Origin of the sequence: Pseudomonas sp. MIS38 (assembly GCF_019891575.1) — a bacterium.
Lineage (GTDB): Bacteria > Pseudomonadota > Gammaproteobacteria > Pseudomonadales > Pseudomonadaceae > Aquipseudomonas > Aquipseudomonas putida_A.
On sequence record NZ_JAFLXF010000032.1, the window covers coordinates 1 to 40,598 of the forward strand.

Below are 40,598 nucleotides of genomic sequence, written 5' to 3' on the forward strand. Positions count from 1 at the left end.
TGCCTTCTTAGCCCGGCGATTCCAGATTATCCAGCGCTCGATTCACCGCCAGCTCCCCCGCCTGACCCAATGAAACGTCGGCTCCTGCCGCAGTCACTGTGGCGAGGGAGCTTGCTCCCGCTGGGTTGCGCAGCAGACCCAAGTCCTGTCACTGCAAATTTTCAGAAATACCGCGAGTTCAGGGTTTACGGCTGCTGCGCAACCGATCGGGGATGAATCCCCTCGCCACAGGTTCTTGCCTGCGTTCTTAGCCCGGCAACTGCAGATTATCCAGCGCCCGATTCACCGCCAGCTCGCCGAGCATGATCAGTTGCGCGATGCCCAGCAGCGTCCTGCGCTGCGACGCCGGTATGAGGTGGGCGAAATCATTGGCGATGGTTCTGGCCGACGCGAGTGTTTCGCAAGCATCGGCCAGCAGTTCTTCGTTTTTGAAGTCGGCGGTCACGGCGTACATCGAGCGGGTTTCAAGCGCCCCAATTGAGGCGCTTACAGAAATCAGTTGAACATAAAGTTATCGAAAATTACTTGTTCTTCGCCTCCGTTATAAAATTCAATGTAATTGATGTTTGCCGCGGAAAAAATTAACTGTGAAATACCTGCGCTGCTGATTAGTGGTCTTTCGTCTATATATCCGTCTGGGCCATAGAACAGGATTTTTCCGAGGGTGGCTTGAACGTCTGCGTAGTAAAAGCTTAATTTTTGCACGGGGGCTTTGAGCTCTATCCTGAATTTAGTTACAGCGCTCTCGTTAATTAACACGTTTCCTTCTATCGCCCCTGAAGCGCTATCCCTATTAAATGTGACGATTTTTAGTGATCCTGTTGAGCTTTGATTAATGATGCTTATCGCACCAGTATCTAAAGTTTCCAATGGCCCTATAAGTTGAGGGGGGACATTATCAAAGTTTTCATCTCTCTGGGTGCCTCTAAGGCTATAGATTCGTCGTGGGCAGGCTGTCGCGGTCAACTCACTGGCTATTCCGTCAAGATTTACTTTCACGCTGATCGTCAGCTCAGTTCCGTCCTTCAGTTCTTTTAACCACTCAATCGGAGCCGCCAGGGACAATCCATCCGGCGAATCATTGGGCTCTCCCGACCTGACGTCGTTGGTTATCGGCTCGCCGTTCTTGTCAAAGCCTCTACAGGTTGCCCAGATCGGTTGTCCTGGTTCGAACAACGGCCATCTTTCCGCGAGAATCCGTGCGTCTGTTGTGAGGTCTTGAACGCTCAACTCTTTACTGGTGTTGCCGTCGATATTAGGTGTAGGAAGGCGCGGGTCTTCATCGATAATTTTCAGCAGTCTCACCTTGATCGCGTCTGATTGGCCAGCGTGGCCACCGTTGCGATACAAGTTCCCGCGCAGCTCGATCACCGTTCCATGTCGCGTCGCTAGGAATGCGGGGCTCAACAGTGTGTTCACTCGCTTGTTGCTGTTGAATTCCACCAACGGAAACGGCGGCCAACCTGCCGGTGGATTGTCTTCTTCCAGGCATGCCTGGTCGCCGCTCAATGCTTCTGGGTATTCGATGCGCACCGTCACCCCGTCCGGGTAGGCCAGGACATCAATCGGATCTTTGGCCGGTGCTACAAGGAACGGTGGCGGCAGCTCCCCCAGCGCCGTCCCGATACGCAACGTCAACTCATGAGAATGCCCCAGTGTCTCGCCCGCCCGCTGAATGCTGTAATCGGCAACCACCGTACCGTTCAGGTTGGCGGTCACGTATTTTTTCTCAACGGTAATTCGCACAGGCCGGCCAGCGGTAGCGGGGATCAGGTCGACATGACTACTGATGCTGCCGCCGCTGGCGGAGCCGCGCCAACGGTAATTCACGCGATCCTTGTCGCGGGTGCCGAGGTACGGCACCACCAGCGTGGCACCGGTGGGTGGCACGTTGTCCGGATCGAGCACGTCGTTGGCATCTGCGCCCTCGACTTCCGGCCGGTCGAACGTCGGCAGGGCGACGCCGACCTGCATCATGAACGGCAGCGACTCGCGAACGCTCAACAGCCCCGTTTCGCTGTTGGTGACGACGTAATAGACCTTGACGTTCAGGCCATTGAAACGCTGGATTTCGACATTGCTCACGCTGCGCAGGACGGGCTGATTGTCCGCTACGTTGCCGACCGGGCGGGGATCTTCGTAATAAACGGTGTCGTTACCGGGCGCCAGGGCCCACCAGATCAGGTTGAGCAGGTCGCTGCTGTTGCGACCGGGATACCAAGGGATCTGCACAGTCGCCCAAGGCGTTTCGGGTGGCAACGTTCCGCCCGGTGCCTCGTCGACGGTGGGGGCGACTAACTGGCTGATGTCGCCAATCACGGTGACGCTGGCATTTTTTGAGCGGCGGTCGCTTTCATCGCTGCGACGGCGCACATAGCCGACCGAGGCTGCGCCTTTGGCAATGGCTTTGACGGCGGCGTTGGGGATGGGGAAATCGAGCTGGAAGGGCACGTACAACACCTCTTTCTCCAGCGGCCCGACGATGATCTGCGAGCCTTGCGCCGGGGTGCCAATCCAGGTCAGGAGCACCTTGTCGCCCACCGCAAAATCGTCCTTGGTGATGTACACGCGGGCGGTCACATCCTCATCCCCGAGCTGGTCGAGGTCGATGCTGTCGGTTGGAATGCCGTTGACCAGCACCTGCGGTTCGTCCAGCCGATTGCCCCCTAGATCCACCAACAGATAATGCGTCGCCGACCACGGCGCGCGTTCGTCCGGGAAGTTACCGCAGCGGTCAATGACCTGATAAGCCACCGCGACACGATCACCGTCCCCGGCATCGTCAATAACGGCGCGGCTGAAGACAACCTCGATCGGGTTTCTGATCGGGTCCTGGGCCTGTTCCGGCGTAACGACATGCACCTCTTGCTGGCTGCCCCAGCGGGCGAGAATGCGGTCGTATCGGGTGAGGTTGCGGTAAGGCACGATGTGCATCGTCACCCCGCTGGGCGGCAGGTTTTCATCGACCTCGTCATGAGAGAGGGAGAACTTGAGATCGGAGTGGCCGTCATCGCCGGGAATGTCGTCGTAATCGCCGGGACGCGTGAGTTTGACCAGCAGGGTCATGACCGGTAACGAGTCCTCCGGGGCCTGGTTCTTGCGCGTGATCCGGTAGAACACTGGCGTGGCATCCCCCTCAAGTACCTGGCCCCTGGTAATGGTGAAAACCACGTCCTGGTTGAGCTCGGCATCGTTCTCGAGGGTCTTGCTCCAGACCGCGGCGCTGTCATTGTCCCAGAACACCTCGGCCAGATCGCCAATGGACATGGTCAGCCAGGCGGGGATGATGCCTTGCAGATCGCCTTCCACGGCTCTGATGGGTATGCCGCCGTTATAGTGTTCGGCAGGGCTGAGGCTGACCAGCGCCGGAAAATACGGAGGTCTGAGGGCTCGAGGGGGTTGCTGGCTGGACATTTGGCGAACTCCGGTCGGGGGGCTGGGTGACGGAGTTATTGAGCGCGCGTTGGAGGAATTAGGCACCTGTCAGATCTGACAGGTGCCGGCGGGTTTCCGACAAGTGGTCATGTGGGCTGAAGGAAAGAGGCGACAAACCGCCGCCCGGTTAAATGAGGTGGCGGTTTTTTAAGCCTGAAGACATGTGTCGGCTGTGAGGCCGCTTTCGCGAGCAAGCCCGCTCCCACAGGTTCGGCGTGCAGGCACAGGTTTGTGATCGACACCAATCCCTGTGGGAGCGGGCTTGCTCGCGAAGACGTCAGCAGCCGCAACGCCTCACTCAGGGCTTGTCACAGATCCCTGCTACTGCGGCAACTCCAGATTATCCATCACCCGATTCACCGCCAACTCGCCGAGCATGATCAGTTGCGCGATGCCCAGCAGCGTCCTGCGCTGCGACGCCGGTATGAGGTGGGCGAAGTCATTGGCGATGGTTCTGGCCGAGGCGAGTGTTTCGCAGGCATCGGCCAGCAGTTCTTCGTTTTTGAAGTCTGCGGTCACGGCATACATCGAGCGGGTTTTGCGTTGAATGGGCGTGGCGCCGGGAGAGCAGAGGTAGTGGTCGAGGGCGCGGTCAGCCGCTTCGTGGAGCTTTTTTGAATCGAGGGATTCGTAGGGGGAGGTGGCGTCGGTTTCGGGTGGGTTGGGTGTTGGTTTGCTCATGGTGAAGCTCCTTTGAAGTGGAGCCGCTACAACCTGTCGCTAAACAGGAGGGGTGGCGGCTGTACGCAGGTTAGCGAACCGGTCAAAGGCACCCGGCAGACCCGAAGGTCTCCCGCATACAGCCACCATGACGAAATCGCGAAAATTCAGATCCGCAACGAAGCCTGGAACGCTGATGCACCTTTGACTTGAATTCGAGTCGCTAAACCCGATCGCTGATTCGTCAGCGACCGATCCACAATAGAACCCGACCCCAAGGCGCACAAGCCGGCGGATTCTGGCGTAGCTGTAGGCAATGGCGCAAGGGTGTGTAGCCTTGAAGACGTGTCTGGAGGTGTTTTTTAAACGTATGGTTTAAAGACAAAAAATTGGGGGGGCTGTCTGGGACGTACTCTCCATCTGTCCCTGTAGGATTCGTCGCCACGCCGAGCACGGCGACATGCGTCGCGCTCGGCGGTTCATGAAAGAAAAGGGTAAGGCGCTCAACAGTTCATTGAGAAATTATCTATAAATGAACTAGTATTTCCATTATGTATATCTATATATTTGATTTTTTTGTTTGGTGTTTCTGTGATGTCAACCCATGTTTTATATTCTTCATTGTATGGCGGGGTGGACACGGTTTTAACTAAATTTAAGTTTTCGTCGTAGCATCGGTACTCTGAGATGGTTCTATAAGCGCAGGAAGTGCCGAATCTAATGCTTTTTGCTGTTTGTTTTAGTGTGAGCCTTAGGATTCCTTTTGATGAAAGGATTTCTATATATTTTGATGTTATTTGTGGGGCGTAAACATAACCTTCAGAGCTGAAAAGTACGCGCGTTGATACTAACGTAACGGTCATGCTTGGGAAATCCATGACTGTTCCAATGGGTTTGATACCAGGTCTCCCTGTCTCGAAATCCTCAAGTATTATTAAAGGAGGACTTTTCAAAAAGTTTAAATTCAATAGTGGAAATATAATGGGTGTCAAATTGCTGGCGGGGATCGGCGATACTTCTAAAGAAATCTTCAATTCAGTATCGTGTCCCAGACTTAACAACTGCTCTCTGGTCAGTGTCTGTTTTATTCCAGAGGTTTTTTCCGTATCTGTTATTTTGTGATTGGTCAATATCGGGATTGTGCAGTCGTCATCATTGTCGTCTTTTCCTGAAAGTTTTAGTTGTACGATGTTATCAGTGCTGATTCCTGTCCATGGCAGCACGGTAACCTCGGCGTTTCCTTCAAAAGAATTCAAATCCAGCACGTTGTCATCCGATGCCTGTGGGATTTTCGGCGAGGGTAGCCGTGGATCTTCATCTGTGATCTTCAGCAAAGTCACCCTGGTCGCATCTGATTCACCCGCTTGTTCATCATTGCGATTCAAATCCCAGCGCAATTCGATCACCTTGCCATGTCGCGCCGCCAAAAACGCGGGGCTCAATACTGTATCCACCCGTTTGTTGTTGAACTCCACCAAAGGAAACGGTGGCGTGCCTGCTGGGGGATCGACCTCCACCAGGCGTGCCCGGTCGCCGCTCAATGCTTCTGGGTATTCGATACGCACCGTCACCCCGTCCGGGTAGGCCAGGACATCAATCGGATCTGTGGCCGGTGCTACAAGGAACGGTGGCGGTAGCTCCCCCAGCGCCGTCCCGATGCGCAACGTCAACTCATGAGAATGCCCCAGCGTCTCGCCCGCCCGCTGAATGCTGTAATCGGCAACCACCGTACCGTTCAGGTTGGGGGTCACGTATTTTTTCTCAACGGTAATCCGCACAGGCCGGCCAGCGGTGGCAGGGATCAGGTCGACATGACTACTGACGCTACCGCCGCTGGCAGAGCCGCGCCAACGGTAGTTCACACGATCCTTGTCGCGGGTGCCGAGGTACGGCACCACCAGCGTGGCACCGGTGGGTGGCACGTCGTCCGGATCGAGCACGTCGTTGGCATCTGCGCCCTCGACTTCAGGCCGGTCGAACGTCGGCAGTGCCACGCCGACCTGCATCATGAACGGCAGCGACTCGCGAACGCTCAACAGCCCCGTTTCGCTGTTGGTGACGACGTAATAGACCTTGACGTTCAGGCCATTGAAACGCTGGATTTCGACATTGCTCACGCTGCGCAGGACGGGCTGATTGTCCGCTACGTTGCCGACCGGGCGGGGATCTTCGTAATAAACGGTGTCGTTACCGGGCGCCAGGGCCCACCAGATCAGGTTGAGCAGGTCGCTGCTGTTGCGACCGGGATACCAAGGGATCTGCACAGTCGCCCAAGGCGTTTCGGGTGGCAACGTTCCGCCCGGTGCCTCGTCGACGGTGGGGGCGACTAACTGGCTGATGTCGCCAATCACGGTGACGCTGGCATTTTTTGAGCGGCGGTCGCTTTCATCGCTGCGACGGCGCACATAGCCGACCGAGGCTGCGCCTTTGGCAATGGCTTTGACGGCGGCGTTGGGGATGGGGAAATCGAGCTGGAAGGGCACGTACAACACCTCTTTCTCCAGCGGCCCGACGATGATCTGCGAGCCTTGCGCCGGGGTGCCAATCCAGGTCAGGAGCACCTTGTCGCCCACCGCAAAATCGTCCTTGGTGATGTACACGCGGGCGGTCACATCCTCATCCCCGAGCTGGTCGAGGTCGATGCTGTCGGTTGGAATGCCGTTGACCAGCACCTGCGGTTCGTCCAGCCGATTGCCCCCTAGATCCACCAACAGATAATGCGTCGCCGACCACGGCGCGCGTTCGTCCGGGAAGTTACCGCAGCGGTCAATGACCTGATAAGCCACCGCGACACGATCACCGTCCCCGGCATCGTCAATAACGGCGCGGCTGAAGACAACCTCGATCGGGTTTCTGATCGGGTCCTGGGCCTGTTCCGGCGTAACGACATGCACCTCTTGCTGGCTGCCCCAGCGGGCGAGAATGCGGTCGTATCGGGTGAGGTTGCGGTAAGGCACGATGTGCATCGTCACCCCGCTGGGCGGCAGGTTTTCATCGACCTCGTCATGAGAGAGGGAGAACTTGAGATCGGAGTGGCCGTCATCGCCGGGAATGTCGTCGTAATCGCCGGGACGCGTGAGTTTGACCAGCAGGGTCATGACCGGTAACGAGTCCTCCGGGGCCTGGTTCTTGCGCGTGATCCGGTAGAACACTGGCGTGGCATCCCCCTCAAGTACCTGGCCCCTGGTAATGGTGAAAACCACGTCCTGGTTGAGCTCGGCATCGTTCTCGAGGGTCTTGCTCCAGACCGCGGCGCTGTCATTGTCCCAGAACACCTCGGCCAGATCGCCAATGGACATGGTCAGCCAGGCGGGGATGATGCCTTGCAGATCGCCTTCCACGGCTCTGATGGGTATGCCGCCGTTATAGTGTTCGGCAGGGCTGAGGCTGACCAGCGCCGGAAAATACGGAGGTCTGAGGGCTCGAGGGGGTTGCTGGCTGGACATTTGGCGAACTCCGGTCGGGGGGCTGGGTGACGGAGTTATTGAGCGCGCGTTGGAGGAATTAGGCACCTGTCAGATCTGACAGGTGCCGGCGGGTTTCCGACAAGTGGTCATGTGGGCTGAAGGAAAGAGGCGACAAACCGCCGCCCGGTTAAATGAGGTGGCGGTTTTTTAAGCCTGAAGACATGTGTCGGCTGTGAGGCCGCTTTCGCGAGCAAGCCCGCTCCCACAGGTTCGGCGTGCAGGCACAGGTTTGTGATCGACACCAATCCCTGTGGGAGCGGGCTTGCTCGCGAAGACGTCAGCAGCCGCAACGCCTCACTCAGGGCTTGTCACAGATCCCTGTTACTGCGGCAACTGCAGATTATCCATCACCCGATTCACCGCCAGTTCGCCGAGCATGATCAGTTGCGCGATGCCCAGCAGCGTCCTGCGCTGCGACGCCGGTATGAGGTGGGCGAAGTCATTGGCGATGGTTCGGGCTGAAGCGAGTGTTTCGCAGGCATCGGCCAGCAGTTCTTCGTTTTTGAAGTCTGCGGTCACGGCGTACATCGAACGGGTTTTGCGTTGAATGGGCGTGGCGCCGGGCGCGCAGAGGTAGTGGTCGAGGGCACGGTCGGCGGCTTCGTGGAGCTTTTTTGAATCGAGGGATTCGTAGGGGGAGGTGGTGTCGGTATCGGGTGGGTTGGGTGTTGGTTTGATCATGGTGAAGCCTCTAGAGTAATGAAGCTGACACCGTTCGCTGCTAACGAAGGAGGTGGCGGCTGTACGCGGGTTAGCAGACCAGGACTCTAGAACCCGGCGCACCGAAGTGCCCCACGCAAAGCCGCCATAACGACGACGGACTTTGTGCGTCTAGAGAAAACCCGGGCTGCTAAACCCGATCACTGAACAATCAGCGACCGACCCACAATAGAACCCGCCCCCAAGGCGCACAAGCCGGCGGATTCTGGCGTAGCTGTAGGCAATGGCGCAAGAATATGTAGCCCGCAAGGCGTGTCTGGAGGTGTCTTTTAAACGCCAGCGTTTAAAGTTGCTGCTCATGATTCTGTGGTGTCGCGGATGGCTTCTTCGCGAGCAAGCCCACTCCCACAGGGGATCGGTGTGATACCCCCTATCTGTGTTCATTGCGGCGCGATTCCTGATAAATCAAAAGACAGCGGCCCTCCGCTTGTCTGAAAAAGACCTCTACCTGTTAGTTCTGACAGTGGACACAAAGGGCATTCAGCTATTCCATGTTCCTTGGCAGGTTTCACGGGCAATTCGCCTTCTGACCTGTCTTTAACATTCGCCAAGGAGAAGGTCATGCAAGAGAACTACAAAAAGCTTGAAGGAATGAGGTTCGAGTTCGTTTCCGGGTCGGTGGCGAAAGAGTCTGATCATATCGCTTGCACGTTCACTTTTAAGGCGATGTTGGACTTCACGCATTTCGTGCACATGAGCAATGCGTATGTGCCGGGCTATCTCGATTCGTATATCAATGCGATCAAGCCAAGGTTGGACGGGGTAGCCCACCATAGTCTCTACAACCGATTCAATAGTGCCGCTGGCAACATTGGTACTGTTGAAGAGTTGGTCAGAGTTTTCTCTTCGCCCAACAACTACTCCGATACATGGAGTAGCAATGGCACCGGCCTACTGGCGCGTTATCACAAACCACAATTTCACATGGTCGGTGATCAGTTACAGGTCACGGGTGGGCAGGACTTTCGATGGGAGGTCGAGCCGGAGGTCGAACGGAAGATCGAGCCGCAGGATGTGCCGGACATTTACTTTGTCTGGGCACTGATTGTGTTGAAGGCATACCCCGAAGATCCTTTTCATCAGCCTGAGGAAATCGTGACTTTGGGCGATTCTGAGGAGGCGCTTGTCGACGTGGGAGGGAAGCCGATCCGTAAGGGTACGCGCTACCTGGTGGGCCGCGATTTGCGTCTTGGTGCGATAAATCCAGAGCAAATTTTGACTGCCGGGTATCCGTGAGTGCGCGGGTTTTTCTGATTTTTGTTCACTGCTAATGGTGATAGCCGTCCTGCGTCTGTTTTGCGGTCGGCTCCATGGCGCCCAGCTTCTCTCAAGACACTTCCCCTGAAGCAAACCTCAATTTCAATCCCCGGCAAAAGTTGGAAGGCTTCTTGCAGTAGCCGCCGTGCGCCTGCTTTGGGCGTCAAAAGTTTGCTTTAAAGGAACGGGGAAAACCGGTGGATCGCTCTCAGTTATTCAACACTGCTCGCTCGAATGTTGCCGACCTCAGTCGAGGCAATCTGGGCGTGCCGTTGTTGCTGCTGGTCATGTTGGCAATGATGATGTTGCCGATTCCGCCGTTCCTGCTCGATGTGTTCTTCACCTTCAACATTGCCCTGTCGATTGTCGTCCTGCTGGTCTGTGTGTATGCGCTGCGGCCACTGGATTTCGCGGTGTTCCCGACCATTCTGCTGGTGGCGACGCTGCTGCGACTGGCGTTGAACGTGGCCTCGACGCGGGTGGTGATGCTCCACGGTCAGGACGGCCACGCCGCCGCCGGTAAGGTGATTCAGGCCTTCGGCGAAGTGGTGATCGGCGGTAACTACGTGGTCGGTATCGTGGTGTTCGCGATTCTGATGATCATCAACTTCGTCGTGGTGACCAAGGGTGCCGGGCGGATTTCCGAGGTGAGCGCACGCTTCACCCTCGATGCAATGCCTGGCAAACAAATGGCGATCGACGCCGACCTCAACGCCGGTCTGATCGACCAGAACCAGGCCAAGGCCCGCCGTCAGGAAGTCGCCCAAGAGGCTGAGTTCTACGGTTCGATGGACGGTGCCAGCAAGTTCGTCCGTGGTGACGCCATCGCCGGCCTGCTGATTCTGTTTATCAACCTGATCGGCGGTATGGCTGTCGGTATCTTCCAGCACAACATGACCTTCGCCGACGCGGGCAAGGTGTACGCCTTGCTGACCATCGGTGACGGTTTGGTGGCGCAATTGCCATCACTGTTGTTATCGACAGCGGCGGCGATCATGGTGACCCGTGCTTCCGGTTCGGAAGACATGGGCAAGCAGATCAATCGGCAGATGTTCGCCTCGCCAAAAGCGCTGGCGGTGGCTGCCGGTCTGATGGCGGTCATGGGTCTCGTCCCGGGCATGCCGCACTTCTCGTTCCTGAGCATGGCCGCGCTGGCTGCCGGTGGTGCGTACCTGTTCTGGAAAAAACAGAACGTCGCCAAGGTGCAGGCGCTGCAAGAGGTTCAGCGTCAGCAGGAACTGCTGCCGTCGCCGGCCCGCGCCATGGAAACCAAGGAGCTGGGCTGGGACGACGTGACGCCGATCGACATGATCGGCCTTGAGGTCGGTTACCGCCTGATCCCGCTGGTGGATCGCAATCAGGGCGGGCAGTTGCTGGCGCGGATCAAGGGCGTGCGCAAGAAGCTCTCGCAGGACCTGGGCTTCCTGATGCCGACCGTGCACATCCGCGACAACCTCGATCTGGCGCCGAGCGCCTATCGCCTGACCCTGATGGGGGTGATTCTGGCCGAAGCCGAGATCTATCCGGACCGCGAACTGGCGATCAACCCGGGGCAGGTTTACGGCACGCTCAACGGCATTACCGCCAAAGATCCGGCTTTCGGCCTGGAGGCGGTGTGGATCGAAGTCAGCCAGCGCGCGCAGGCGCAGTCGCTCGGTTACACCGTGGTCGACGCCAGTACCGTGGTCGCGACCCACTTGAACCAGATTCTCTACAAGCACTCCAGTGAGCTGATCGGCCACGAGGAAGTGCAGCAACTCATGCAATTGCTGGCCAAAAGCTCGCCAAAACTGGCTGAAGAGCTGGTGCCGGGGGTGGTTTCGCTGTCGCAGCTGCTCAAAGTGTTGCAGGCGCTGCTGGCCGAACACGTGCCGGTGCGCGATATCCGCAGCATTGCCGAGGCTATCGCCAACAACGCCGCCAAGAGTCAAGATACCGCCGCCTTGGTGGCCGCAGTACGCGTCGGCGTATCCCGCGCCATCGTCCAAAGCATTGTAGGCACTGACTCCGAGCTGCCTGTGATCACCCTGGAACCAAGGTTGGAACAAATATTGCTCAATAGTCTGCAGAAGGCAGGACAAGGCTCGGAAGAGGGCGTTCTGCTGGAGCCAAGCATGGCCGAGAAGCTGCAGCGTTCGCTTATCGAAGCGGCGCAGCGCCAGGAAATGCAAGGTCAGCCGGTGATCCTGTTGGTAGCAGGCCCGATCCGCGCGATGCTCTCGCGTTTCGGTCGCCTCGCAGTCCCGGGGCTGCACGTGCTGGCCTACCAGGAAATTCCGGACAACAAGCAAGTGACCATCGTTGCGACAGTAGGGCCCAACGGCTGAGGTAGTGGTTTATGCAAGTTAAGCGTTTTTTCGCCGCCGATATGCGTCAGGCCATGAAGCTGGTTCGTGATGAGCTGGGCGCTGATGCCGCCATCATTGGCAACCGCCGCATTGCCGGCGGCGTCGAGCTGACGGCGGCGCTGGATTACAAATTGTCGGCGCTGGCGCCACGGGTTCCGAACATGGAACTTGAGGACGAGCTGCGCAAGACCCAGTCGCGCATCGTGACCGCCCAGGCCGAACTGAGCCTGCGTGGCGAAGCCGACGGCAACACCAATCGCCAGTTGTTCGCCGGGCTGCCGTTGACGGCCGGCCTGCCGCTGACCGCTGCCGAACCGTTGAGCGAACCGACTTACGCCGCCCCGGCGCGTCCGGCTCCGGCACCTGCACCGGCGGCCGCTGGCGTCGATCCGCGTGCGCTGGATTCGATGCGTTTCGAATTGAACAGTCTGCGTGAGCTGATGGAAGTGCAGCTCGGCACCCTGGCCTGGAATCAGCTGCAAGGCAGCCGTCCGGCGCAAGCCAATCTGTATCGCCGTCTGCAACGCATCGGTCTGTCCGGGCCGTTGTCGCGCGATCTGCTGGCGATGATTACTGATATCGAAGAGCCGCGTCAGGCCTGGCGCATGCTGCTTGCGCACCTGGCGCGGATGATTGCCGTACCGGAAGTCGAGCCGCTGGAAGAGGGCGGGGTGATTGCCATGGTCGGTCCGGCCGGCATGGGCAAGACCACCACCCTGGCCAAGCTGGCCGCGCGCTACGTGCTGAAATACGGCGCGCAGAATGTCGCGCTGGTGAGCATGGACAGTTTCCGTATCGGCGCCCAGGAACAACTGAAGACCTTGGGCCGCATTCTCAATGTGCCGGTGACCCACGTCGATCCGGGCCAGTCGCTGGTGCAGGCGTTGGATCCATTGCTGCGCAAACGCGTGGTGCTGATCGATACCGCCGGCTTGCAGGCCAGCGATCCGGCCCTGCGCATGCAGCTGGAAAGCCTGGCCGGGCGTGGCATCCGTTCAAAAAATTATCTGGTGCTGGCAACCACCAGCCAGAAACAGGTTCTAACCGCCGCGTACCACAGTTACAAGCGTTGCGGGCTTGCCGGCTGCATCCTGACTAAACTGGATGAGACGGCCAGTCTTGGCGAAGTATTGAGCCTGGCGATCAGTCATGAATTGCCGGTCGCGTATCTGACCGATGGCCCACGGATTCCGGATGATCTGCATCTGCCGCGCCGTCATCAACTGGTCAGCCGCGCCGTCAGCGTGCAAATGCAGGAAGAACCCAGCGAAGAAGCCATGGCTGACATGTTCGCTGATATCTACCACAGCCCGACCAAGCAGGTTGGCTGAGGTAATGAACCGTTTTTGTACCTACATCGATGGTCTGCCATGCATTGTTCCGGTTGAGAACGCGCAGCCAGTAATGTGGCCTCCGTCTATGCAAGACAAGGTAAAGAAATAACATGGGCAGCATGCATCCCGTACAGGTGATCGCGGTGACCGGCGGCAAAGGTGGCGTCGGCAAGACTAACGTGTCAGTGAACTTGTCTCTGGCGCTGGCAGAGCTTGGCCGTCGGGTCATGCTGCTGGACGCCGATCTGGGGCTGGCGAACGTCGACGTTCTGCTGGGACTGACCCCCAAACGTACTCTGGCCGATGTGATCGAAGGCCGCTGTGAGCTGCGCGACGTGCTGTTGCAGGGCCCCGGCGGGATCCGCATCGTGCCGGCCGCTTCCGGCACCCAAAGCATGGTGCACCTGAGCCCGGCGCAACATGCCGGTCTGATTCAGGCCTTCAGCGACATCGGCGACAACCTCGATGTGCTGGTGATCGACACCGCTGCAGGTATTGGTGACTCGGTAGTCAGTTTTGTCCGCGCCGCGCAGGAAGTGTTGCTGGTGGTCTGCGACGAGCCGACCTCGATCACCGACGCCTACGCGCTGATCAAACTGCTCAACCGCGACTACGGCATGAACCGCTTCCGCGTGCTGGCCAACATGGCGCAGAGCCCGCAGGAAGGGCGCAACCTGTTCGCCAAGTTGACCAAGGTCACGGATCGCTTCCTCGACGTCGCCTTACAATACGTCGGCGCCGTGCCGTACGACGAAAGCGTGCGCAAGGCAGTGCAGAAGCAGCGAGCGGTCTATGAAGCCTTTCCGCGTTCCAAGTGCGCGCTGGCGTTCAAGGCGATCGCGCAGAAGGTCGATACCTGGCCGCTGCCTGCCAACCCGCGCGGCCACCTTGAGTTTTTCGTCGAGCGCCTCGTGCAGCAAACAGCAGGGCCTGTGTTATGACCGCGAGCGGTATGAACTACTACAAGAAGTCGGCACGTGACGCGCAGTACGAGTTGATCGAGCGTTACGCGCCACTGGTCAAGCGCATTGCCTATCACTTGCTGGCGCGCTTGCCGGCGAGTGTGCAGGTTGAAGACCTGATTCAGGCCGGGATGATCGGCCTGCTCGAAGTCTCGACCAAATATGACGCCAGCAAAGGCGCCAGTTTCGAAACGTACGCGGGCATCCGGATCCGCGGCGCGATGCTCGATGAAGTGCGCAAAGGGGATTGGGCACCGCGCTCGGTTCACCGCAATACCCGTATGGTCAGCGATGCCATTCGCTCAATTGAAGCTAAAACCGGCCGTGACGCTAAAGATCACGAGGTTGCGGCCGAACTCCAATTGAGTCTCGACGATTACTACGGGATTTTGAATGACACCCTGGGCAGCCGGCTGTTCAGTTTCGACGATCTGTTGCAGGACGGCGAACACGAAGGGCTGCACGAGGATGGCGCCAGTGCTCATCTTGAGCCGTCACGCGATCTGGAAGATGAACGCTTTCAGGCGGCGCTGGCGGACGCGATTGCCAATTTGCCGGAGCGTGAGCGACTGGTGTTGGCGCTGTACTACGACGAAGAGCTGAACCTCAAGGAGATCGGTGAAGTCCTTGGCGTCAGTGAATCGCGGGTCAGCCAGTTACACAGCCAGTGCGCGGCCCGTTTGCGGGGGCGTTTGGGGGAGTGGCGAGCGCGCTGAAGGCAGTGTGGGGACACTGCGAACGAGGCTGGTGCGGTGAGAACGGCACCGGTCTTGCTCTGTTGTGCTCCAGACAGTCTTCGAGTGCTGCGCCGATTGATTGAAGTGGCGCGTCCAGGTGCTGGGCGCGTTTAAGACTGCTTGGAGGTCGAATTGAACAAAGACATGAAAATCCTCATCGTTGATGACTTCTCAACGATGCGGCGGATCATCAAGAACCTGCTGCGCGATCTCGGGTTCACCAACACCGTCGAGGCCGACGATGGCACTACCGCCATTCCGGTACTCAACAGCGGCAGCATCGACTTTCTGGTAACGGACTGGAACATGCCGGGCATGACCGGTATCGACTTGCTGCGCCACGTGCGTGCCGATGAAAAACTCAAGCACCTGCCGGTGCTGATGGTGACCGCTGAAGCCAAGCGCGAGCAAATCATCGAGGCCGCTCAGGCCGGTGTGAACGGCTACGTGGTCAAACCTTTCACGGCTCAGGCGTTGAAAGACAAAATCGAGAAGATTTTCGAACGCATCGGCTGATGACGCGCGGGGGAGCTATGGAGCATAACGAATCTTCACAGGGCGATTTCGAGTCGACCCTGAAAAAACACGCGGTCGAACTGGTCGAGAGCCTTGAAAAAGGCAGGTTCGGCGACGCTGTGCAACTGATCCATGAGCTCAATCAGACCCGTGACCGCGGCCTGTATCAGGAAGTGGGCAAGCTCACACGCGAACTGCACAGTGCGATCGTCAATTTCCAGATCGATCCGCACATGCCGCAGGCCGAGGAAGTGTCGCAAATCACCGACGCCACCGAACGCCTGGGCTATGTGGTCAAGCTGACCGAAGCCGCGGCCAACCGCACCATGGATCTGGTGGAAAGCGCCACCCCGGTGGTCAATGGCCTGGCTGAAGAAGCCCAGGCGCTGAGCACCGATTGGGGCCGCTTCATGCGTCGTGAAGTCGGAGCTGAAGAGTTCCGCGAGCTGGCGCGCCGGGTCGACGGTTTTCTGTCACGCAGCAGCACGGACAACCGTGCGGTGTCGAGCAACCTCAACGACATCCTGCTGGCTCAGGATTACCAGGACCTCACCGGTCAAGTGATCAAGCGTGTGACCCAACTGGTCACCGAAGTCGAAAGCAATTTGCTCAAACTCGTCCTCATGGCCAGTCAGGTTGACCGCTTTGCGGGCATCGAACACGACCGTGCCGCGATGCTTGCAGAAAAAGATCCACAAAAACATCTCTCGCAGGGTGAAGGTCCGCAGATTCATGCCGATAAACGAGAAGACGTTGTGTCCGGTCAGGACGATGTGGACGATTTGTTATCCAGCCTCGGATTCTAGAGTTTTGGAATTTTAGGTTTTTTGGGTTTTTAGACCTGTAGGAGCACCCCATTAATGAGCTTCGGCGCCGATGAAGAGATCCTTCAGGATTTCCTGGTTGAGGCCGGCGAGATTCTTGAGCAACTGTCCGAGCAACTGGTCGAGCTGGAAAGCCGCCCGGATGACGCAGATCTGCTCAACGCAATTTTTCGCGGTTTCCACACTGTAAAAGGGGGCGCCGGCTTCCTTCAGCTCAACGAGCTGGTGGAGTGCTGTCACATCGCCGAAAACGTGTTCGACATCCTGCGCAAGGGTGAGCGTCGCGTTGATGCAGAACTGATGGACGTGGTGCTTGAAGCACTGGACGCGGTGAACAGCATGTTCAGCGAAGTCCGTGAACGTGCACCGATCACGGCGGCCACCCCGGAACTGCTGGCCGCGCTGGCGCGTCTGGCCGAACCGCAAACGGCCGACGAAGCTCCGGCTTCGCCAGTGGCCGAGATGATCGAAGAACTGGTCGTCGAAGGCGATTCGAGCGATTCGGGCGACATCACCGATAACGAATTTGAACAGCTGCTGGATTCGCTGAACGCCGTCAAGGCCGAAGCCGAAGCCCCGGCTGCTGCTGCACCTGCGCCGGCTGCCGATGCGGCCGCCAGCGATGAAATTACCGACGCCGAATTCGAGTCGTTGCTCGATCAGTTGCACGGCAAAGGCCAGTTCGCGGCGGACGCCGTGGCACCGGCATCGGCCGCTCCGGCGGCACCGGCGGCGGGCGACAGCTCGGACATCACCGACGACGAATTCGAAGCACTGCTCGATCAGTTGCACGGCAAGGGCAACTTTGCCGTTGAAGCGCTGGAGTCGGCGATCGCCTCGGCACCGGTTGCGCCTGCCGCACCGGCGGCCGCCGCTGCCGGCAGCGATCTGATCAGCGATCACGAATTCGAATCGCTGCTCGACGAGTTGCACGGCAAAGGCAAGTTCACCGACGTTGGCGCCGCTGCTGCGGGCACCGCGTCGACTGTGGCCGCGCCTGCCGCCAAGGCTGCTGCCGCTCCGGCTGCTGCGCCGAAGGCTGCGCCCAAGCCTGAGCCGAAAGCCGAAGCGCCAAAACCGGCCGCCGCTGCTGCACCGGCGCCGGCCCGTGCTGCCGCTGCTCCGCCGCCGGAAAAACCGGCGAGCGAAGCCGAGACCACCGTGCGGGTCGATACCGCGCGTCTCGACGAAATCATGAACATGGTCGGCGAGCTGGTGCTGGTGCGTAACCGTCTGGTGCGCCTGGGTCTCAACAGCGGCGACGAAGCCATGTCCAAGGCCGTGTCGAACCTCGACGTGGTCACGGCTGACTTGCAGACCGCGGTGATGAAGACCCGGATGCAGCCGATCAAGAAGGTCTTCGGGCGCTTCCCGCGTCTGGTTCGCGACCTCGCGCGTCAGTTGAAGAAAGAGATCAATCTGGAACTGGTGGGTGAAGAAACCGACCTCGACAAAAACCTTGTCGAGGCCCTGGCCGACCCGTTGGTCCACTTGGTGCGTAACGCGGTCGACCACGGCATCGAATCGCCGGAAGAACGCGAAGCTTCCGGCAAGGCCCGTGGCGGTCGCGTGGTACTGGCCGCCGAGCAGGAAGGCGATCACATCCTGTTGTCGATCTCCGACGACGGCAAGGGCATGGACCCGAACGTGCTGCGTTCGATCGCGGTAAAACGCGGTGTGATGGACAAGGACGCGGCCGATCGCCTGAGCGATACCGAGTGCTACAACCTGATTTTCGCCCCGGGTTTCTCGACCAAGACCGAGATCTCCGACGTGTCCGGCCGCGGTGTCGGCATGGACGTGGTGAAAACCAAGATTTCCCAGCTCAACGGTTCGATCAACATCTACTCGACCAAGGGCCAGGGCTCGAAGATCGTCATCAAGGTGCCGCTGACGCTGGCGATCATGCCGACCCTGATGGTGATGCTCGGCAATCAGGCGTTTGCGTTCCCGTTGGTCAACGTCAACGAAATCTTCCACCTCGACCTGTCGACCACCAACGTGGTGGATGGCCAGGAAGTGGTGATCGTGCGGGACAAGGCGCTGCCATTGTTCTACCTCAAGCGCTGGCTGGTCAGCTCCGCCGCTCACGAAGAGCAGCGCGAAGGCCATGTGGTGATCCTTTCGGTGGGCACCCAGCGGATCGGCTTCGTCGTCGATCAACTGGTCGGCCAGGAAGAAGTGGTCATCAAGCCATTGGGCAAAATGCTGCAGGGCACTCCGGGCATGTCCGGCGCCACCATCACCGGTGACGGCCGCATCGCGCTGATTCTCGATGTTCCAAGCATGCTCAAGCGTTACGCGACGAAGCGTATTTGAATCCGGGGCAGCGGGGCGACGACGTCCCGCTGCACCTAATGGAGTGTTTATGGCAGTCAAAGTCCTGGTGGTGGACGATTCGGGTTTTTTCCGCCGCCGCGTCTCGGAAATTCTTTCAGCGGATCCGAGCATCCAGGTGGTCGGTACGGCCACCAACGGTAAAGAGGCGATCGATCAGGCCCTGGCCCTCAAGCCGGACGTGATCACCATGGACTACGAGATGCCGATGATGGATGGCATCACGGCGGTGCGGCACATCATGCAGCGCTGCCCGACTCCGGTGTTGATGTTCTCCTCGCTGACGCACGAAGGCGCCCGGGTCACCCTGGATGCGCTGGACGCTGGTGCGGTGGATTTCCTGCCGAAGAATTTCGAAGACATCTCGCGCAACCCCGAGAAGGTCAAGCAACTGCTGTGCGAGAAGGTCCACAGCATCTCGCGCAGCAATCGTCGTTTCAGTGCCTACAGTGCGCCGGCTCCGGCCGCTGCACCGACGCCTGCGCCAGCCCCGGCGGCCTCGAGTTTCAGCAGCCACAGCGCTGCTGCTCCGACGCGTCCGGCGCCGGCTCCAGCACCTGCGCGTGCGCCAGCCGCCAGCGCGTCGTCGCCGGCACCGAAACGCAAAGCCTACAAACTGGTTGCCATCGGGACTTCGACCGGCGGCCCGGTTGCCCTGCAACGGGTGCTGACCCAATTGCCGGCGAACTTCCCGGCGCCGATCGTGCTGATCCAGCACATGCCGGCGGCGTTCACCAAGGCGTTTGCCGAGCGCCTGGACAAGCTGTGCCGCATCAGCGTGAAAGAGGCCGAGGATGGCGACATCCTGCGTCCGGGCTTGGCGCTGCTGGCGCCGGGTGGCAAGCAGATGATGATCGACGGCCGTGGCGCGGTGAAAATCCTGCCGGGCGACGAGCGTCTGAATTACAAGCCGTGCGTGGACATCACCTTCGGTTCCGCAGCCAAGTCCTACGGTGACAAAGTTCTGGCGGTGGTCCTCACCGGCATGGGCGCCGACGGCCGTGAAGGCGCGCGTCTGCTCAAGCAGGGCGGCAGCTCGGTATGGGCGCAAGACGAAGCCAGTTGCGTGATCTACGGCATGCCGATGGCCATCGTCAAAGCCGATCTGGCTGACGCGGTTTACGGCCTGGACGACATCGGCAAGCACATCGTCGAGGCGTGTATCTGATGGATGTTCTAAGCCTTATCGGGATCATCATGGCGTTCGTCGCCATCATCGGCGGCAACTACCTTGAAGGCGGCCACCTCGGCGCGCTGGCCAACGGCCCGGCGGCGCTGATCGTGCTCGGTGGCACCATCGGTGCCGCGCTGTTGCAATCGCCGATGAGCGCCTTCAAGCGCGCCATGCAGATCCTCGCCTGGATCCTGTTCCCGCCACGGGTCGACCTGGCCGGCGGTATCGACCGGGTGGTCAACTGGAGCCTCACCGCGCGCAAGGAAGGCCTGCTGGGTCTGGAAGGCGTCGCCGATGCCGAACCGGACAACTACTCGCGCAAGGGCCTGCAACTGCTGGTCGATGGCGCCGAACCGGAAGCGATCCGCAGCATTCTCGAAGTGGATTTCTACACCCAGGAAGCGCGCGACATCGAGGCTGCCAAAGTTTTCGAAAGCATGGGCGGCTATGCGCCGACCATCGGCATCATCGGTGCGGTGATGGGCCTGATTCATGTGATGGGCAACCTCGCTGATCCGACCCAATTGGGCAGCGGTATTGCCGTGGCATTCGTCGCGACCATCTACGGCGTGGCCAGTGCCAACCTGGTGTTGCTGCCGGTGGCGGCCAAGCTCAAGTCAATCGCGTTGCGGCAGTCGCGTTATCGCGAAATGTTGTTGGAAGGTATTTTGTCGATCGCCGAAGGTGAAAACCCTCGCTCTATCGAGCTGAAGCTTCAGGGCTTCATGGATTGATGGGGGTAATGGACTATGGCTCGCCGCAGGCATCAGGAAGAACACGTTAATCACGAGCGCTGGCTCGTGTCCTACGCGGATTTCATCACGCTACTGTTCGCGTTCTTCGTGGTGATGTACTCGATCTCGTCGATCAACGAAGGCAAGTACAAAGTCATTTCCGAGGCGCTGATCGGGGTTTTCACTGACTCCGACCGCTCGCTCAAGCCGATCCCGATCGGTGAGGAACGGCCGAAAACCGTGACCCCGGCCAAGCCGCTGGTCAAGGACAGCGAGCAGGTCGATGCCGGTATCGCCGGGGCCAGCGACCCGCTGAAAAGCATTGCCGATGACATCAGTGCCGCGTTCGGCGACTTGATCAGCTCCAACCAGATGACCGTGCGCGGCAACGAGTTGTGGGTCGAGATCGAACTGAATTCCAGCCTGTTGTTCGGCAGTGGCGACGCAATGCCGAGCGACATCGCATTCAACATCATCGACAAGGTCGCGGCGATCCTCAAACCGTTCGACAACCCGATCCACGTCGAAGGCTTCACCGACGATCAGCCGATCCGCACCGCGCAGTACCCGACCAACTGGGAGCTGTCCTCGGCGCGTTCGGCGAGCATCGTGCGGATGCTGGCGATGCAGGGCGTGAACCCTGGCCGTCTGGCCTCGGTCGGTTACGGTGAGTTTCAGCCGGTGGCCAACAATGCCACCGCCGAAGGCCGGGCGAAAAACCGGCGCGTGGTGCTGGTGGTGTCGCGCAACCTCGATGTGCGCCGCAGCCTGACCGGCACCGGGACCGCCAATGCACAACCGGACGCGGCATTGAAGCGCGCTGGCACACAAACTGCACCGTCCCCGGTCAAGACGCCGGGACGCGAGAGTGCCGTCAATTCTCCGTCGCCCGCATTAATACGCTGAGCTATGTCTCGGTCGAGCATCTCGACCGGGAGGAACGAACCGAATGAGAGTCTGGGCAGTCGCCAATCAAAAGGGTGGTGTCGGTAAAACCACATCTTCCATCGCTTTAGCCGGATTGCTGGCGGAGGCGGGCAAGCGCGTGGTTGTGGTCGATCTCGACCCGCACGGCTCGATGACCAGCTATTTCGGCTACGACCCCGACAGCCTGGAGCACAGCAACTACGACCTGTTTCTGCACAAGGGCAGCGTGCCGCAAGGCTTGCCCGGGCAGTTGCTGCTGTCGACCAGCGACGAACGCATTTCCCTGTTGCCGTCCAGCACCGCACTGGCCACCCTCGAGCGCCAGTCGCCGGGGCAGAGTGGCCTGGGCCTGGTGATCGCCAAGAGTCTGGCGCAGCTGTGGCAGGATTTCGATTACGCGATCATTGACAGCCCGCCGTTGCTCGGTGTGCTGATGGTCAACGCCCTGGCCGCGAGCCAGCAACTGGTGATCCCGGTGCAGACCGAGCACCTGGCCGTCAAAGGTCTGGAGCGCATGGTCAACACCCTGGCGATGATCAACCGCTCGCGCAAACAGGCGCTGCCGTTCAGCATCGTGCCGACCCTGTTCGACCGCCGCACCCAAGCATCGCTGGGCACCTTGCGCGTGCTGCGTGACAAATTCCCGGAAGAGATCTGGCAGGGTTACATCCCGGTCGATACCCGTCTGCGCGACGCCAGCCGGGCCGGTGTCACGCCTTCGCAGTTCGACGGCAAGAGTCGTGGCGTGCTGGCGTACCGCGCGCTGCTCAAGCATCTGCTGGCGCAACAACTTGTTCCGCAGGTGGCCTGAGATGACCGTGTTCCGATCACGCATGCCTGAATTGCACAAATCCTGTGGGAGCGAGCCTGCTCGCGAAGCTGGCGACGCGGTTTCCCTGTCAGGCGCTGTTGACCGATGAACCGCCCAATCAAGCTGACATCGCGTCCGCAACTGGCTTTGCAGTCCTATCTGGACAGCTTGCTGCAGGAAATCCCTGACGAGTTGCCGCCAGTGGAAGTGCAGGTCGAGGCGCCGGTCGAGGTGGTCGAAAGCGCTGCGGCGCTGGATGAATTCCAGGCTGCGGTACTGGAAGAGCAGGCGCGTGATGCGCAGAAAACCACCAAATCTGCCGCCCCGGTTGCCGCGCCTGCCGCCGCACCGATCGCCAAGGCGCCAGTGGCGTTGATCGAAGAAGCCGAGCCGCCACGCGCGCCGGTTTCGACACTCGCACCGCTGCTGCAAACCCAATTGCTGAAAACCGCGCCGGAACCGGTCGTGGCCGAACCGGCGCCGGTGGCACCGGCACCCGTCGAACAGACGCTGGTGCCGCCAGTGGTGGAAGTGCACCTGCCACCGAGCAACACGCCGCCCCCGGTGGAAACCGATGGCCGTCCGGCCTGGGCCTCGGAAGCCTTCGAATGCCTGTTGTTCGATGTTGCCGGGCTGACGCTGGCGGTACCGCTGGTGTGCCTCGGTTCGATCTATTCGCTGGCCGGCCACGAGTTGACGCCGCTGTTCGGGCAGCCGGAATGGTTCCTCGGGATTCTGCCGAGCCAGGCCGGCAACCTGAAAGTCCTGGACACGGCGCGTTGGGTCATGCCGGATCGCTATCGCGATGACTTCCGTCAGGGCCTGCAGTACGTGATTTCGGTACAAGGTTACGAATGGGGCCTGGCGGTGCATCAGGTCAGCCGTTCGTTGCGTCTGGATCCGAATGAAATCAAATGGAGAAGTCACCGGGGTCAGCGGCCATGGCTTGCCGGCACGGTGATCGAGCACATGTGTGCATTACTTGATGTAGCCGCGCTGGCCGAATTGATCGCCAGCGGCGGGGCAAAGCACTTGGGCGGCCACAAGCCGCTACATAAATCGACATAGCAGCCGACATAACAGTCAGGCGAAGGCATTTTTCAATGCCTCCACACAGAACACACACCGCCCAGTGCGGTTTTTTCGAGGGGTCAGGGTATGAGTAGTCAGGCGACGAATGCAAAAGGTTCTGAAGATCCGATCCTGCAATGGGTGACCTTCAAGCTGGACAACGAAACCTACGGCATCAACGTGATGCGCGTTCAGGAAGTCCTGCGTTACACCGAAATCGCGCCGGTACCGGGTGCACCAAGCTATGTGCTGGGCATCATCAACCTGCGCGGTAACGTGGTCACCGTGATCGACACCCGTCAGCGCTTCGGCCTGAACAGCGGCGAGATCAGCGACAACACCCGTATCGTCATCATCGAAGCCGACAAGCAAGTGGTCGGGATCATGGTCGACAGCGTGGCCGAAGTGGTTTACCTGCGTCAGTCGGAAATCGAGACCGCGCCAAACGTCGGCAACGAAGAGTCGGCCAAGTTCATCCAGGGCGTGTGCAACAAGAACAACGAGTTGCTGATCCTGGTCGAGCTGGACAAGATGATGAGCGAAGAAGAATGGTCGGAACTGGAGAGCATCTGATTGATTCTCGAGGTTGCGGTCATTGTCCTGTTCCTTTTCTGGGCAGGCACGCTGGCAATGTTTCTGGCGTACATCAAGGCGCAGCGGGTAATCGCTGCGCAACAGGCTCAGGGCGACGCGCTGCGTGATCAGCGCATCAAGGACCTGGCCAAGCGTGTCGACGACTATCAGAACGGCAACGTGCGCATGGGCGAAGCCCTGCACGAGCTGCGCTCGGTCGTCGGTCCGTTGCCGGACAAGATTGTCGCGCTGGAACAGCGCGACCCGTCGAGCCTGTCGTTCGCTCAGGCGGCGAAACTGGTGGGGATGGGCGCGAGCGTCGATGAGCTGACCCAGTCCTGCGGCTTGACCCAGGCTGAGGCGGAGTTGATGCGCAAGCTGCACAGAAGCTGATATGCGTAGAGGCATGTCATTTGAATAAGAATCGCCGGTCATGCCGGCGATTTTTTTTGCGCTCGATTTTGTTGCCTGATTCGCCCATGGCCGTCTGTCTGAACTGTTATTTCTGACAGTAGAGAATTTCGCTCATCGCTCCTCACACTGCTCGTGACTCGCGATAGTCCCGTCGGCTTTTCAGGCAGACGCGTCTGATCGCCAATTCACCGATCCAGCCAATCGTGGAGTGGGTATGCATTTGCCAGCCAGAATCGAGCGCGTGAAAAAAGTCCGGTTACCCGGTGTTGCCGCCCTGCGGCTGGCAATCGTGCTGCTCCTGACGGCTTGTCAGGCTCAGGTCAGCAGGCTTGCTCCAGAAGCCAATATTGCCGACCGGCAAAATTGTCACGGTGTCCACCTGGTCAATGTCGTTGCGCATATGGACGACGATCTGCTGTTTATTGATCCGCGGATTTCGCAAGTTCTGGCTGCCGGCGGCTGTGTGACCAGTATCTTCATGATCGGTGGCAGTTCTGGCGCCGGCTTCGACTATGTGCTGAAGCGCGAAAGCGCGTCGAGAAAAGCCTATGAAAAAATGCTGGGTTTTGCGACCGGATGGACGCCTAACCTGATATTCACTGATTCAGCCATTGTGATGAGCGTCAAGGCCAATGAGCGACCTGGATTGAAGCTCATATATTTGCGTGTGCCGGGAGGGGACGTTCGTGGTGGAGATGTGCCGCTGGCCGATTTGCTCGACCTCGATAAAACTGTTCGGAGTTGGCCCTATCTGGACTCGGCTTCAGGTCCGGTAAACCTCTACAGTCGAACATCTTTCGTGCAGCTCTTGACCGAACTGATCGTCAATGAAGGAGCCACCCGGGTGTATGCACTCAATCCGGACACCGTTGCGTACACGGAGCATCCTGACCATATTTATTCGGCACGTTTGACGCGCCTGGCCTTGCGCGGGATCAGTGCAGATATCCCGGTGATTTATCACGAGACCTATCCCTCGGCGGCCGTCGCTCCTAACGTGGACCCGGCAGCTGTGCAGGCGAAACGGCATGTTGTCGCCAGCTACTTTCACTTTGAAGGGGCTGAGCCAGTCAGCAGTGCGTACAGTGAAGCCACCTGGAATGGCAATTGGGTGGCGCGACTGAATTTCACGCTCAGCCATGCTCACGCCGCCGGGCCACTGGTCAATATCCCTTTCAGACCGCTAGTCAATTTCCAGACGCAACAGTGCCTGGTTGCCAATGGATTGGGGCAGCAGGTGACACTGGATGGATGTGAGCCAGACGCTGACCAGCGCTGGGCGTTTGTGCCCTCCGACATTGCAGTCGGCGCGAGCAGGGGAGTTGCACTGCTGAAAACAGCCTCTGGCCATTGCATAGCGCGTCAGAATGGCCAATTGATCGAACGCGCATGTGAAAGCAATGAGCCCTCTCAACACTGGACTCCGTGGGATTTCGGGAAAATCTATGTTCCCGGAGCGCAGGGGCAATGCCTGGACGGAGTACAGCCGAGCTTGATAGCGGATTGCATGGAGTTTGCGGGTTCTACGTTGTGGGTGCGCAGCATCGATAACATCGACAGCAATGATTCGATGGAAGTGGCACTGACGGGGGATGTCATCGGTGACGGGACGAACCGGACGGTACAAGTGCAGCGCCGGCAGGATGGTCCAGGTGTCGATATTTGGGTCACGTCGCTGGACGCAGACGCGATTGCATCCGAGAAATGGTATGAGGACAGACGTCCATTTGATCCAGACTCTTTTGATTCCGGGTGTGCTACAGCCCTTTGCTACGACACTACGCGCTATCTGCTGGCGGATTTCACAGGTGACGGCAAGGCTGATCTGATGGCGATATCGCCCGGAAAAGCTGACGAAACCATTTTCAGGCTATTGAAGAATGAAGGCGGGCATTTTGCTGATCCGGTTATCTGGCGTTCGGTTCCGCAAGGGCATGCCTACCGGCAAGCTCAGCAATATCTGGCTGGCGACTTCAGAGGCGTCGGCAAGCAAGATGTGTTGATCGTGCAAACCCTGAATAACACAGTGTCCGATTTCTGGCTGATGGAGAATAAAGGGGCGAGTCTGGGCGTTCCTGCTCACTGGGGAGATGCCCGAAAAAACCCATTGCCGGTCCATTTCTACAGCGCCAGGCTGGACAACGATGGCAAGGATGATGTGCTCGCTGTTGATTCAAGTGAGCAGTTCTTGAAGCTGCTCACCTACAGGAGCAGCGGCCGTTCTCTGGATTTTGAGAAAGCCTTGGAGTTGCCGGGCTTCTATTCTGCGCGTTCAAAGACCGCAGTGCTGGATTCGCCGATTACCAAACTGACCGATGTATGGGTGCTGCACGCTCGATCAGACGGTAGTGATATCAATTTCTGGAAAGTCGCAAATCTTGGCGGCGGAGAGTTCGAAGAGCCTTCGTCTCCGGCTTTCGAGACGAGCGTGCTTAATTGGGCCGACGTGCGGCCTTATGGGCTGGGGACGGGCAGGCAGATCCTGCTTCCCTATCGCGTCAACGATCCTGTGCATGAGTATTACTGGCGAATCGGGAAAGTCGGCTTCAAGGCACTGAATCTGTCCGAGCAAGGTAGGCCCGTCGGGATCAAGGATTATGGACGTTCACCACGGTTTGAATGGGCGAACCTGCAGTGGCGAGCGCGCTTGAATTGAATGTCGAGCGGGGACGCGTGCACTTGAGCCTGTATTCGGCGCGGCCTAGTAATCAGCCCCGCGTTCGGTAACGTCCTTCTCGACCATCGGCGCATCCGGATCCTGCCCCTCGGGGAATTTCCCCTTCAGGTTCCACGCGAACGCGATGATCTCGGCGATCGTGCGGTACAGCTCCTCGGGGATGCTGTCGCCCAGTTCCATTCGCGCCAACAGCCGCACCAGCTCGGCGTTTTCATAGATCGGCACTTCACAGTCGCGGGCGATGCGCAGGATTTCTTCCGCCAGTTCCTCGTCGCCCTTGGCGGTGAGGGTCGGGGCGTGGTTGCCGTCGTATTTGAGGGCGATGGCCTGGCGTGGAGCAGTGGAATCGTTCATGCGGTTTCGTCGACCCAGCGATGTTCGAGGCGGGTTTGGTTGCCTTGCGGCGGGGTGCCGAGGTGGCAATCGAGATCGCCGACATTCAGGCCGCGATCGAGCAGGCGCTGACGCAGGGCGAACAGATTGGTTTCGATGAGGTCGGCGGTGTACGGGCGTTCGGCCCAGAGCTGACTCGACAGGCTGCCGGCAATCAACTGCGCCTGAATCTGCATCGGCCCCAACGGCTCCATGTCGAACGCCAGGTCGACGCGCCACAGCTGCTGTTTGGGTTCGCGTTCGTCACGGCGTTCGTTGGGTTGCGGTTCTCTTTCCGGCGCTTCTTCGCGCTGAAACTTGACCTGCAACGGCACGATGTCCTGCAGGTTGCGCATGGGGATTTCCAGCTGCCAGGTGCTGAGCAAACGGCCGTCATCGGTGACACCGGTCTGTTCCAGGCTCGACAGCTGATGGCTTTGCAGACGCGACACGGCTGCCGCGGCGAGGCGCAGCAGATGTTCAAGATCGCCTTCGCCGTCGAGGCTTTGCAGCAGGCGGTCGGGCAGCGGGAAACTGCTGGGCAGCGGTTTGGCGCTGACCTGACCGAGGGTGCCGAGGGCGTTGCGCACGAAGCTCGGCAGTGCTTGCGCCAGGGTGTTGGCAGCGATTATCGCGTTGAAACTGGCATTGCCCGGCGCACCCGGGGACAGTTGCGCGATCAGCTTGAGCAGATCGGCTTTCATGTCCGGGGCCAGCGCCGGATTCTCTCCGGTCAGCAATTTGGCTTCGAGGAAGGCACCGCTGTTGGCCAGGGCCAGCGCCACGCCTTTGGCGGTGCTCATTTGCTGCACATCGGGCAGGTTGGCGAGCAGGCGCGTGACGGCAGCGCGCAGGTCCTGCGAGGTCTGCTCGTCGTCGCTCGGCAGGTTTTGCAGAGCATTGAGCAAACCGTCCAGCGAACCTTGGCGGCTCTGCTGGCCGAGCAGTTGCTGGCTTACCGCCAATTGCTCCTGGCGGCTGCTCAGCGGCACGAACTTGAGGGTTTGCGAGTCTTCGACCAGTGCCGAGAGCAGGGTGCCGATGCGCAGTGGCGTCGGGCTGTCGATGTCCAGTGTGGCGCCGCTCTGCGCGGTGTTGAGCAGGCTCACCAGCGAGCGGTACACCGTCGGCTGTCCCGGCACTTGCGGCAGTGTCTGCGAGGTCAGCACCTTGCCTTGCAGCAGCGTGCCGACCGGCAACTGCGCGGTGTCGATGCGGGTGAGGGCGGCGACGCTGCTGGCAATCGCCTGTTGCACGGTGATCGCCAGATTGCCCGCCGACGGCTGAGTGACGGCCAGGTTGGTGCCGGTCGGCAACGGCAGGTTGCTGCTGGCTTGCACGGTGGTCTGCCGGCCGCCGTCGACGGTCACCTTGAGCAGCAGTTGAAAGGTCTGATCCGCCTGCTTGAGTGACAACACCTCGGCCTGGGCGCTTTGCCCGGCGCCGATCAGGCCTTCGACCGGGGTCAGCAGCTTGAGCAACTCACCGCTCATCACCAGCGGGCGCGTGTTCGCCGGGGTGGCGGGCGGCAGCGGGAGGATGTTCATTTCGCCTGTCATACGCGGACACAACCTGAGGAAATTGCGCTCTTGGGAGTAAGGCACGGCATGTATAATGCCGCGCGTCTTGCGCTTCGTTCAGAAAACATAGCAATTGTTTGATCCAGCTCTCTGGTTCGCACCGTCATTGCATTTATCCTGCATCTCTTTAACGGCCGCGCCAGAGCCGACTTGAACCGTATAAGGCCCGTGATCCCTTGACCAGTCCTGTCCTGCAAACCGTTGCCCTTGCCTGTGAGCGAGACCTGCGACTGCTCTTCGAAAATCTCGAATTGCGACTGGCCAGTGGCGATATGGTGCAGATCAGCGGCCCCAACGGCAGCGGCAAGACCAGCCTGCTGCGTCTATTGTCCGGGTTGATGCAGCCGACCAGCGGTCAGGTGCTGCTCAACGGCCAGCCCTTGACTGCACAACCGAGCGAACTGGCGCGCAACCTGTTGTGGATCGGCCACGCTGCCGGGATCAAGGACCTGCTGACCCCGGAAGAGAACCTGTCCTGGCTCTGCGCCCTGCATCGGCCTGCCGGACGCGAGGCGATCTGGCAGGCGCTGGCAGCCGTAGGATTGCGCGGATTCGAAGATGTTCCCTGCCACACCCTGTCCGCCGGTCAGCAACGCCGCGTGGCGCTGGCGCGGCTGTATCTGGACAGCCCGCCGCTGTGGATTCTCGACGAGCCGTTCACCGCGCTCGACAAACAGGGCGTGGCGCAGCTTGAAGAACACTTGGCCGGGCACTGCGAGCGCGGCGGTCTGGTGGTTCTGACCACGCACCACACACTGAGCCGGATGCCGGCCGGTTATCGCGATATCGATCTGGGGAACTGGGCAGTATGAGTGTGTTCGGCCTGCTGGTTGCCCGTGAGTCCCGTTTGCTGTTTCGTCGCCCGGCGGAACTGGCCAATCCGCTGATTTTCTTCGCCATCGTCATCGCCTTGTTCCCGCTGGCCGTCGGCCCGGAAACTCAAGTCTTGCAAAACCTGTCCCCGGGGTTAGTCTGGGTGGCCGCGTTGTTGTCGGTCCTGCTTTCGCTGGACGGACTGTTTCGCAGTGATTTCGAAGATGGCTCCCTGGAACAGTGGGTCCTTTCGCCGCACCCGCTGCCCCTACTGGTGCTGGCCAAGGTGCTGGCACACTGGCTGTTCTCGGGACTGGCACTGGTTCTGCTCTCGCCGTTGCTGGCGTTGATGCTCGGTTTGCCGGTCGCCTGCCTGCCGGTGTTGCTGTTGTCGTTGCTGCTGGGTACACCGGTGCTGAGCCTGCTCGGTGCGGTGGGCGCGGCGCTGACGGTTGGTTTGAAACGCGGCGGCCTGTTGCTGGCGTTGCTGATTCTGCCGTTGTACATCCCGGTGTTGATCCTGGGCAGTGGCGCCTTGCAGGCCGCCTTGCAAGGCATGCCGGCGACCGGGTATCTGCTGTGGCTGGGTAGCCTGACCGCCCTGGCGATCACCCTGACACCTTTTGCAATAGCTGCTGGCCTGAAGATCAGCGTCGGCGAATAATGAGGTCTGGTTAAAATTTAACCAGCAAAGACCCTGAGACTGCTCACACCGATGAGCGGCACCCGTGATGGAAACAGTATGAACTGGACCTGGTTTCACAAGCTCGGCTCGCCCAAGTGGTTCTACGGCATCAGCAGCAGGTTTCTGCCGTGGCTGAGCATTGCCGCGTTGCTGCTGATCAGCGTTGGCGTCGTCTGGGGCCTGGCCTTCGCGCCGCCGGATTATCAGCAGGGCAACAGCTTCCGCATCATCTACATCCACGTGCCGGCGGCAATGCTGGCGCAGTCGATCTACGTGATCCTGGCGGTATGCGGCGTGGTCGGGCTGGTATGGAAAATGAAACTGGCCGACGTCGCCCTGCAATGCGCGGCGCCGATCGGCGCGTGGATGACCGCCGTGGCGCTGGTCACCGGGGCGATCTGGGGCAAGCCGACCTGGGGCTCGTGGTGGGTCTGGGATGCGCGGCTGACGTCGATGCTGATTCTGCTGTTCCTGTATTTCGGGGTGATTGCGCTGGGCAATGCCATCAGCAACCGTGACAGCGCCGCCAAGGCCTGCGCGGTACTGGCGATCGTCGGGGTGATCAACATTCCGATCATCAAATACTCGGTGGAGTGGTGGAACACCCTGCACCAGGGCGCGACCTTCACCCTCACTGAGAAACCGGCGATGCCCGCGGAAATGTGGCTGCCGCTGTTGCTGACGGTGCTGGGTTTCTACTGTTTCTTCGGCGCCGTGCTGTTGTTGCGCATGCGCCTTGAAGTGCTCAAGCGCGAAGCCCGCGCCAGTTGGGTCAAAGAAGAAGTGCAGAACAGCCTGGAGGCCGCGCGATGAGTTTTGCTTCATTCGGCGACTTCCTCGCCATGGGCCACCATGGCCTATATGTCTGGTCGGCCTACGGTATCTGTCTGGCGGTGCTGATCCTCAACGTGGTCGCACCGATCGCGGCCCGCAAGCGCTATCTGCAACAAGAGGCGCGTCGTCTGCGCCGGGAGAACGGCAAGTGAATCCGCTGCGCAAAAAACGTCTGACCCTCATTCTGGCGATCCTGGTCGGGGTCGGCGCTGCCGTCGGCCTGGCCCTGAGCGCCCTGCAGGAAAACATCAACCTGTTTTACACGCCGACCCAGATCGCCAACGGTGAAGCGCCGCACGACACGCGCATCCGCGCCGGCGGCATGGTCGAGAAGGGCTCGCTGCAGCGTTCGCCGGACTCACTGGACGTCAAATTCGTTGTCACCGACTTCAACAAAGCCGTGACCATCACCTATCGCGGGATCCTCCCGGATCTGTTCCGCGAAGGGCAGGGCATTGTCGCCCTGGGCAAACTCAACGCCGACGGCGTGGTGGTGGCCGATGAAGTGCTGGCCAAGCACGACGAGAAGTACATGCCGCCGGAAGTGACCAAAGCGCTGAAAGACAGTGGTCAATCGGCACCGACCCAAGCGAAGGAGGGTTGATCGATGACTTCTGCACTGTTTATTCCCGAACTCGGCCATCTGGCGATGATTCTGGCGCTGTGTTTTGCGCTGGTGCAGGCCGTGGTGCCGCTGTTCGGTGCGTGGCGCGGTGACCGCATGTGGATGGGCCTGGCCCAGCCGGCGGCGTGGGGTCAGTTTGCGTTCCTGCTGTTTGCCTTCGGTTGCCTGACCTACGCGTTCATGACCGACGATTTCTCGGTCGGTTACGTCGCGATGAACTCCAACAGCGCCTTGCCGTGGTACTACAAGTTCAGCGCGGTGTGGGGCGCCCACGAAGGGTCGCTGCTGCTGTGGGCGTTGATCCTCGGTGGCTGGACCTTCGCCGTGTCGATGTTCTCCCGGCAGTTGCCGCAAGTCATGCTCGCTCGCGTACTGGCGGTGATGGGCATGATCAGCACCGGTTTCCTGTTGTTTCTGATCCTCACCTCCAACCCGTTCTCGCGGATCCTGCCGCAGATTCCGGCCGACGGGCGTGACCTCAATCCGCTGCTGCAAGACATCGGCCTGATTGTGCATCCGCCGATGCTCTACATGGGGTACGTCGGCTTCTCGGTGGCGTTCGCCTTCGCCATCGCTGCACTGCTCGGTGGTCGTCTCGACGCCGCGTGGGCACGCTGGTCGCGCCCTTGGACGATTGTCGCCTGGGCCTTCCTCGGCATCGGCATCACCCTCGGTTCGTGGTGGGCTTACTACGAACTCGGCTGGGGCGGCTGGTGGTTCTGGGACCCGGTGGAAAACGCCTCGTTCATGCCATGGCTGGTCGGCACCGCGCTGATTCACTCGCTGGCAGTCACGGAAAAACGTGGGGTGTTCAAGAGCTGGACGGTGTTGCTGGCGATTGCCGCATTTTCGTTGAGCCTGCTCGGTACGTTCCTCGTGCGCTCCGGCGTGCTGACTTCGGTACATGCGTTTGCCTCGGACCCTGAGCGCGGCGTGTTCATTCTGATCTTCCTGCTGTTCGTGGTCGGCGGTTCGCTGACGCTGTTTGCGTTGCGCGCTCCGGTGGTCAAGAGCCAGGTCGGCTTCAACCTGTGGTCGCGGGAAACCCTGTTGCTGGGCAACAACCTGGTGCTGGTGGTGGCCGCGTCGATGATTCTGCTCGGCACGCTGTATCCGCTGATTCTTGATGCGATCAGCGGCGCCAAGCTGTCAGTAGGCCCGCCGTACTTCAACGCGCTGTTCATCCCGCTGATGGCGTTGCTGATGGTGGTAATGGCGGTCGGCGTGGTCGTGCGCTGGAAGGACACCCCGGTGAAGTGGCTGGCGAACATGCTGACCCCGGTGCTGCTCGGCAGCGTCGCATTGGCCGTGGTGGCCGGTGTCGCTTACGGCGATTTCAACTGGGCGGTGATCGCGACGTTCCTGCTTGCCGCATGGGTGTTGCTCGCCGGTGTGCGCGACATCTTCGACAAGACTCGCCACAAGGGCCTGATCAAAGGCCTGCCAACCCTGACCCGCAGCTACTGGGGCATGCAGATCGCTCACCTCGGCATCGCCGTGTGCGCCCTCGGTGTGGTGCTGTCGAGTCAGAACAGTGCCGAGCGCGACCTGCGTCTGGCGCCGGGCGAGTCGATGGATCTGGCCGGTTATCACTTCATCTTCGAAGGTGCCAAACACTTCGAAGGGCCGAACTTCACCTCCGACAAGGGCACCATCCGGGTGATCCGCGACGGCAAGGAAGTCAGCGTGCTGCACCCGGAAAAACGCCTGTACACCGTGCAGAGTTCGATGATGACCGAGGCCGGGATCGACGCCGGTTTCACTCGCGATCTCTACGTTGCACTGGGCGAGCCGCTGGAAAACGGCGCGTGGGCGGTGCGGGTTCACGTCAAACCGTTCGTGCGCTGGATCTGGTTTGGCGGTCTGCTGACCGGTCTGGGCGGATTGCTGGCGGCGCTGGATCGGCGTTATCGAGTCAAGGTCAAAGCCCGGGTGCGTGAAGCCCTCGGCCTGCAAGGAGCGGCTGCATGAGACGTTGGTTGATGCTGGTACCCCTGGCGATTTTCCTGCTGGTGGCGGTGTTTCTTTATCGCGGTCTGTACCTCGATCCGGCGGAGCTGCCGTCGGCGATGATCAACAAGCCCTTCCCGGAGTTCACTCTGCCGAACGTGCAGGGCGACAAGACCCTGACCAAGGCTGACATTCTCGGCAAACCGGCGCTGGTCAACGTCTGGGGCACCTGGTGCATTTCCTGCCGGGTCGAGCACCCGGTGCTGAACAAACTGGCCGAGCGTGGTGTGGTGATCTACGGCATCAACTACAAGGACACCAACGCCGATGCGTTGAAGTGGCTGGCCGAATTCCACAACCCGTACCTGCTGGATATCCGTGACGACGAAGGCTCGCTGGGCCTGAACCTCGGCGTGTACGGCGCGCCGGAAACCTTCTTCATCGACGCCAAGGGCATCATCCGCGACAAGTACGTCGGGGTGATCGACGAGCAGGTCTGGCGCGAAAAACTCGCAGCCAAGTATCAGGCGCTGGTCGATGAGGCCAAGCCATGAAGCGTTTCATTGCTGCCGTGGTCTTGGGCTTGAGTCTGGCCGGTGTGGCGCATGCCGCGATCGACACCTACGAGTTCGCCAAAGAAGGCGATCGCGAGCGCTTTCGTGAACTGACCAAGGAACTGCGCTGCCCCAAGTGCCAGAACCAGGACATCGCCGACTCCAACGCGCCGATTGCCGCCGACCTGCGCAAAGAGATTTTCCGCATGCTCGGCGAGGGCAAGGACAATCAGCAGATCATCGATTTCATGGTCGATCGCTACGGTGATTTCGTCCGCTACAAACCGGCGCTCAATGCCAAGACTGCACTGCTGTGGTTCGGCCCGGCCGGCCTGTTGTTCGGTGGTCTGGTGGTGATCGCAGTGATCGTTCGCCGACGCCGCGCACAACGCACCGAGACCCCGCCATCGCTGTCCACCGAAGAGCGTCAGCGCCTCGACCAACTGTTGGATAAAAACCAAGAATGATTGATTTCTGGCTTGCCGCAGGGCTGTTGCTTCTGGTCGCCCTGAGTTTTCTGCTGATCCCGGTTTTGCGTGGCCGTCGCGCCCAGCGTGAAGAGGATCGAACTGCCCTGAACGTGGCGCTGTATCAGGAACGCGTGGCCGAGCTGCAAGCGCAGCAGGCTGAAGGCGTACTCGATGCCGCGCAAATGGACAGCGGGCGCGCGGAAGCGGCGCGTGAGCTGCTCGCCGATACCGAAGGCGTTGCCGCACCGCGTGTGTCGAAACTGGGCAAGCCGTTGCCGCTGCTGGCGGCGGTGTTGGTGCCGGTGTTGGGCCTGGGTCTGTACCTGCATTTCGGTGCTGCCGATAAAGTCGAACTGACCCGTGAATTCGCCCAGGCGCCGCAGTCGATGGAAGAGATGACCCGGCGTCTGGAGCGTGCTGTTGCGGCGCAACCGGATTCCGCCGAAGGCTTGTACTTCCTTGGTCGTACCTACATGGCCCAGGATCGTCCGGCAGATGCGGCGAAGATGTTCGAACGCGCCGCCAACCTGGCCGGTCGCCAGCCGGAACTGCTCGGCCAGTGGGCACAGGCGCAGTATTTTGCCGACGGTAAAAAGTGGTCGGACAAGATCCAGACCCTGACCGATGAAGCGCTGAAAGCCGATCCGAAAGAAGTCACCAGCCTCGGTCTGCTCGGCATCGCCGCGTTCGAGGGTGAGCGTTATCAGCAGGCAATCGACTATTGGACCCGGCTGCTGGCGCAGTTGCCAGAGGGCGACAACTCCCGCGCCGCCTTGCAGGGCGGGATCGAGCGCGCCACCGAGCGCCTGCAAGCCAGTGGCGGCAAGGTCGCCGCAGCGCCGGCCGCCAAGGTTGCCGCACTGCTCAAGGTGCGCGTGGATCTGTCCAGCGAACTCAAAGGCCAGGTGCAACCGGGCGACAGCGTGTTCATCTTCGCCCGCGCCGTTTCTGGCCCACCGGCACCGCTGGCGGCCAAGCGTCTGACCGTGGCCGATCTGCCGGTCACTGTCGAACTGGGCGATGCCGACGCCATGATGCCGCAGTTGAAACTGTCGAACTTTCCTGAAGTCCAACTGGTTGCACGCATCTCTCGCGCCGGTCAGCCAACCGCCGGGGAGTGGGTAGGTCGCAGCGGCCCGCTGGCCAGCAGCACCACCGCGCCGCAAACACTGACCATCGACAGCCCGGACAAATAAGCACCGGCCACCAGGAAAGCACCGCCATGCACAGTCTCGCCCGAATCGCAGTCATCACAATGGCCCTGGGCATGAGCGCCTGTGCGGTGCACCGACCGGAACCGACCACCAACCTGCCGCCGATCCCGCCGTCACAACCGAGCCCGACCCCGTCGACCTCGCCGACACCGGGCAAAAGCATCCCGGCCAAACCGTCCAAGCCAGTCCCACGCACCTCAGCCAGCTTCGCCCCACCACCGGGCGGCAACAGCCACTGGGACCAGAAGCTCGGCGTCTACGTCCTCGACGACCAGCCCAACACCTTCTACCGCCAGCGCACCTACTTCCGCTGGAACAACGGCTGGACTCGCTCCGTCAGCCCCAACGGCCCTTGGGAAGACACCGATATCCACGGCGTACCGCCGGGATTGGGCAAACAGTTCGGGCAGTGATGAAAAAACGGCGATCTCTGGATCGCCGTTTTTTTGTGTGTTGCCGGGCATTGATGATGTCCCTGTAGGAGCTGGCGAAGCCTGCGATCTTTTGATCTGCTGTTTTCAAAGTTCGCTGGTCAACAACCCTTGCACATAATCCACAAACGCCCGCGCCTTCGCACTGACCATCCGCCCCGTGGGAAACACCGCCCACAAGTCCTGATCCGGCAATACCCAGTCACTCATCACCGCCCTGACCGCACCGCTTGCCAGCTCCGGAGCGAACATCCATTGCGAGGCGATGGTCAGGCCCTGATCGGCCAGCACGGCTGCACGCAAACCCTCGGCGGCGCTGACCCGCAGGCGGCCGGTCAGGGTTTGCGTCTGTTGTTCGCTGCCCTGGGTGAAGATCCAGGTGGCGCCGCCGCTGAGGTTGTAGACGATGCCTTGATGCTTATCCAAATCGGCAGGGCAGCTCGGCTCGCCGTGGCGGGCGAAGTAGGCCGGGGTGCCGAGCACTACGCGGCGACAGTCGGCGATTTTACGCACGGTGAGGCTGGAGTCGCTGAGCGGGCCCATGCGCAGGGCGACGTCGATACCTTCTTCGACCAGATTGATGTTGCGATCATCGAGCATCAGGTCGATGTTCAGCTGTGGATGCTGCTCGAGAAACGGCCCCAGCTGCGGCACGACGTGCAGGCGACCGAAAGTCACCGCCGCGCTGATCCGCAGGTTGCCGCTTAAACCGCTGGCGCTGCCACGGGCGGCGTTATCGGCTTCGTTGGCTTCATCAATGGCACGCCTGGCCCGTTCGAAAAACGCGAGTCCGGCTTCGGTCGGGGTCAGGCCGCGAGTCGAGCGCAGCAACAGGCTGACCGCCAGGCGTTTTTCCAACTGAGCGATGGTTTTCGACACGGCGGGCTGGCCGATATTCAGGCGTCGGGCGGCGGCGGAAAAGGAGCCGGTTTCGACCACGTAGACGAAGGTTTCCATGGCGGCGAGGCGGTCCATCAGTCTTCCTGCAAATCTGAAAGTTGTCGTAGTCCCCTTGTGGGAGCGGGCTTGCTCGCGAAAGCGGTCTGACATTCAGCACATGTATTGGCTGATCCAACGCCTTCGCGAGCAAGCCCGCTCCAACAGGGAATAGGGTGCTGAGTGTAATCCGCGTCCATTCAATCACATGCGGTAAAACAACCAAACGTCGTCCTGCAGATTTATGTGCTTGAGTAAAGATAACTCTAGAGTTACTTTTATTCGGCCGGAGCAAGGAGGCGCCAGGTGCAAAGCAGGCTATTGATCAAGGAGCTGGAGGAGGCAGGCTGGACGCTGGATCGAGTCACCGGCAGTCATCACATCTTCACGCATCGTTACAACCCGTACACCATTCCCGTTCCTCACCCTAAAAAGGATTTGCCGCTGGGGACGGTCAAAAGCATCAGGAGGCGTGCCGGGTTGTACCACCCGCCAGCCAGCTACAAGGGAGATCCATAATGCAATATCCGATCTGCATCGAATGGGGTGACGACAACACCGCCATCGGTATTCAGATACCTGACATTCCCGGCGCCGTCACGGCCGGGGACACTTTCGAGGACGCCTATAACGCAGCCGTTGAAGTCGCCCATCTCATGTTGCAGGAGATGGCGGCGGACGGGGAATCGATTCCGATGCCGACGTCGGCAGCGGCCCATCGCAATAATCCGGAGTTTGCCGACATGGGCTGGGGGATGCTCGAGCTGGATATCTCGCCGTACATGGGCAAGACCGAGAAGGTCAACGTGACGTTGCCAGGCTATGTGATCCAGCGCATCGATCGCTATGTGCGTGAACACAATGTCAAAAGCCGCTCTTCGTTTCTGGCAGATGCGGCGATGGAGAAGCTGGTTCGGTATTAAGCGTCATCGCTCTCACAGGCCCAGTGAGCAACCTGTGGGAGCGAGCTTGCTCGACATCTTACGCCGTTGCCAAAGCACCACGCTGCGACGCACTCAGGAACCGCAACAACGCCAGCAGCGGGAACGCGCTACCGACAATCACGATCCACAACCAGCCGCCATGCTCATATACCGCACTGGCGACCGACGAGCCGAAAGCGCCGCCGATGAAGATGCTGGTCATGTACAGCGCGTTGAGGCGACCACGGCTTTTGGCGTCCAGCGAGTAGACCGCGCGCTGGCCGAGAACCATGTTCATCTGCACGCAGAAGTCCAGTACCACGCCGGTCACCGCGAGGCCGATGACGCTGTAGGCCGGGTGAATGAAGGCCGGCAGGAAGCTCAGGCTGGCGAACAGCATGGCCAGCAGCGAAGCGATGCGGGTGTGGCCGGCGTCAGCCAGGCGTCCGCTGATCGGCGCGGCGATGGCACCGATGGCACCGACCAGCGCGAAGATCGCAATCTCGCTTTGCGACAGACCGTGGTTGCGCGCCAGTTCCAGTGGCACCGCTGTCCAGAACAGGCTGAAGGTGGCGAACATGCAGCCCTGATAAAACGCCCGCTGACGCAGCACCGGTTGCTGGCGCAGCAGGGTCCACAGCGAGCCGAGCAACTGGCCGTAGGAAGCGCTGTGATCCGGTTGACGCTTGGGCACGGTCAACGCCAGCACCACGCTGATCGCGGCCATCAACGCCGCGGCAATCATGAACATCGCACGCCAGCCGAAATGGTCAGCCACTACGCTCGACACCGGCCGCGCCAGCAGAATGCCCAACAGCAGGCCGCCCATGATCCCGCCGACCACCCGGCCACGGGATTCTTCCGGCGCCAGATGCGCGGCCAGCGGAATCAGGATCTGCACCGACACCGAACTGAAGCCCACCAGCAACGAGATCAGCAGGAACACGTTCGGCTGACTGGTGAACGCCGCGCCGAGCAGGCTGGCAATCGCCACCACCGTGGTGATGATCATCAACCGGCGGTTTTCCAGCAGGTCGCCCAGCGGCACCAGGAAGAACAGGCCCAGCGCATAACCGATCTGCGTCAGCGAGACGATGAAGCTGGCCATGGTGTCGGAAAGACCGATGTCCGGCGCGATCAGGCCGATGATCGGTTGCGCGTAGTAGATGTTGGCGACGATCGCGCCGCAGCAGAAGGCGAACAGCAGCACCATGCCTCGGGTCATTGCGTGAGTTGTGGCGTTCATAAGGTTTCTCGATCCAGCGAAAGGGAATGCGGTGAGGCTAAGGGACGTACCGAAGCGGCGGTAGAAGCCTTCGATCGATATCAGTTATTCCGTTGCGGAATGATTGGCTTCAACGGCGGTGTCGTCCATCGGCGAACCTTGCGTCCGGCCGGGGAGGGTCGATGATACATTCACTTACATGTTCTTCGATAGCGTGCTTATGTTTACTTCTGCGCTATTACTGTTCATCAACGGAGGATTGCCATGTTGCGTCAGCTGCTGCGTCACACGACTACGATTGCCTTGCTTGGCCTGCTCAGTGCCACTGCGGTGCAGGCCGCCGATGCCCCGGGCATGCGTCTCGGCGTGCGCGGTGAGATCACCGGGGTCAGCGCCGATTCGCTGAAAGTCCACGTCAACAGCGGCGAGAACGTGGTGATCCGGTTGACTGCGGACACCAAGGTGCGTGCCGTCACGCTGGCGAATATCGAAGACATCAAACCCGGCAGCTACATTGGCTCGGCCGCCATGCCGCAGGAAGATGGCACCCTCAAGGCAATGGAAGTGCACGTATTCCCGCCGGAACTGACCGGCAGCGGTGACGGTCATCGGCCGTTTGATCTGGCCAAGGGCAGCAGCATGACCAATGGCAGCGTCGGTGATCTGGTGGTCAGCAATGGCCGGGTGCTGACCGTCAACTACAAGGGCGGGCAGCAGAAGATCCTGGTGCCGGAGGACGTGCCGATCGTCAACCTGACGCCGGGGGATCGCAGCTTGCTCAAGGTCGGGGTGAAGATTGTCAGCTTCGTGACCCAGGACGCAGACGGCACGTTGACGGCGCAATCGATTTCCGCCGGCAAGGATGGCGTCACGCCGCCTATGTAAAAGCCCCTCACCCTAACCCTCTCCCGGAGGGAGAGGGGACTGTTTGGGGGATGCTGAAGCAATTTGCCGACCTGAAACTTGGTTGCCGAATCCATAATCCATAAGGTCTTTCAGGTCGATGTA

Annotated in this window: 37 protein-coding genes and 1 pseudogene; 29 read left to right on the forward strand and 9 right to left on the reverse strand. The window is 60.1% G+C overall.

From position 1 onward, the window contains the following. Positions 1-247: 247 nt before the first annotated feature. From J1G18_RS26260 to J1G18_RS26280, 5 genes and pseudogenes are all read right to left on the reverse strand, one after another. Positions 248-466: pseudogene (locus J1G18_RS26260) on the reverse strand (DUF6124 family protein); the annotation flags it as partial. A gap of 29 nt (positions 467-495) precedes the next feature. Further along, positions 496-3,414, reverse strand: coding sequence for a hypothetical protein (locus J1G18_RS26265; protein WP_223009234.1), 2,919 nt, complete (start codon positions 3,412-3,414; stop codon positions 496-498). A 342-nt stretch (positions 3,415-3,756) separates the two neighbouring features. Beyond that, the gene (locus J1G18_RS26270; RefSeq protein WP_223009236.1) at positions 3,757-4,116 is read right to left on the reverse strand and encodes a DUF6124 family protein; all 360 of its coding nucleotides are present in this window, start codon (positions 4,114-4,116) and stop codon (positions 3,757-3,759) included. Positions 4,117-4,598: 482 nt separating this feature from the next. Beyond that, positions 4,599-7,541 (reverse strand): hypothetical protein, encoded by a 2,943-nt coding sequence (locus J1G18_RS26275; protein WP_223009238.1) that lies wholly within the window; start codon positions 7,539-7,541, stop codon positions 4,599-4,601. Between the two features lie 342 nt (positions 7,542-7,883). Continuing rightward, the gene (locus J1G18_RS26280) at positions 7,884-8,243 is read right to left on the reverse strand and encodes a DUF6124 family protein (RefSeq protein ID WP_223009240.1); all 360 of its coding nucleotides are present in this window, start codon (positions 8,241-8,243) and stop codon (positions 7,884-7,886) included. Positions 8,244-8,843: 600 nt separating this feature from the next. On the opposite strand from J1G18_RS26280, the gene J1G18_RS26285 reads away from it, so the two are divergent. From J1G18_RS26285 to J1G18_RS26360, 16 genes are all read left to right on the forward strand, one after another. Then, the gene (locus J1G18_RS26285; protein WP_223009243.1) at positions 8,844-9,518 is read left to right on the forward strand and encodes a hypothetical protein; all 675 of its coding nucleotides are present in this window, start codon (positions 8,844-8,846) and stop codon (positions 9,516-9,518) included. A 218-nt stretch (positions 9,519-9,736) separates the two neighbouring features. Then, positions 9,737-11,866, forward strand: a complete 2,130-nt coding sequence (gene flhA / locus J1G18_RS26290) for a flagellar biosynthesis protein FlhA (protein ID WP_047599970.1) — start codon at positions 9,737-9,739, stop codon at positions 11,864-11,866. Positions 11,867-11,877: 11 nt separating this feature from the next. Next, positions 11,878-13,218: a flagellar biosynthesis protein FlhF gene (gene flhF / locus J1G18_RS26295; RefSeq protein ID WP_095139383.1), complete on the forward strand. Its 1,341-nt coding sequence runs from the start codon at positions 11,878-11,880 to the stop codon at positions 13,216-13,218. A 113-nt stretch (positions 13,219-13,331) separates the two neighbouring features. Then, positions 13,332-14,162, forward strand: coding sequence for a flagellar synthesis regulator FleN (fleN, locus tag J1G18_RS26300; protein ID WP_003222917.1), 831 nt, complete (start codon positions 13,332-13,334; stop codon positions 14,160-14,162). Further along, complete coding sequence (gene fliA, locus J1G18_RS26305) at positions 14,159-14,899, forward strand: RNA polymerase sigma factor FliA (RefSeq protein ID WP_007920004.1); 741 nt, start codon at positions 14,159-14,161, stop codon at positions 14,897-14,899. Before fleN ends, fliA begins: the two co-directional genes overlap by 4 nt. Positions 14,900-15,064: 165 nt before the next feature. After that, entirely contained in the window at positions 15,065-15,436 is a 372-nt protein-coding gene (locus J1G18_RS26310) for a chemotaxis response regulator CheY (RefSeq protein ID WP_024012118.1), read from the forward strand. A 17-nt stretch (positions 15,437-15,453) separates the two neighbouring features. Next, positions 15,454-16,242 (forward strand): protein phosphatase CheZ, encoded by a 789-nt coding sequence (locus tag J1G18_RS26315; RefSeq protein ID WP_027613919.1) that lies wholly within the window; start codon positions 15,454-15,456, stop codon positions 16,240-16,242. Between the two features lie 54 nt (positions 16,243-16,296). After that, on the forward strand, positions 16,297-18,579 hold the full coding sequence (locus J1G18_RS26320) for a chemotaxis protein CheA (protein ID WP_223009246.1): 2,283 nt from the start codon (positions 16,297-16,299) through the stop codon (positions 18,577-18,579). A gap of 49 nt (positions 18,580-18,628) precedes the next feature. Further along, positions 18,629-19,765 carry a chemotaxis response regulator protein-glutamate methylesterase gene (locus J1G18_RS26325; RefSeq protein ID WP_095139385.1) on the forward strand — a complete coding sequence of 379 codons (1,137 nt, stop codon included), beginning with the start codon at positions 18,629-18,631 and terminating at the stop codon, positions 19,763-19,765. Next, complete coding sequence (locus J1G18_RS26330; RefSeq protein WP_003222929.1) at positions 19,765-20,505, forward strand: flagellar motor protein; 741 nt, start codon at positions 19,765-19,767, stop codon at positions 20,503-20,505. The genes J1G18_RS26325 and J1G18_RS26330 overlap by 1 nt, the downstream gene beginning before the upstream one ends. Positions 20,506-20,520: 15 nt before the next feature. Then, entirely contained in the window at positions 20,521-21,411 is an 891-nt protein-coding gene (gene motD, locus J1G18_RS26335) for a flagellar motor protein MotD (RefSeq protein ID WP_007967837.1), read from the forward strand. 43 nt (positions 21,412-21,454) lie between these two features. Then, complete coding sequence (locus J1G18_RS26340) at positions 21,455-22,243, forward strand: ParA family protein (RefSeq protein ID WP_003222933.1); 789 nt, start codon at positions 21,455-21,457, stop codon at positions 22,241-22,243. A 105-nt stretch (positions 22,244-22,348) separates the two neighbouring features. After that, positions 22,349-23,311, forward strand: coding sequence for a CheW domain-containing protein (locus J1G18_RS26345; protein ID WP_223009250.1), 963 nt, complete (start codon positions 22,349-22,351; stop codon positions 23,309-23,311). A gap of 90 nt (positions 23,312-23,401) precedes the next feature. Continuing rightward, on the forward strand, positions 23,402-23,887 hold the full coding sequence (locus J1G18_RS26350) for a chemotaxis protein CheW (RefSeq protein ID WP_003222936.1): 486 nt from the start codon (positions 23,402-23,404) through the stop codon (positions 23,885-23,887). Then, positions 23,888-24,280, forward strand: a complete 393-nt coding sequence (locus J1G18_RS26355) for a DUF2802 domain-containing protein (RefSeq protein WP_007961680.1) — start codon at positions 23,888-23,890, stop codon at positions 24,278-24,280. A 235-nt stretch (positions 24,281-24,515) separates the two neighbouring features. Continuing rightward, the gene (locus J1G18_RS26360) at positions 24,516-26,957 is read left to right on the forward strand and encodes a carbohydrate-binding protein (protein WP_223009253.1); all 2,442 of its coding nucleotides are present in this window, start codon (positions 24,516-24,518) and stop codon (positions 26,955-26,957) included. A gap of 45 nt (positions 26,958-27,002) precedes the next feature. On the opposite strand, the gene J1G18_RS26365 is transcribed toward J1G18_RS26360, so the two are convergent. Continuing rightward, entirely contained in the window at positions 27,003-27,332 is a 330-nt protein-coding gene (locus J1G18_RS26365) for an EscU/YscU/HrcU family type III secretion system export apparatus switch protein (protein ID WP_007961677.1), read from the reverse strand. Next, positions 27,329-28,909 (reverse strand): flagellar hook-length control protein FliK, encoded by a 1,581-nt coding sequence (locus J1G18_RS26370; protein WP_223009256.1) that lies wholly within the window; start codon positions 28,907-28,909, stop codon positions 27,329-27,331. The genes J1G18_RS26365 and J1G18_RS26370 overlap by 4 nt, the downstream gene beginning before the upstream one ends. 197 nt (positions 28,910-29,106) lie before the next feature. On the opposite strand from J1G18_RS26370, the gene ccmA reads away from it, so the two are divergent. The 10 genes from ccmA to J1G18_RS26420 all read left to right on the forward strand — a co-directional run bounded on the left by ccmA (position 29,107) and on the right by J1G18_RS26420 (position 36,488). After that, positions 29,107-29,742 (forward strand): cytochrome c biogenesis heme-transporting ATPase CcmA, encoded by a 636-nt coding sequence (gene ccmA, locus J1G18_RS26375; protein ID WP_027613927.1) that lies wholly within the window; start codon positions 29,107-29,109, stop codon positions 29,740-29,742. Beyond that, on the forward strand, positions 29,739-30,407 hold the full coding sequence (gene ccmB / locus J1G18_RS26380; protein ID WP_003222942.1) for a heme exporter protein CcmB: 669 nt from the start codon (positions 29,739-29,741) through the stop codon (positions 30,405-30,407). The genes ccmA and ccmB overlap by 4 nt, the downstream gene beginning before the upstream one ends. A gap of 78 nt (positions 30,408-30,485) precedes the next feature. Further along, positions 30,486-31,241: a heme ABC transporter permease gene (locus J1G18_RS26385; RefSeq protein WP_223009259.1), complete on the forward strand. Its 756-nt coding sequence runs from the start codon at positions 30,486-30,488 to the stop codon at positions 31,239-31,241. Beyond that, positions 31,238-31,414 carry a heme exporter protein CcmD gene (gene ccmD / locus J1G18_RS26390; protein WP_003222944.1) on the forward strand — a complete coding sequence of 59 codons (177 nt, stop codon included), beginning with the start codon at positions 31,238-31,240 and terminating at the stop codon, positions 31,412-31,414. The genes J1G18_RS26385 and ccmD overlap by 4 nt, the downstream gene beginning before the upstream one ends. Then, positions 31,411-31,866, forward strand: coding sequence for a cytochrome c maturation protein CcmE (ccmE, locus tag J1G18_RS26395; protein WP_007961672.1), 456 nt, complete (start codon positions 31,411-31,413; stop codon positions 31,864-31,866). Before ccmD ends, ccmE begins: the two co-directional genes overlap by 4 nt. 3 nt (positions 31,867-31,869) lie before the next feature. Continuing rightward, a complete protein-coding gene (locus J1G18_RS26400; protein ID WP_223009262.1) occupies positions 31,870-33,858 on the forward strand; it encodes a heme lyase CcmF/NrfE family subunit in 1,989 nt (662 codons plus the stop codon). Further along, a complete protein-coding gene (locus J1G18_RS26405) occupies positions 33,855-34,391 on the forward strand; it encodes a DsbE family thiol:disulfide interchange protein (RefSeq protein WP_095139393.1) in 537 nt (178 codons plus the stop codon). The genes J1G18_RS26400 and J1G18_RS26405 overlap by 4 nt, the downstream gene beginning before the upstream one ends. Then, the gene (locus tag J1G18_RS26410; RefSeq protein ID WP_003222948.1) at positions 34,388-34,858 is read left to right on the forward strand and encodes a cytochrome c-type biogenesis protein; all 471 of its coding nucleotides are present in this window, start codon (positions 34,388-34,390) and stop codon (positions 34,856-34,858) included. The genes J1G18_RS26405 and J1G18_RS26410 overlap by 4 nt, the downstream gene beginning before the upstream one ends. After that, on the forward strand, positions 34,855-36,057 hold the full coding sequence (ccmI, locus tag J1G18_RS26415; RefSeq protein ID WP_139054097.1) for a c-type cytochrome biogenesis protein CcmI: 1,203 nt from the start codon (positions 34,855-34,857) through the stop codon (positions 36,055-36,057). The genes J1G18_RS26410 and ccmI overlap by 4 nt, the downstream gene beginning before the upstream one ends. Positions 36,058-36,083: 26 nt before the next feature. Continuing rightward, positions 36,084-36,488, forward strand: a complete 405-nt coding sequence (locus J1G18_RS26420) for a hypothetical protein (protein WP_007961667.1) — start codon at positions 36,084-36,086, stop codon at positions 36,486-36,488. Between the two features lie 105 nt (positions 36,489-36,593). Here J1G18_RS26420 and J1G18_RS26425 read toward each other — a convergent pair whose 3' ends face one another. Then, positions 36,594-37,481, reverse strand: coding sequence for a LysR family transcriptional regulator (locus J1G18_RS26425; RefSeq protein ID WP_223009265.1), 888 nt, complete (start codon positions 37,479-37,481; stop codon positions 36,594-36,596). Between the two features lie 267 nt (positions 37,482-37,748). On the opposite strand from J1G18_RS26425, the gene J1G18_RS26430 reads away from it, so the two are divergent. Further along, positions 37,749-37,961: a type II toxin-antitoxin system HicA family toxin gene (locus J1G18_RS26430; RefSeq protein WP_027613935.1), complete on the forward strand. Its 213-nt coding sequence runs from the start codon at positions 37,749-37,751 to the stop codon at positions 37,959-37,961. Further along, the gene (locus J1G18_RS26435; RefSeq protein WP_007961664.1) at positions 37,961-38,365 is read left to right on the forward strand and encodes a type II toxin-antitoxin system HicB family antitoxin; all 405 of its coding nucleotides are present in this window, start codon (positions 37,961-37,963) and stop codon (positions 38,363-38,365) included. The genes J1G18_RS26430 and J1G18_RS26435 overlap by 1 nt, the downstream gene beginning before the upstream one ends. A 58-nt stretch (positions 38,366-38,423) precedes the next feature. On the opposite strand, the gene J1G18_RS26440 is transcribed toward J1G18_RS26435, so the two are convergent. After that, positions 38,424-39,611 (reverse strand): MFS transporter, encoded by a 1,188-nt coding sequence (locus J1G18_RS26440; protein ID WP_096796242.1) that lies wholly within the window; start codon positions 39,609-39,611, stop codon positions 38,424-38,426. Between the two features lie 243 nt (positions 39,612-39,854). Here J1G18_RS26440 and J1G18_RS26445 point away from each other — a divergent pair, with 243 nt between their 5' ends. Beyond that, complete coding sequence (locus tag J1G18_RS26445) at positions 39,855-40,475, forward strand: DUF5666 domain-containing protein (RefSeq protein WP_223009268.1); 621 nt, start codon at positions 39,855-39,857, stop codon at positions 40,473-40,475. Positions 40,476-40,598: the final 123 nt, after the last annotated feature.

What these genes read in the sequence shown, in the direction of transcription:
- J1G18_RS26280 (WP_223009240.1), bottom strand. Translation starts at nt 8,243, where the DNA reads ATGATCAAACCAACACCCAACCCACCCGATACCGACACCACCTCCCCC.
- motD (WP_007967837.1), top strand. Translation starts at nt 20,521, where the DNA reads ATGGCTCGCCGCAGGCATCAGGAAGAACACGTTAATCACGAGCGCTGG.
- J1G18_RS26275 (WP_223009238.1), bottom strand. Translation starts at nt 7,541, where the DNA reads ATGTCCAGCCAGCAACCCCCTCGAGCCCTCAGACCTCCGTATTTTCCG.
- ccmB (WP_003222942.1), top strand. Translation starts at nt 29,739, where the DNA reads ATGAGTGTGTTCGGCCTGCTGGTTGCCCGTGAGTCCCGTTTGCTGTTT.
- J1G18_RS26320 (WP_223009246.1), top strand. Translation starts at nt 16,297, where the DNA reads ATGAGCTTCGGCGCCGATGAAGAGATCCTTCAGGATTTCCTGGTTGAG.
- J1G18_RS26425 (WP_223009265.1), bottom strand. Translation starts at nt 37,481, where the DNA reads ATGGACCGCCTCGCCGCCATGGAAACCTTCGTCTACGTGGTCGAAACC.
- ccmI (WP_139054097.1), top strand. Translation starts at nt 34,855, where the DNA reads ATGATTGATTTCTGGCTTGCCGCAGGGCTGTTGCTTCTGGTCGCCCTG.
- J1G18_RS26410 (WP_003222948.1), top strand. Translation starts at nt 34,388, where the DNA reads ATGAAGCGTTTCATTGCTGCCGTGGTCTTGGGCTTGAGTCTGGCCGGT.
- J1G18_RS26365 (WP_007961677.1), bottom strand. Translation starts at nt 27,332, where the DNA reads ATGAACGATTCCACTGCTCCACGCCAGGCCATCGCCCTCAAATACGAC.
- J1G18_RS26360 (WP_223009253.1), top strand. Translation starts at nt 24,516, where the DNA reads ATGCATTTGCCAGCCAGAATCGAGCGCGTGAAAAAAGTCCGGTTACCC.
- ccmD (WP_003222944.1), top strand. Translation starts at nt 31,238, where the DNA reads ATGAGTTTTGCTTCATTCGGCGACTTCCTCGCCATGGGCCACCATGGC.
- J1G18_RS26285 (WP_223009243.1), top strand. Translation starts at nt 8,844, where the DNA reads ATGCAAGAGAACTACAAAAAGCTTGAAGGAATGAGGTTCGAGTTCGTT.
- flhF (WP_095139383.1), top strand. Translation starts at nt 11,878, where the DNA reads ATGCAAGTTAAGCGTTTTTTCGCCGCCGATATGCGTCAGGCCATGAAG.
- J1G18_RS26310 (WP_024012118.1), top strand. Translation starts at nt 15,065, where the DNA reads ATGAAAATCCTCATCGTTGATGACTTCTCAACGATGCGGCGGATCATC.
- J1G18_RS26400 (WP_223009262.1), top strand. Translation starts at nt 31,870, where the DNA reads ATGACTTCTGCACTGTTTATTCCCGAACTCGGCCATCTGGCGATGATT.
- J1G18_RS26265 (WP_223009234.1), bottom strand. Translation starts at nt 3,414, where the DNA reads ATGTCCAGCCAGCAACCCCCTCGAGCCCTCAGACCTCCGTATTTTCCG.
- J1G18_RS26405 (WP_095139393.1), top strand. Translation starts at nt 33,855, where the DNA reads ATGAGACGTTGGTTGATGCTGGTACCCCTGGCGATTTTCCTGCTGGTG.
- J1G18_RS26345 (WP_223009250.1), top strand. Translation starts at nt 22,349, where the DNA reads ATGAACCGCCCAATCAAGCTGACATCGCGTCCGCAACTGGCTTTGCAG.
- J1G18_RS26340 (WP_003222933.1), top strand. Translation starts at nt 21,455, where the DNA reads ATGAGAGTCTGGGCAGTCGCCAATCAAAAGGGTGGTGTCGGTAAAACC.
- fleN (WP_003222917.1), top strand. Translation starts at nt 13,332, where the DNA reads ATGGGCAGCATGCATCCCGTACAGGTGATCGCGGTGACCGGCGGCAAA.
- J1G18_RS26315 (WP_027613919.1), top strand. Translation starts at nt 15,454, where the DNA reads ATGGAGCATAACGAATCTTCACAGGGCGATTTCGAGTCGACCCTGAAA.
- fliA (WP_007920004.1), top strand. Translation starts at nt 14,159, where the DNA reads ATGACCGCGAGCGGTATGAACTACTACAAGAAGTCGGCACGTGACGCG.
- J1G18_RS26385 (WP_223009259.1), top strand. Translation starts at nt 30,486, where the DNA reads ATGAACTGGACCTGGTTTCACAAGCTCGGCTCGCCCAAGTGGTTCTAC.
- J1G18_RS26270 (WP_223009236.1), bottom strand. Translation starts at nt 4,116, where the DNA reads ATGAGCAAACCAACACCCAACCCACCCGAAACCGACGCCACCTCCCCC.
- J1G18_RS26420 (WP_007961667.1), top strand. Translation starts at nt 36,084, where the DNA reads ATGCACAGTCTCGCCCGAATCGCAGTCATCACAATGGCCCTGGGCATG.
- J1G18_RS26350 (WP_003222936.1), top strand. Translation starts at nt 23,402, where the DNA reads ATGAGTAGTCAGGCGACGAATGCAAAAGGTTCTGAAGATCCGATCCTG.
- J1G18_RS26440 (WP_096796242.1), bottom strand. Translation starts at nt 39,611, where the DNA reads ATGAACGCCACAACTCACGCAATGACCCGAGGCATGGTGCTGCTGTTC.
- J1G18_RS26370 (WP_223009256.1), bottom strand. Translation starts at nt 28,909, where the DNA reads ATGACAGGCGAAATGAACATCCTCCCGCTGCCGCCCGCCACCCCGGCG.
- J1G18_RS26435 (WP_007961664.1), top strand. Translation starts at nt 37,961, where the DNA reads ATGCAATATCCGATCTGCATCGAATGGGGTGACGACAACACCGCCATC.
- J1G18_RS26330 (WP_003222929.1), top strand. Translation starts at nt 19,765, where the DNA reads ATGGATGTTCTAAGCCTTATCGGGATCATCATGGCGTTCGTCGCCATC.
- J1G18_RS26445 (WP_223009268.1), top strand. Translation starts at nt 39,855, where the DNA reads ATGTTGCGTCAGCTGCTGCGTCACACGACTACGATTGCCTTGCTTGGC.
- J1G18_RS26325 (WP_095139385.1), top strand. Translation starts at nt 18,629, where the DNA reads ATGGCAGTCAAAGTCCTGGTGGTGGACGATTCGGGTTTTTTCCGCCGC.